The organism is Providencia sp. PROV182, assembly GCF_028480325.1.
Lineage (GTDB): Bacteria > Pseudomonadota > Gammaproteobacteria > Enterobacterales > Enterobacteriaceae > Providencia > Providencia hangzhouensis.
The window spans coordinates 115,344-173,014 of the sequence record NZ_JAMPOL010000001.1; the positions used below are offsets into that span (position 1 = coordinate 115,344).

Annotated in this window: 50 protein-coding genes (2 of these 50 cut by a window edge); 41 read left to right on the plus strand and 9 right to left on the minus strand. The window is 40.5% G+C overall.

What is annotated here, in order from left to right; translation table 11 throughout:
- On the minus strand, positions 1–572 hold the 5' portion of the coding sequence (gene nfo, locus PR834_RS00560; protein WP_036957604.1) for a deoxyribonuclease IV. Its footprint begins 274 nt before the window's first position; only the first 572 of its 846 coding nucleotides appear in the window; it begins with the start codon at positions 570–572; the stop codon falls past the left edge of the window.
- Positions 573–672: 100 nt separating this feature from the next.
- The gene (locus PR834_RS00565; RefSeq protein WP_004253142.1) at positions 673–1,752 is read right to left on the minus strand and encodes a YeiH family protein; all 1,080 of its coding nucleotides are present in this window, start codon (positions 1,750–1,752) and stop codon (positions 673–675) included.
- A 194-nt stretch (positions 1,753–1,946) separates the two neighbouring features.
- Here PR834_RS00565 and yieE point away from each other — a divergent pair, with 194 nt between their 5' ends.
- The 9 genes from yieE to dld all read left to right on the plus strand — a co-directional run bounded on the left by yieE (position 1,947) and on the right by dld (position 14,203).
- Complete coding sequence (gene yieE / locus PR834_RS00570; protein ID WP_004253145.1) at positions 1,947–2,810, plus strand: DNA-binding transcriptional regulator YeiE; 864 nt, start codon at positions 1,947–1,949, stop codon at positions 2,808–2,810.
- 406 nt (positions 2,811–3,216) lie between these two features.
- Positions 3,217–4,707: an amino acid permease gene (locus tag PR834_RS00575; protein WP_004253146.1), complete on the plus strand. Its 1,491-nt coding sequence runs from the start codon at positions 3,217–3,219 to the stop codon at positions 4,705–4,707.
- A gap of 250 nt (positions 4,708–4,957) precedes the next feature.
- Positions 4,958–6,094: an ABC transporter substrate-binding protein gene (locus PR834_RS00580; protein ID WP_172974367.1), complete on the plus strand. Its 1,137-nt coding sequence runs from the start codon at positions 4,958–4,960 to the stop codon at positions 6,092–6,094.
- Positions 6,095–6,113: 19 nt separating this feature from the next.
- A complete protein-coding gene (locus PR834_RS00585) occupies positions 6,114–7,208 on the plus strand; it encodes a FecCD family ABC transporter permease (protein ID WP_004253151.1) in 1,095 nt (364 codons plus the stop codon).
- Positions 7,202–7,990 (plus strand): ABC transporter ATP-binding protein, encoded by a 789-nt coding sequence (locus PR834_RS00590; RefSeq protein ID WP_094960415.1) that lies wholly within the window; start codon positions 7,202–7,204, stop codon positions 7,988–7,990. The genes PR834_RS00585 and PR834_RS00590 overlap by 7 nt, the downstream gene beginning before the upstream one ends.
- A 269-nt stretch (positions 7,991–8,259) precedes the next feature.
- Positions 8,260–10,227 (plus strand): ligand-gated channel protein, encoded by a 1,968-nt coding sequence (locus tag PR834_RS00595; protein ID WP_094960416.1) that lies wholly within the window; start codon positions 8,260–8,262, stop codon positions 10,225–10,227.
- Between the two features lie 349 nt (positions 10,228–10,576).
- A complete protein-coding gene (locus PR834_RS00600) occupies positions 10,577–10,789 on the plus strand; it encodes a hypothetical protein (RefSeq protein WP_004253162.1) in 213 nt (70 codons plus the stop codon).
- On the plus strand, positions 10,779–12,164 hold the full coding sequence (locus PR834_RS00605; protein WP_004253165.1) for an APC family permease: 1,386 nt from the start codon (positions 10,779–10,781) through the stop codon (positions 12,162–12,164). The genes PR834_RS00600 and PR834_RS00605 overlap by 11 nt, the downstream gene beginning before the upstream one ends.
- A 299-nt stretch (positions 12,165–12,463) precedes the next feature.
- The gene (dld, locus tag PR834_RS00610; RefSeq protein ID WP_272536308.1) at positions 12,464–14,203 is read left to right on the plus strand and encodes a D-lactate dehydrogenase; all 1,740 of its coding nucleotides are present in this window, start codon (positions 12,464–12,466) and stop codon (positions 14,201–14,203) included.
- 72 nt (positions 14,204–14,275) lie between these two features.
- On the opposite strand, the gene sbcB is transcribed toward dld, so the two are convergent.
- A complete protein-coding gene (gene sbcB, locus PR834_RS00615; RefSeq protein WP_036957613.1) occupies positions 14,276–15,703 on the minus strand; it encodes an exodeoxyribonuclease I in 1,428 nt (475 codons plus the stop codon).
- 347 nt (positions 15,704–16,050) lie between these two features.
- On the opposite strand from sbcB, the gene PR834_RS00620 reads away from it, so the two are divergent.
- Positions 16,051–17,334: an MFS transporter gene (locus PR834_RS00620; RefSeq protein ID WP_004253175.1), complete on the plus strand. Its 1,284-nt coding sequence runs from the start codon at positions 16,051–16,053 to the stop codon at positions 17,332–17,334.
- Positions 17,335–17,458: 124 nt separating this feature from the next.
- Complete coding sequence (gene tmaR / locus PR834_RS00625; RefSeq protein ID WP_004253179.1) at positions 17,459–17,791, plus strand: PTS system regulator TmaR; 333 nt, start codon at positions 17,459–17,461, stop codon at positions 17,789–17,791.
- 66 nt (positions 17,792–17,857) lie between these two features.
- On the opposite strand, the gene PR834_RS00630 is transcribed toward tmaR, so the two are convergent.
- Entirely contained in the window at positions 17,858–18,547 is a 690-nt protein-coding gene (locus PR834_RS00630) for a helix-turn-helix domain-containing protein (protein ID WP_036958098.1), read from the minus strand.
- Positions 18,548–18,757: 210 nt separating this feature from the next.
- On the opposite strand from PR834_RS00630, the gene PR834_RS00635 reads away from it, so the two are divergent.
- The 3 genes from PR834_RS00635 to PR834_RS00645 are packed head-to-tail and all read left to right on the plus strand — an operon-like array spanning position 18,758 to position 22,457.
- Positions 18,758–21,088, plus strand: coding sequence for a molybdopterin-containing oxidoreductase family protein (locus tag PR834_RS00635; RefSeq protein WP_196724963.1), 2,331 nt, complete (start codon positions 18,758–18,760; stop codon positions 21,086–21,088).
- A gap of 2 nt (positions 21,089–21,090) precedes the next feature.
- Positions 21,091–21,639: a 4Fe-4S dicluster domain-containing protein gene (locus PR834_RS00640; RefSeq protein WP_272536309.1), complete on the plus strand. Its 549-nt coding sequence runs from the start codon at positions 21,091–21,093 to the stop codon at positions 21,637–21,639.
- Positions 21,640–21,641: 2 nt separating this feature from the next.
- Positions 21,642–22,457: a dimethyl sulfoxide reductase anchor subunit family protein gene (locus tag PR834_RS00645; RefSeq protein ID WP_112307904.1), complete on the plus strand. Its 816-nt coding sequence runs from the start codon at positions 21,642–21,644 to the stop codon at positions 22,455–22,457.
- A gap of 534 nt (positions 22,458–22,991) precedes the next feature.
- Here PR834_RS00645 and PR834_RS00650 read toward each other — a convergent pair.
- Positions 22,992–23,282: a putative quinol monooxygenase gene (locus tag PR834_RS00650; RefSeq protein ID WP_196724962.1), complete on the minus strand. Its 291-nt coding sequence runs from the start codon at positions 23,280–23,282 to the stop codon at positions 22,992–22,994.
- A gap of 178 nt (positions 23,283–23,460) precedes the next feature.
- Here PR834_RS00650 and PR834_RS00655 point away from each other — a divergent pair, with 178 nt between their 5' ends.
- Entirely contained in the window at positions 23,461–23,796 is a 336-nt protein-coding gene (locus PR834_RS00655; RefSeq protein WP_136134350.1) for a colicin E1 family microcin immunity protein, read from the plus strand.
- Between the two features lie 18 nt (positions 23,797–23,814).
- Here the strand turns inward: PR834_RS00655 and PR834_RS00660 are convergent, their stop codons facing one another.
- Both PR834_RS00660 and rne read right to left on the minus strand, forming a co-directional pair.
- Complete coding sequence (locus PR834_RS00660) at positions 23,815–24,690, minus strand: colicin-like pore-forming protein (protein ID WP_136134349.1); 876 nt, start codon at positions 24,688–24,690, stop codon at positions 23,815–23,817.
- A 210-nt stretch (positions 24,691–24,900) separates the two neighbouring features.
- Positions 24,901–28,179: a ribonuclease E gene (rne, locus tag PR834_RS00665; protein WP_272536310.1), complete on the minus strand. Its 3,279-nt coding sequence runs from the start codon at positions 28,177–28,179 to the stop codon at positions 24,901–24,903.
- Between the two features lie 543 nt (positions 28,180–28,722).
- On the opposite strand from rne, the gene rluC reads away from it, so the two are divergent.
- Positions 28,723–29,682, plus strand: a complete 960-nt coding sequence (gene rluC / locus PR834_RS00670) for a 23S rRNA pseudouridine(955/2504/2580) synthase RluC (RefSeq protein ID WP_272536311.1) — start codon at positions 28,723–28,725, stop codon at positions 29,680–29,682.
- Positions 29,683–29,724: 42 nt separating this feature from the next.
- On the opposite strand, the gene PR834_RS00675 is transcribed toward rluC, so the two are convergent.
- The gene (locus tag PR834_RS00675; protein ID WP_004253202.1) at positions 29,725–30,312 is read right to left on the minus strand and encodes a Maf family protein; all 588 of its coding nucleotides are present in this window, start codon (positions 30,310–30,312) and stop codon (positions 29,725–29,727) included.
- Between the two features lie 143 nt (positions 30,313–30,455).
- On the opposite strand from PR834_RS00675, the gene yceD reads away from it, so the two are divergent.
- From yceD to umoD, 22 genes are all read left to right on the plus strand, one after another.
- Positions 30,456–30,980: a 23S rRNA accumulation protein YceD gene (yceD, locus tag PR834_RS00680; protein WP_004253206.1), complete on the plus strand. Its 525-nt coding sequence runs from the start codon at positions 30,456–30,458 to the stop codon at positions 30,978–30,980.
- A 12-nt stretch (positions 30,981–30,992) separates the two neighbouring features.
- Entirely contained in the window at positions 30,993–31,163 is a 171-nt protein-coding gene (gene rpmF, locus PR834_RS00685; protein WP_004253223.1) for a 50S ribosomal protein L32, read from the plus strand.
- Between the two features lie 12 nt (positions 31,164–31,175).
- Entirely contained in the window at positions 31,176–32,216 is a 1,041-nt protein-coding gene (gene plsX / locus PR834_RS00690; RefSeq protein WP_094960424.1) for a phosphate acyltransferase PlsX, read from the plus strand.
- A 9-nt stretch (positions 32,217–32,225) separates the two neighbouring features.
- The gene (locus tag PR834_RS00695) at positions 32,226–33,176 is read left to right on the plus strand and encodes a beta-ketoacyl-ACP synthase III (protein WP_094960620.1); all 951 of its coding nucleotides are present in this window, start codon (positions 32,226–32,228) and stop codon (positions 33,174–33,176) included.
- 18 nt (positions 33,177–33,194) lie between these two features.
- Positions 33,195–34,127, plus strand: a complete 933-nt coding sequence (gene fabD, locus PR834_RS00700) for an ACP S-malonyltransferase (protein ID WP_096863860.1) — start codon at positions 33,195–33,197, stop codon at positions 34,125–34,127.
- Between the two features lie 7 nt (positions 34,128–34,134).
- Positions 34,135–34,869, plus strand: coding sequence for a 3-oxoacyl-ACP reductase FabG (gene fabG, locus PR834_RS00705; RefSeq protein ID WP_004253233.1), 735 nt, complete (start codon positions 34,135–34,137; stop codon positions 34,867–34,869).
- Positions 34,870–35,024: 155 nt separating this feature from the next.
- Positions 35,025–35,261 (plus strand): acyl carrier protein, encoded by a 237-nt coding sequence (acpP, locus tag PR834_RS00710; protein WP_004253236.1) that lies wholly within the window; start codon positions 35,025–35,027, stop codon positions 35,259–35,261.
- 77 nt (positions 35,262–35,338) lie between these two features.
- The gene (gene fabF / locus PR834_RS00715) at positions 35,339–36,589 is read left to right on the plus strand and encodes a beta-ketoacyl-ACP synthase II (RefSeq protein WP_071585850.1); all 1,251 of its coding nucleotides are present in this window, start codon (positions 35,339–35,341) and stop codon (positions 36,587–36,589) included.
- A 150-nt stretch (positions 36,590–36,739) separates the two neighbouring features.
- The gene (pabC, locus tag PR834_RS00720; protein ID WP_004253243.1) at positions 36,740–37,570 is read left to right on the plus strand and encodes an aminodeoxychorismate lyase; all 831 of its coding nucleotides are present in this window, start codon (positions 36,740–36,742) and stop codon (positions 37,568–37,570) included.
- Positions 37,571–37,622: 52 nt separating this feature from the next.
- A complete protein-coding gene (gene mltG / locus PR834_RS00725) occupies positions 37,623–38,645 on the plus strand; it encodes an endolytic transglycosylase MltG (RefSeq protein ID WP_096863863.1) in 1,023 nt (340 codons plus the stop codon).
- A 5-nt stretch (positions 38,646–38,650) separates the two neighbouring features.
- Positions 38,651–39,280, plus strand: coding sequence for a dTMP kinase (gene tmk, locus PR834_RS00730; protein ID WP_164565242.1), 630 nt, complete (start codon positions 38,651–38,653; stop codon positions 39,278–39,280).
- Positions 39,281–39,304: 24 nt separating this feature from the next.
- Complete coding sequence (holB, locus tag PR834_RS00735; RefSeq protein WP_272536312.1) at positions 39,305–40,297, plus strand: DNA polymerase III subunit delta'; 993 nt, start codon at positions 39,305–39,307, stop codon at positions 40,295–40,297.
- A 12-nt stretch (positions 40,298–40,309) separates the two neighbouring features.
- Positions 40,310–41,101 carry a metal-dependent hydrolase gene (locus PR834_RS00740; protein ID WP_272536313.1) on the plus strand — a complete coding sequence of 264 codons (792 nt, stop codon included), beginning with the start codon at positions 40,310–40,312 and terminating at the stop codon, positions 41,099–41,101.
- A 40-nt stretch (positions 41,102–41,141) separates the two neighbouring features.
- A complete protein-coding gene (gene hinT / locus PR834_RS00745; protein WP_036957623.1) occupies positions 41,142–41,492 on the plus strand; it encodes a purine nucleoside phosphoramidase in 351 nt (116 codons plus the stop codon).
- Between the two features lie 13 nt (positions 41,493–41,505).
- The gene (locus tag PR834_RS00750) at positions 41,506–41,898 is read left to right on the plus strand and encodes a YcfL family protein (protein ID WP_004253275.1); all 393 of its coding nucleotides are present in this window, start codon (positions 41,506–41,508) and stop codon (positions 41,896–41,898) included.
- 2 nt (positions 41,899–41,900) lie between these two features.
- Complete coding sequence (lpoB, locus tag PR834_RS00755) at positions 41,901–42,479, plus strand: penicillin-binding protein activator LpoB (protein ID WP_004253278.1); 579 nt, start codon at positions 41,901–41,903, stop codon at positions 42,477–42,479.
- Positions 42,442–43,344 (plus strand): phosphotransferase, encoded by a 903-nt coding sequence (locus PR834_RS00760; RefSeq protein WP_228677079.1) that lies wholly within the window; start codon positions 42,442–42,444, stop codon positions 43,342–43,344. Before lpoB ends, PR834_RS00760 begins: the two co-directional genes overlap by 38 nt.
- Before the next feature lie 64 nt (positions 43,345–43,408).
- Positions 43,409–44,428 carry a beta-N-acetylhexosaminidase gene (gene nagZ, locus PR834_RS00765; protein WP_272536315.1) on the plus strand — a complete coding sequence of 340 codons (1,020 nt, stop codon included), beginning with the start codon at positions 43,409–43,411 and terminating at the stop codon, positions 44,426–44,428.
- Positions 44,429–45,801: 1,373 nt separating this feature from the next.
- On the plus strand, positions 45,802–47,154 hold the full coding sequence (locus PR834_RS00770) for an OprD family outer membrane porin (RefSeq protein WP_004253295.1): 1,353 nt from the start codon (positions 45,802–45,804) through the stop codon (positions 47,152–47,154).
- 35 nt (positions 47,155–47,189) lie between these two features.
- Positions 47,190–48,809 (plus strand): bifunctional metallophosphatase/5'-nucleotidase, encoded by a 1,620-nt coding sequence (locus PR834_RS00775; protein ID WP_094960435.1) that lies wholly within the window; start codon positions 47,190–47,192, stop codon positions 48,807–48,809.
- 413 nt (positions 48,810–49,222) lie between these two features.
- Positions 49,223–50,527 carry an NAD(P)/FAD-dependent oxidoreductase gene (locus tag PR834_RS00780; protein WP_004253300.1) on the plus strand — a complete coding sequence of 435 codons (1,305 nt, stop codon included), beginning with the start codon at positions 49,223–49,225 and terminating at the stop codon, positions 50,525–50,527.
- Positions 50,528–51,117: 590 nt separating this feature from the next.
- Positions 51,118–51,714: a UmoD family flagellar biogenesis regulator gene (gene umoD, locus PR834_RS00785; RefSeq protein WP_004253302.1), complete on the plus strand. Its 597-nt coding sequence runs from the start codon at positions 51,118–51,120 to the stop codon at positions 51,712–51,714.
- Between the two features lie 69 nt (positions 51,715–51,783).
- Here umoD and mfd read toward each other — a convergent pair whose 3' ends face one another.
- Complete coding sequence (mfd, locus tag PR834_RS00790; RefSeq protein ID WP_196724957.1) at positions 51,784–55,227, minus strand: transcription-repair coupling factor; 3,444 nt, start codon at positions 55,225–55,227, stop codon at positions 51,784–51,786.
- Positions 55,228–55,504: 277 nt separating this feature from the next.
- Between mfd and lolC the strand changes: the two genes are divergently transcribed.
- The 3 genes in view from lolC to lolE are tightly spaced (each overlapping or abutting the next) and all read left to right on the plus strand, a layout consistent with a single transcriptional unit that may run on beyond the window.
- Entirely contained in the window at positions 55,505–56,707 is a 1,203-nt protein-coding gene (gene lolC / locus PR834_RS00795; protein ID WP_272536316.1) for a lipoprotein-releasing ABC transporter permease subunit LolC, read from the plus strand.
- Entirely contained in the window at positions 56,700–57,401 is a 702-nt protein-coding gene (gene lolD / locus PR834_RS00800) for a lipoprotein-releasing ABC transporter ATP-binding protein LolD (protein ID WP_096863868.1), read from the plus strand. The genes lolC and lolD overlap by 8 nt, the downstream gene beginning before the upstream one ends.
- A protein-coding gene (lolE, locus tag PR834_RS00805; protein WP_096863869.1) for a lipoprotein-releasing ABC transporter permease subunit LolE crosses the window boundary here: on the plus strand, positions 57,401–57,671 show its 5' portion. It continues 977 nt past the right edge of the window; the window shows 271 of its 1,248 coding nt (coding positions 1–271); the start codon lies at positions 57,401–57,403; its stop codon lies beyond the right edge, outside the window. The genes lolD and lolE overlap by 1 nt, the downstream gene beginning before the upstream one ends.

Here is a 57,671-nt window from a genome sequence, read left to right on the forward strand (position 1 = left end):
CGTAAGTCATAACCTGCGGCAAATGCGTGGCAAGTATCAATACAAACGCCTACACGGCTTTTATCTTTCACCCGTTCAATAATTTTTGCAAGATGCGTAAAGTCAAAGCCTAAGTTAGTGCCTTGTCCCGCCGTGTTTTCAATTACAGCGGTCACGCCTTCGGTCTCAGCAAGGGCAATATTAATAGATTCAGCAATGCGAGCTAAACAATCGTCAATTTCAATTTTCTTTAAATGACTACCGGGGTGAAAGTTAAGTAAATCAATACCTAATTGTTCACAACGCTGCATTTCATCGATAAAAGCGACACGAGATTTCTCTAGAGCCTCAAATTCGGGGTGACCTAAATTGATCAAATAGCTGTCATGAGGAAGGATTTGGTGTTTACCGTACCCATATTTTTTGCAGTTATCTTTAAATTTCTTAATCACGTCTTCGCTTAGTGGCGCGGCTTTCCATTGGCGCTGATTTTTTGTGAACAAAGCAAAAGCGGTTGCATTGATTTCATGTGCGCGAATAACAGCTTGGTCAACCCCACCAGAGGCGCTGACATGTGCTCCAATATATTTCATTTTTGACTCCTTTTTGTTGGAGTATGCCATTAATAAGCAAATAAATGAAATCAACAAAAAAGCCACCCATTGAGGTGGCTAAAAGTGAGGAGAATATATGCTAAAAAATGCTTTGAATCAGTATGTTAATTAAGAGCCCACCGACAATCAACCAAACAAACAGGATAAGTGCCATCAGTAATGGCTTAATACCCGCTTGGCGAATAGCACTAACATGGGTAGTTAACCCTAAAGCAACCATTGCCATAGCCAGTAAAATCGTATCCAAGGCTATGATTTGTTGTACGAATACATGGGGCAGTAAATTGAGTGAATTGAAACCTGCGACAACAATAAAAAATACGGCGAACCAAGGAATCGTAATTTTACTTTTCTGAGTGTTTGTTGTTTGGTTTGCGGCTGTTTTACGGCTTAAGAAAGCCGATAAAATAATCAAAAAAGGCGCAAGCATCATTACACGGATCATTTTGGCGATGACAGAGGCATTTTCTGCGTCAGTACCAATAGTGTGGCCTGCTGCAACAACCTGTGCAACTTCATGTACTGTTGAACCGATATAAATCCCAAAAGTTTCTTCTGTTGCAGGAAACCAGCCAAAGTGCGCATTTAACTGGTAAATCCAAGGATAAACAAAAATACAAATAGTCCCAAAGATAACAACCGTTGATACGGCAACTGCAACTTTACTTGCAGAAGCTTTCACCACGGGTTCAGTAGCCATGACTGCGGCTGCGCCACAAATGCTACTACCTGCACCAATCAATAACGTGGTTTCTTCATCAAGACCGAACACTTTTTTACCTAGCCAATATGCTAATAAAAAAGTTGAGGTTAATGTTAAGGCATCAATGATAACCCCTGTAGCACCTACATCCGTAATTTGTTGGAAAGTAAGGCGAAAACCATACAAAATTATACCCGCACGGAGAAAATAGTGCTTAGCAAATTTAATGCCGGCATCACAAGATTGACTGGCTACGGGGTAAAAAGTATTCCCTACAATAATTCCTAATAAGATTGCGAGGGTTAATGCACCTAAGCCGATATCCATAAACCAAGGTTGGTCACCTAGGTAAATTGCAATAGCAGTCAGAATACCAGCTAAAATAATACCGGGTATCAGTTTTAATATAGGATTTAGGTTATTCCGCTCAAGGGTGCTGGTGTCACTTTTATTCATGATAATGCTCTTTATTACCGCTTATAAGATTTAGTAATAAGGATATAACAAAATCAATAATAATTTAAATTGATTGTCTTCATATAATCTACCACTAAAATAGATTAGAAAGTTTCTTCTGGAATATTGCAAATAAATCGTTAATATTAACATTATTATTACAAATACTAAAAATCACGTTGGGGCTTACCTTTATGCGAATTACACTTAGGCAACTTGAGGTTTTTACGGAAGTATTAAAGAGTGGCTCCACGACGCAAGCATCTCAGTTATTAGCGCTTTCACAATCTGCAGTCAGTGCGTCGCTAACGGATTTAGAAGGTCAATTAGGCGTTCAATTATTTGACCGTGTGGGTAAACGACTTGTTACTAATGAGCACGGAAGACTTTTATATCCAAAAGCGTTAGCGTTATTAGAGCAAGGGTTAGAAGTTGAGCAACTCTTTAAAAAAGAGATGGGCGCCGTGCGTCTTGCTGCCAGTACAACGATTGGTAATTATATTTTACCCGAAGTCTTAGCGGGGTATCGTCATGACCACCCTGATATTCCTTTAGAGCTTTTTATTAGTAATACAGAAGAAATTATTAAGGCAGTCATGGAATTTAGGGCGGATGTTGGGTTAATTGAAGGTGTTTGTCATAGCCCTGAATTAATTTCTAAAGCATGGTTAAAAGATGAGCTCGTTATTTTTGTTTCCCCCCAAAACCCATTAGCGAATAAAAAAGTCTCTTTAAAAGATTTGCGTGACGCGCCTTGGATTTTGCGTGAAAGGGGGTCAGGTACACGGGATGTCCTTGACCAACTATTATTTGCACATCTTCCGGGCTTTCATATTTTGATGGAGCTAGGAAATTCAGAAGCTATCAAGCATGCAGTTCGTTACGGGATAGGTATAAGCTGTTTATCACGTCGAGTGATCGAAGAACAATTAGAAAATGGCTCTCTAGTCGAATTAAAAATAGACGACCTTCATTTAGAAAGAACGCTATATTTGATTTATCACCGTCAAAAGCATATTTCAAGCGCGATTACTAATCTTCTGTCTTACTGTAATTAAAAATCCTCGTCATCTTTTAACCTGTCGCGTTGTTGGCTGCAATCGACGACCCAAGTCACATACTAATGTATGCTCCTTGGATAGTCTCAATTGCCGCCTAGCGACACGCTAAAAGCTATAGAGGATTGCAGTGAATGTGTTGCACTAGTGATAGGCTATCGCGTTGTTGGCTGCACTTTTTATGTGCCTTGAACAGTCACATTTGCCGCTACAGACACGATAAATAGAATAAAACGTCGTCCTCTTATTAAGAGGGTATACTGAATTTTTTGAGATAACGCGTTTTACTTATAATTTTGTATGAATTATGAAGGTATCTTATAACAGTGAAGAGTTGCTTAGTTCTCACAGTCTATTTTGCTAGAATCCATGCGATATTAGCTGAATAATAAAATACAGGGAACAAATGTCAGAACAACATACCAATACTATCTCGCAGGGCGGCCCACAAAGACTACGCCGTGAGTTAAAGGCGCGCCATCTTGCGATGATTGCTATCGGTGGATCTATCGGTACCGGTTTATTCGTTGCATCCGGTGCAACGGTTGCACAAGCAGGCCCCGGTGGAGCACTCCTTTCTTATGCTATCATTGGCTTAATGGTCTATTTTTTAATGACCAGTTTAGGTGAATTAGCCGCTTATATGCCTGTCTCAGGCTCATTTGCAACCTATGGTGCAAAATATGTCGATGAAGGTTTTGGTTTCGCACTAGGGTGGAACTACTGGTACAACTGGGCTGTAACAATTGCAGTTGACTTAGTTGCTGCTCAATTGGTGATGACCTATTGGTTCCCAGATACCCCAGGTTGGATTTGGAGCGCTATTTTCCTTGCGATTATTTTCTTACTGAATTTCATCTCTGTGAAAGGGTTTGGTGAGGCGGAATACTGGTTCTCATTAATAAAAGTCACCACAGTCGTTATTTTTATTGTTGTTGGCGTATTAATGATTTTTGGCATCATGAGCGGTGCGGAAAATGCCGGGTGGCATAACTGGGAAATTGGTGATGCACCTTTTGCGGGTGGTTTTTCAGCAATGATTGGCGTGGCAATGATAGTTGGGTTCTCATTCCAAGGAACTGAATTAATCGGTATTGCTGCGGGGGAATCGAAAGATCCTGCCAAAAATATTCCCAAAGCAGTACGCAAAGTATTTTGGCGGATATTGTTATTCTATATCTTTGCAATCTTAATTATTAGTTTGATCATTCCTTATACTGATCCAAGCTTACTGCGTAATGATGTAAAAGATATTAGTGTGAGTCCATTCACTTTAGTATTTGAAAATGCAGGTTTATTATCTGCTGCTGCGGTGATGAATGCGGTTATCTTAACGGCAGTATTATCGGCAGGTAACTCGGGTATGTACGCATCAACGCGTATGTTGTATACCTTAGCGCGTGAAGGTAAAGCACCACGTATTTTCGCTCGTTTATCTAAAGGTGGCGTACCTCGTTATGCGTTGTTAGCAACGACGGTTATTGCGGGCTTATGTTTCTTGAGTTCCATGTTTGGAAACCAGACGGTGTACTTGTGGCTATTAAATACATCGGGGATGACAGGGTTTATTGCTTGGTTAGGTATTGCAATTAGCCATTATCGTTTCCGTAGAGGCTATATTGCACAAGGGAAAGATCTTAATGACTTACCTTATCGTTCAGGTTTCTTCCCAATTGGTCCTATTTTTGCCTTTATTTTGTGTTTAACAATTACATTAGGCCAAAACTACCAAGCCTTTTTAGAAGATAAAATTGATTGGGTAGGGGTTACGGCAACTTATATTGGAATTCCGTTGTTTTTAGCAATTTGGTTTGGTTATAAGATAGTGAAGAAAACAACGTTTATTCGCTATAAAGATATGAGCTTTCCAAGTTACCGAGAAAATTTAGATAAATAATATTCTTAGAATATCTATCATAAAAAACAGCACTCTTTATAGGGTGCTGTTTTTTTATATATAGCGCAACAAACCTGCATTTTGGCGGTAAAATAGGCTGAATGTTTGGCTTTACGATAATGGTCACAGAATTCCATTGATGAAAGTCATGATTAAACTAATAATCGTATTGATAAGTATTCTTATTTGCTTTATTGTTACCGCATAAAAAAAAGGTAAGTCAATGAGGTTAATAGTGGAGCTTAATACTATGTCGTCGGTAGCCAAGAAGTCTGTAGCTAGGTCGGTAGTAAAAGGAATAGGTTTAGCGTTATTAGCAAGTGCCAGTATGAGCGCTTGGGCTGCAACAGTGACTGATATTGCAGGCCGTACTGTTGAGGTTCCTGATAATGTTAATCGCATTTTATTAGGTGAAGGGCGCCTGTTTAGTGCAATAGCTCTGCTGGAAGGTGATAAACCTATTGACCGAATTGTCGGTTGGCAAGGTGACCTTCGAAAACTAGACCCTCAAACCTACGCTGTTTATAAAGCTAAATTCCCTGAAATTGACAATATTCCACTGATTGGTAATACCAGCGCAGATAGCGTCAGTTCAGAAAAAGTATTAACCCTAAACCCTGATATTGCGATTTTTGGTTTGTCAGGCCATGGGCCGGGTAAAAACAGTGAATTAGTTAACCAGCTTGAGAAAGCCGGCGTGCCTGTCGTATTTGTGGATTTCCGTGATAAACCACTGGAAAACACATTACCAAGTATGCGTTTACTTGGTAAAGCGTTGAACCGCGAACAGGCAGCAAATAAATATGTCGATTTTTATGAAAGAAACCAAAAATTAGTCACTGATATTACTTCTAAAATACCAGAAGATAAAAAACCAAGTGTTTTTATTGAATTACGTGCTGGTGCTTTTGAAGATTGCTGTGGTACCGCTGGCGATGGAAATATGGGGAACTTTATTGATTTAGCTGGTGGTAAAAATATTGCTAAAGGCGTTTTGCCGGGCGCGCTTGGTACGATGAACTTAGAGAAAATCATTGCTGCGGACCCAAATATTTACATTGCATCTGGAGCAAAAGCACCGGGAAGTAAAGATGCAGGCGTTCAATTAGGGGCGCAAAGTTCATTAGCTGATGCGAAAGAAAGCCTGAAAAAAATAACTGAACGTAAAGGAATTAGCTCGCTATCAGCTATAAAAGATAAGCAAGATTATGCTATCTGGCACAATTACTATAACTCTCCATACAATGTGATTGCGACACAAGTTTTCGCCAAATGGTTTTACCCAGAACGATTTACCGATCTTGAACCGCAAAAAACACTGGATGAATTACATAGAGAGTTTCTCGCTATCGAACCAACAGGTGTATATTGGGTCAGCGAAAAGTAATGAAAATGGGTAAGAATTGATGAGTATTACGAGCGAGCCAATAGTTGCGGCTGAAAAAGCAGCGATTCAGGCTGACAACAATGTAAAACAACATTATCAAAATATGTTGCGTCGTCGATTGACATGGATAGCTGTTATCGTCGCTGCGATTTTATTATCACTGGTTATTGATTTCACCTTAGGTCCTTCAGGGTTATCCCTTGAACGCTTATGGCAAACCTTAATGACCCCAGAAGCAGTTGATGCAGGAACTCGAGTCATTGTTTGGGATATCCGTCTGCCATATGCATTGATGGCCGTGGTGATTGGTATGTCATTAGGACTTGCTGGTGCTGAGATGCAAACGATCCTTAATAACCCGTTAGCGAGCCCATTTACACTAGGGGTATCTAATGCGGCGGCTTTTGGTGCCGCATTGGCGATTGTTTCAGGGATTGCAATTCCAGGCGTGCCTGACCAATGGGTAATATCAGCCAATGCCTTTATTTTTGCATTATTAGCAGCCTTGATGTTAGACGCGGTAACTCGCTGGACGCGTGTAGCAACCTCAGGTGTCGTATTGTTCGGTATTGCACTTGTGTTTACCTTTAATGCATTGGTTTCTATGATGCAATTCATCGCAACAGAAGATACCTTGCAGGGTTTAGTCTTTTGGACGATGGGCAGTTTATCAAAAGCAACATGGGTAAAACTTGGTGTGATGGCATTGGTTTTCGCGCTTGTTTTCCCGGTTGCCATGATGAGTTCATGGAAATTAACGGCTTTAAGGTTGGGTGAAGATAGGGCGATCAGTTTCGGTATTGATGTGCGCCGTTTAAGGCTAACAACATTATTACGTATTAGTATTTTATCGGCTTTAGCGGTGGCGTTTGTGGGGCCTATCGCCTTTATTGGTTTAGTCGCACCGCATATTGCAAGGTTGATTTTTGGTGAAGATCACCGTTTTTATCTGCCAGCAAGTGCATTAATTGGGGCGTTAATCTTATCAATGGCCTCAATAGCGTCGAAGAATATTATTCCGGGTGTGATTATTCCTGTTGGGATTGTGACATCGTTAGTGGGTGTGCCGTTCTTCTTAAGCATTATTTTACGTCATAGGGGGAACGTATCATGAGTGGCCTGATTATTAACCAATTTAATGCAGGTTACCCAAAGCGCCCCGTAATTGAGAACCTATCGACGGATATCTTACCTCGCGGCAAGATAACAGTATTACTTGGCCCCAATGGTAGTGGCAAATCCACATTGTTGCGTTCCTTGGCGGGGCTAAATAAAGCCACAGGGCAGCTGCTACTGGATGGCCAGGACTTAACTCAACAGAGTTTTGCCCAGCGAGCACAAAATGTGGTGTATTTACCGCAAACGTTACCTGCTGGTGTGCACTTGTATGTTCTCGAGTCTGTTATTGTTGCTCAACGTGCTTCAGGTGGTTTAAGCAATGAGAATAGTAAAGACGAAGTGATGGGGTTATTACGTCAATTGGGTATTGAACATTTGGCGTTAAGTTATTTAGACCAACTTTCAGGTGGTCAAAAACAATTAGTGGGTTTGGCACAATCTTTAATTCGTCAACCCAACTTATTGTTATTAGATGAACCTTTAAGTGCACTGGATTTAAATTACCAATATCATGTGATGGATTTAGTCGCGAAAGAAACGAAGCGTCGAAATATAATCACGGTTGTGGTGGTTCATGATATTAATATTGCACTCAAACACGCAGAACATGTATTAATGTTGAAGCAAGGTAATTTAATTGCACAAGGTGAACCTGCTGAGGTAATTACCCCTGAAAGCCTTGCTGAGGTCTATGGTGTACGCGGTCGTATCGAACGTTGTTCGCAAGGTGTTCCGCAAGTCCTAATAGATGGGTTGGTTGATAAATTAGCAAGTTAATATCGTAATAGAATAATGTGCTTGCAGCACTCGGCAAGCACATTAAATAAAAATAAAATGAGAGGATGTAATATTAAAAAAACAAATTAAATATTAATTAATAGTAATTACCCACAGGAAATTTAATTGAATTATATAATGGTTTTTTACCATGGATTTCCTATGGGTATTTAAATACCCCAATAATAAAAAATATTTTTTGATTCAATGAAATCAATGTGAGCAAATCAATTCATATATAAAACAAAATATCTCTTGGAGAGTTGGGAATGGTTGTTTTTAATAAAAGAAAAGTGGCAATTAGCATAATTGCGGCTATTGCTGCGGCACCTGCATTTGCTGATGACAGTAAAGATAAAATCTATGTAACAACAGCATCAGGTTATCAACAGAAAATTGAAGATGCCCCTGCGTCTATTTCTGTAGTAACTCGCGAACAACTCGAAACTAAAGCTTATCGTGATGTGACTGACGCATTAAAAGATGTACCGGGTGTTTTAGTCACTGGAGGCGGCAGTAGCTCAGACATCAGCATCCGTGGTATGGATGCTAAATACACCATGATTTTAATCGACGGTAAACGCGTTGATACACGCAGCACTCGTCCAAATAGTGATAATTCAGGTGTTGAACAAGGTTGGTTACCGCCATTACCTGCGATTGAACGTATTGAAGTGGTACGTGGTCCTATGTCGTCGCTGTACGGTTCGGATGCGATGGGTGGGGTTATCAATATTATCACTCGTCGTGTGCAACAAGAGTGGACGACCAGTTTACGAGCAGATACTACACTGACTGAACGTAAAAATTCAGGTAATACAGGGCAAGGCAGCTTCTATACATCAGGGCCATTAATTGATGGCTTATTAGGTGCTAAATTACAAGGCCAGTATTCACACCGTGGTGAAGATAAATATGAAGGTGGTTTTAATCGTCAAATTATGACAAGTGGTGGTGGTACACTGTCATTAACTCCTGATGATAAAAATACCTTTGATTTAGATTTCAAAAAAGATAATCAGCATCGTGATTCACGATATGGCTATTCAAGAAGTAGCACTGCAAAAACTGAGAATAAAGAGAAATTTGAAAATACACACGTCGCCTTAACACATTATGGTTTATACGACGGTTTTTCTACAGATACCTATATTCAGCATGATGAAGCTAAGAATATTGGTCGTAAAATGACATCAAAAGATACGACTATGCGTAATCAAAGCGTATTTTTACTGGGCGATCATAGTCTAAGTCTTGGTGGGCAATACCGTAAAGAAAAATTGGAAGATGAGCAGAATAAGTTAAAGGCTAGTTCTCTAGACAGATACAGTTGGGCATTATTCGCAGAGGACGAATGGTTAATGACCAATGATTTTGCGTTAACAGGTGGTATTCGTATGGATAAAGACGAAAACTACGGTACACATTGGACTCCGCGCTTATATGGTGTGTGGCATCTTGATGAGCAATGGACGGTTAAAGGTGGGGTTTCAACTGGGTATAAAGCACCTGATTTACGCCAATCCTCTGCAAATTGGGGGCAAGGTACAGGTGGCGGCCAATCAAATGGCGTCATTTTTGGTAACCCTAGTTTGAAACCAGAAAAAAGCGTAACTGAAGAAATTGCGGTTATTTGGAATAATCAAGAAAACTTAACAGCAAGTTTAAGTATTTATAATACTGATTTTAAAGATAAAATTACTGAAATTACACGTTGTGATAACAAAGATAGTAGTAATAAATGTAGTACGTCAAGTAATCCAATAAATCATAGTTATGATTTTGTCAGTGATCGCACTAATATCGGTAAAGCTAATATGCGTGGGGTTGAGGTTACGTTTAATTGGAATATTTTGGATAATCTAGCGTTCACAAATAACTACACCTTCACTGATACTGAACAAAAAAGTGGTGTAAATAAAGGTAAAGCACTAAATAAACAGCCAAAACATATGGTTAACTCAACATTGACTTGGGATACAACTGAAGACTTACAAACTTGGACTCGAATGAACTTTAGGGGTAAAACATCCGATTACCAAGGCCGTAGACAAGCAATGAGTAAAGGAACCCCATCATATGCATTATTTGATCTAGGCGCGAGTTATCAATTAAATAAAAATGCGAATTTAGTTGGTGGTGTCTATAACGTCTTAGATCGTCGTATTGATACTGCAAACTACGGTGCCGAATTAGAAGGCCGTCGCTACAATATCGGTATCAACTACAACTTCTAATCGAATAATTAATCTCGATTAATCCAAACCCTTTGGCTTCTACCAAAGGGTTTTTTGCTGATTAAAACCATAAGAAAAAAAAGATATAAGCAGATAGAGGAAAAAGTCAGAAATAATCAAAATTTCTCATGGAAAATAGGGTGATTTGTTAACAATTTAACTTGCTATTTGTAGTTATGGCGTGCAAAATGCGCGAACTAAAAAATAACTGATGCTTAATCAAATGAAGCATCGGTTTTTTTGTTTTTAGGAACGTTCATTCTAGCGGGGCCGGACATAGAGCCGGAGAGATAATTTTAATATTTACGTGTAGCAAACATTTTACGCTACCGATTTGAGGAATGCTTTTATGGCTTACTTTTTCGCATTCGCAGCAGGGCCAGGCGCTGGCGGCTGCCGTATCGATGACTACGGGGCTCTCGGTGGCTTCGCTCACACGCCTTTCTCCCTTTCTTCGTTTTTCTCTGCCTATAGGCAGATGCAAAGTCTTCCCAGTAACTGTCGATTAAGCCGAAGTAGTATGCAATCGAAAGTTATGGGAGGGCTTAGACGTGCAAAATAACACACCAATTCCATTAGACATCGGTCACAATCAAACGGGTGCGAATAACCGCGTACAACTTGCAAAAACCTTAACATTGGTGCAAGTGGTCATGATCGGTATTGCGTATATCCAGCCAATGACGATATTTGATACCTTCGGAATGGTATCAGATAAAACCGGTGGACATGTTCCAACTTCATACATTATTGCACTTGCTGCGATACTGTTTACTGCTCTGAGCTATGGTAAATTGGTGAAACGTTTCCCATCAGCCGGTTCAGCGTACACTTATGCCCAAAAATCAATGAGCCCACATATTGGCTTCTTGGTGGGTTGGACATCCTTGCTGTCCTATATTTTTATGCCAATGATCAACATCTTATTGGCTAAAATTTATTTACAAGATATCTTCCCTAATGTTGAGCCAGCGATTTTTGTTGTGGGATTAGTCATATTAATGACAGCAGCAAACTTACGCGGTATCAACGTGATAGCGAATTTAAGTACCGTGATTGCGATTATCCAAATTGGGGTAATGGCGGTCTTTACGGGCTTAGTGATTCACGGCGTTTCAAATGGTGAAGGTTCAGGTGAGATTTGGACATTTAACCCATTTGCTAATGAAAAAACCGAAGTGATCCCGCTTATTGCTGGGGCAACAATCCTTTGTTTCTCATTCTTAGGTTTCGACGGATTAAGCTCACTGTCAGAAGAAACACCTAATGCAGGCAAAGTGATCCCACGTGCTATTTTCTTAACCGCGTTAATCGGTGGAATTATTTTTATTACTGTGTCTTTCTTCTTACAGCAGTATTTCCCTGATGTTTCACGTTTTAAGAATATTAATGAAACACAGCCAGATATTATGCGTTTTGTTGCTGGTGCATTCTTCCAGTCAATCATTCTGGTTTTCTCATGTGTTACGGTATTAGCGTCAGGTATGGCGGCTCACGCAGGTAGCGCACGTTTAATGTACGTTATGGGGCGTGATGGGGTATTCCCAGAAAAAGTGTTTGGTTATGTAAGCCCAACATGGCGTACTCCGGCATACAACGTACTAATGGTTGGTTTCTTGGCATTAGGCGCTATCTGGTTTGAAATGGATTTTGCAACCGCGTTAATTAACTTTGGTGCGTTAATCGCGTTTACCTTTGTTAATATTTCGGTTATCAGCCAATTCTTTATTCGTGAACGCCGTATGACAGGGTTCAAAAATATCCTGAATTACTTGATTTTGCCTGTTATTGGTACACTGACAGTGTGTGTGTTATGGCTGAATATCGAAGAAGACTCAATGGTTTACGGGTTGGTTTGGACGGCAGTTGGTTTGGTCTATATGGCTGTACTGACACGTATGTTTAAGCGGCCTATGCCGCAAATGAGCGACGTTTAACAATATTCTTCATATTTCGCGCTGTAGCTGCGTTGCGTTCTCAAAACGATCATGGGTCACATACTTATGTATGCTCCCCATGATCGTTTTGCTCGGCGCCTTGCTACAACACGAACTATTTTGAATATGTCCAGAATTAGATTCAAAAATAGCGCCTTGAGGCGCTATTTTTTTATCCGTTAAGAATTATTTAAGATAAAGCGTGTAGCCTATTAACATCATAATATTATGTGATATTGTTGTTACAACGCATAATGCAGAACTATGATAATCACGAATTCGATTAATAAGGCACACAAATGAATGATGCAAAGAAACCTGAGAATCAACGGTTATTACTGACGCTTAGGAATATTGTTGGCAAAAAAAATATTTTAACAGAGCCACATAAAACAGAACGTTATCGTAAAGGCTTCCGCTCTGGTATGGGGGATGCAATCGCGGTTGTATTTCCAACAACATTGCTCGAACAGTGGTATGTTTTCAAGGCGTGTGTTGAAGCAGACAAAATTGTCCTGATGCAAGCGGCTAATACAGGGTTAACCGAAGGGTCGACACCGAGTGGCTATGACTATGATCGCGATATCGTCATTATTAGTACGTTGAAATTAAACCAAATTCAAGTTTTACCGGAATTCAACCAAGTCATTGCGATGCCAGGGAGTACTTTGTACGACTTGGAGAAAATCTTAAAACCATTAGGGCGTGAACCGCACTCTTTGATTGGCTCTTCTTGTATTGGAGCTTCAGTTGTGGGTGGTATTTGTAATAGTTCTGGCGGTTCATTAGTGCGTAGAGGTCCCGCCTATACTGAGCTTGCTCTTTATGGCCGAGTCAGTGACGATGGAAAAGTGGAGCTTGTCAATCACCTAGGTATTGATTTAGGTAACACACCAGAAGAAATCCTGACGAATTTACAAAATCGTGGCTATAGTAGTGAAGACGTACAAGTTAGCGATAAACTCGCTTCTGACCATGAGTATGCAGAACGCGTTCGTGATGTCGATGCAGATACACCATCACGCTTTAACGCGGATGAACGTCGTCTATTTGAAGCATCAGGGTGCGCAGGAAAATTAGCCGTGTTTGCGGTTCGTTTAGATACCTTCCCTGCCGATAAAAAAACACAGGTATTTTATATCGGTTCAAATAACCCTGACGTTTTGGAAGATATACGCCGTTATATTTTAAGTGAATTTAAAAACCTGCCAGTTGCAGGTGAATATATGCACCGTGGTTGCTTCGATATAGCAGAAGTTTATGGTAAAGATACCTTTTTAATGATTGATAAATTTGGTACTGACAAAATGCCAATGTTTTTCACTATTAAAGGGCGTATTGATGCAGTATTAAATAAAGTCCCATTCCTGCCATCAAATCTGATCGACCGTACTATGCAGGTTCTCAGTAAATTATGGCCTTCCCATTTACCACCACGTATGAAAGAGTTTCGTGATCGTTATGAACACCATTTAATGTTAAAAATGGCCGGAGATGGCATTGATGAGGCTAAAGTTTGGCTAAAATCTTATTTTGCAAGCGCCGATGGCGGCTATTTTGAATGTACACCAGAAGAAGGGGCAAAAGCATTTTTACACCGCTTTGCCGCTGCTGGCTCCGCTGTTCGTTATCACGCTGTTCATAATAAAGATGTGGAAGATGTATTACCTCTCGACATTGCTTTACGTCGCAATGATAGAAATTGGTTTGAAACATTACCACCAGAAATTGAAAAGCTATTAGTTCATAAATTATACTGCGGTCATTTTATGTGCCATGTTATGCACCAAGACTATGTCTTGAAAAAAGGCGTTGACCCGAAAGAACTAAAAGAAAAAATGTTAGCTTTATTAGATGAAAGGGGGGCTCAATATCCTGCGGAACATAACGTAGGGCATTTATATAAAGCCCCAGAACAATTAAAATCATTTTATAAACAATCTGACCCAACAAATACAATGAACCCCGGTTTAGGTAAAACAACTAAACGCAAAAATTGGGAAGGGGATTGTGGCTGCGCTCATACTCATGATCATTAATGAACGCGTCATATAAATAACAAAAGGCAGGTATTGGGAAACGTTTCAATATCTGCCTTTTTTATTACTAAATTAACTGGCGAGATCTCTCGCATAGCTAATCAATGCTTTTAATTGTTGGCAACGCTTTTCATCATGTTGATGCTCTACAAGTAATAGCTGTATTTGTTGCATATATTCTGTTAAACGCTCTTCACTAAAGTAGTCTCTACGGTGCTGTAACCAGCGTTGCTGCTCATCATAAGACAAGGTGGCAGGGTAGTTACGTGCTTTATAGCGAAAGAAGAGCTCTTTCATGCGCTTATCTTCAAAACTGAGTTCCAATGCAGGCAAGTTCTGTGGCGATGTTTCACGAATAATATCCATGGTTGAGCGGTCAGAAGGACTAAAGAATCCATTATAAATTTGTGTATCGACATCATCCGACTCTGTAAATACTTGTGGTTCGCTAAATAACTCAATTAATTTATTACGAATTTCAGGGTTCTTGCGTAAAGTTTCCAGATTGCGCATACACAAGTCACGGTCAACACCGGTTCGTTCCGCATCTTCAGGGCGCAGTGTTTTTTCTGGTGCTAAAATAGGGCACTTATTAATGTGAACGAGTTTTACAGGAACGGGAGAAGCGCCTGCCAATTCAGCTTTAGGTGTATATAATCGGGTACGCAATTGTTGAACATCTAACTCAACTAATGGTGAGATATCAGCAGATAAATCACACATAATAACGGCATTTTTGTTGTCAGGGTGCCAAGCAAGAGGAGCGACTAAGCTGACATAAGAACGTAATGCACCAAACATACCAGACACATGAACTAGTGGTGTTATTTCTACAATATCAATAAGTTGACTTATTTTGTTTTTATTTCTTAATTGATAAAAATAATCAAACATTCTGGGTTGAGCGGCTTTCAACAGTTTGGCCATGTTAATGGTGGCTAAAACGTCAGACATTGCATCGTGAGCATTTTCATGAGCAACACCATTCGCTTTAGTTAAATGTTCTAAACGCATACTCGGCAGGCCATCTTCATTCTCTGGCCATTGAAGACCTTCAGGGCGAAGCGCAAAACAGGCACGCAAAGTGTCGAGTAAATCCCAACGTGAATTTCCTTGCTGCCAACTATAGGCATACGGGTCATAAAAATTTCGATAAAAAATATTACGGGTAACTTCATCATCGAAACGAATATTGTTGTAACCCATAATGCAGGTATTGGGGACACTAAAAGCCGCATGAATTCGTTTAGCAAACTCGGCTTCATTAACGCCTTGAGATAATGCGACCTGTGGGGTGATCCCAGTGATCATGACGGCTTCAGGTTGCGGCAAATAGTCATCAGCTGGAGCGCAATAAAAAACCTCTGGCTCTTCAATGATATTAAAATCAAGGTCGGTGCGGACGCCTGCAAATTGCGCTGGCCGATCAAGAGCAGGGCGCTTACCAAAAGTTTCATAGTCATGAATAAAAAAAGTAGGTTGTTTTTTATTATCTTGCAACGTTTTCACCATTTCGATGGTTATATAGTAGATTGATAGTGGTTAATTTATTGGTATTCACTATACATTGTTGATTAATGATACCTTATCTACTGTGAAAGCTAAACCAAGGCTATCTGATATTGAACTGGCGCGATTGATAGTAGTTTAATTTGATAACTCGATAGAATATTTTACCCTGCAGGAGGTCGTTATCTTAAATTATAAGTATTGTGATAAGCGTCACATATATTAATTGTTAACGTTAACATTGGTGATTAACATCACAATTAATAGGTGATTTTGTGGTTTGTAATTAATGTTAACCTTAACATTTCATCAGGATAATTTTTGTTAGGTGATGAAATATGAATCGTGGTTCAAGAAAGTATTATGCCTCTTTGAGTGCATTATTGTTTTTTTTCTTTTTCACCTGGTCATCAACATTTTCTGTCGTTGCAATCTGGCTGCGTAAATATGTTGGTTTAGATGGCGCAGATACTGGGGTTATTTTCTCTTGTATTTCGATTGTGGCGCTTTGCGCGCAACCACTTTATGGATTCATGCAGGATAAATTAGGGTTACGAAAAAATTTACTATTATTTATTGCAGTATTACTGATTGCATCAGGGCCATTTTTTATGGTTTTTGGGACGTTGCTAAAATGGAATGTATTTTTAGGCAGTGCAATTGGTGGCTTATTTATTGGTATGACCTTTCACGCAGGGATTGGGGTGCTTGAGTCTTATACAGAGAGGGTCAGCCGATTACGTAATTTTGAATATGGTAAAGCGAGGATGTGGGGCTCATTGGGTTGGGCGACAGCTACCTTTTTTGCCGGGCGTAACATTAACGTGAACCCTGATTACAATTTTATTATGGCAACTGTTTCAGGCCTATTATTTTTAGTTATTCTATTGAAATTAAAAACGGCAAATACGGATGCTTATAATAGCCTTGAACATGGTAAACCTTCTACGATAACCGTGAAAGACGCTCTACAATTGTTTGTACAACCTCAATTTTGGGCTTTAATATTATTTGTATTAGGAACCTGTATATACAGTGTATATGATCAGCAATTTATGGTGTATTTTGCTCATCAATTTCAGAATGAACAATTAGGTAATGAGATGTACGGTTATCTAAACTCATTGCAGGTTTTCTTGGAAGCAGGGGGGATGTTTTTAGCACCATTTATCGTCAATCGGATAGGTGCTAAAAATGGGTTATTATTTGCGAGTTCAGTGATGGCGTTACGCATTATTGGTTCAGGCTTAGTTGATGGTGCAATTATGATATCGATAATGAAATTACTGCATGCCGTTGAACTCCCGATTCTTTTAGTCGCGATTTTTAAATATAACAGCCTTCATTTTGATAAACGTTTGTCATCGACACTTTATTTGGTTGGCTTTAGCTGCATGAGCTCTGTAGTTGCAAGTATTTTATCGCCATTAGCTGGCTGGGGATACGATCAAATTGGTTTTGCTCATACTTATCTCGTCATGGGGGGATTTGTGATTATTACGACAATATTATCTGCATTTTGTCTCAGAGGTGACGGGACAGGTAATCAAGAAATCGGAAGTAAAGATCAGAGAAATAAGTTTGATAAAGATCACTCTGATAATTTGGTCGTTAAAGTATAAAGTGAAATCAAGTTTCAGCGGAATAATTTGATAAATATGCGAAACGGGCTTGTAACACGATAGGATTAGAATGTATTGTGTTAATAGATAATGCGTTTTGAATATTGACTAGAGGGTTTTAAACATGGACAACGCTAACAAGCCGTCTTTCCAAAATGTTCTGGAATTTGTGCGTATGTTTCGTCGCAAAAATAAAATTCGTCGTGAAATCACCGACAATGAGAAAAAAATTCGTGATAACCAGAAGCGTGTTTTGCTACTGGATAACTTGAGTGAATATATAAAACCAGGCATGTCGATTGAGGATATTCAGGCAATTATTGCGAACATGCGTAGCGATTATGATGATCGTGTTGATGATTATATTATCAAGAACGCTGAGCTTTCCAAAGAGCGCCGTGAAATATCTAAAAAACTCAAAGAAATGGGTGAATTGCCTCGCATCGATGTAAAATAATCAACTTATAAAGCCGAGATAATCTCGGCTTTATTGTTTTTGAGTTATTATCATGAAGGTTTGTTGTTATAAATTTAGTTTATTAACTTGTTTGATTAATGCAGTTGCTAATCTTTCCATTTCATTTTCTGCAATAAATCCCATCGTCACTGCGGCAGCAACAAGCTGACCTTCGCCATTAAATACAGGACAAGCAATAGATTGCGCTCCGGGAATACCTTCTGTTGGTTGGTAACGGATAGCATAACCTTGTTGGGTCACTTTATTAATTTCGTCTTGTGAATAGGAATTAGAGCCAAATTGGCCATCAAATGCTGAATAAACCAGCCCTGCCGCACTTTTTACGACAGGCAATGGCGTGTTAGGTAAAAAGTCAATTTCAATATTTTTAAAGCTACGATTATATTTAACCAAAGAAAGTGCTTTCCCTAAGCGGGTGGCAACACCTGTTGAGACATTTTGTTCATCACGAAATTGAATCAAAGCATTATTAATAGTGTCGATATAAGAGTCTTCAGGTTTAACAAAATTGGCTAAGAAGGTTAAATTTCGGCCTAAGCCATAACGGCTAGTTTGAATGTCTTGATACAGCATTTGTGTACGGCATAGTGAAACAAGATATTTATGTAGCCGACTTTTTGATATCTCACAGCCTTTTGAAATATCCGCTGCGCGCGCAATACCTCCATTCTGAGCAATATAATTTAAAATGCTTACGGCTATATCAACAGAATTAACACCTTGCAGAGTAGACATACATAAACCACCTAAATTTAACAAGTTTGGGTATTTTACCATGAGTTGCCTTGTGCTGCTAACGACCCGACGTGACAAACAAATAATCCGAAAGCGGTAGTACGTTATTACCTATAAATAGATAGAATTATTGATGCTACTCAAGTTCACTTTTGGTGAATAGAGTATATATATAGTGAACTTTAAAAAGCAATGTCGAGGTTTACTATAATGAAAACTATAAATTCACTACGTTTGAAACGCCGAACTCTGCTCAAAGGGCTTGGTGTTGTGGGGTTGGCGAGTATTGCTCCCTGTTCTTATACACAAGAAAACAGCAATCAACCCTTACCTAAGGTGCGACTAAAATTGTCGGACTACAAAACATTTCGGTCAACTTGTGCAATGGAGTGTTTACATTGCAACCTAACTGCATATACCTATCAAGGTAAGCTGATGAAAATACAGGCGACTGAAGGGTTTAATGTCAAATGTTGCTTGCGAGGTATGAGCCGGACTAAATGGGTCTATCATGAGCAACGCATCAAAACCCCATTACTGCGAGTCGGCGAAAAAGGTAAAGCGGAATTCAAACCGATAAGCTGGGATGAAGCGCTGGATCTTATCGAAAAAAATATCAGAGAAACCATTGATAAATATGGTAATGAAGGGTTATTTATTTCCACGCATGCAGGGAATATGGACTCTATCAAGAATGATATGGGAAAAGCCTTTTTTGATTATTTAGGCGGAGCAACGAAACAGGCGGGTTCATTGTGTTGTTCAGCGGTAACAGCAGCGATGATCCCAATGCTAGGTTTAAGGTATGCAGATACCCGAGATACGATAGCCGACAGCCGCTATATCTTGTGTTGGGGAAATAACCCTGCTGTTACCATGCAAGCCTATTTTAAAAATTATAACCAAGCGAGAAGAAATGGTGCTCGACTAGTGGTTATTGACCCGCGCTATAGTGAAACCGCGGCAAAAGCAGACGAGTGGGTCCCGATTATTCCAGGGACGGATACGGCTTTGGCATTGGGAATGATCAAAATCATTATTGAAGAAAACCGAATAGATGAAAACTTCCTTAGAACACATACAGGCGCTGTTTATTTAGTTGACACCAATCAGAAACAAGTTAGGCAAAATAATGATGATAAGGACAGTTATTTAGTTTTCGACATATTAAGCAAACAATTAGTTCGTCATGATTCATCGGGTATTAAACCGGCACTATTCCAACATGAACTTCCTGAAGATTTGGGGTATACCACGGTTTTTGAGCAAATTTATCAACAAGCTAAACCATGGGATGTTGCTCGAGTCAGTGAAGAAACGGATATTCCAGCGGAAACTATCGTACGTCTTGCTCGGGATTACTCATCAATAACACCTTCAATGATTGTGCAAAATATGTCAGGAGCACAGCGAACTGAGCACGGTGCTTATGTTGCAGGAAGTCAATTCTACCTTGCATTACTCACTGGCAATATCGGTAAACGAGGGGCGGGGGTTTGTGATGCCGGTGGAGCTCGGCAAATGGCTAACTTTAGTCCAATCGTTCCTCCTGCTCCGAATGTGAAAAATATTCCACCTATTCCGGTGGCGAAAGTTGGCGATTTTATCGTCAATGAAAAGCCGCATCCGATTAATTTTTGGTGGATTATGACAATGGGGGTTATGACCCAATTACCGAATACTAACAAGGTTCGGGAGGCTCTGAAGAAAGTTCCATTTGTGGTAGTGGCTGATAATCTCATGAGCTCAACAGCGTTATATGCAGATTTAGTCCTACCTGTTACAACGATTTTTGAAGATACAAGTTTGATGGCGGGGGTACGTAGCCAATATGTTCAATTAATGGAACAAGCCGTCGAACCTGTTGGTGAAGCAAAACCCGATTATTGGATTTTCGCCCGGCTAGCAGAGCGTTTCGGCTTTGGAGATGTATTCAATAAGCCAATAGAACACTACATTGATGCCTGTTTAGTCGGTTCAGGCATCACTCGTCAAATGTTAGAAAAAGGCCCAGTACGTCCCGTAGAAGGAGACTGGATTCCTTTCAAAGACGGTATTTTTAGAACATCGACTAAAAAAGCGCACTTGTTTGTTGAAGATTGGCAAAAGAAAAATTTCTCACCTGTCGTCGCTTACTACCAAGTGACTGAGTCTGTTAAAGGTTCACCTGAATTAGCCAAAAAGTATCCATTAATGGCGGTTCAGCGCAAGTTAGCGCGTAGTGTGCATTCAAGTCATGGAATGAATGAATGGATTCTGGAAGTACAACGAAACCAGCCGAATGTTTTAATTCACCCAGAAGATGCTAAATCTAGAGGTATTCAGAATGGGGAATGGGCAATCACCTTTAATGACCGAGGAGAGCACAGAGCCATTGCTGTTGTGACAACGCATATTAAAAAAGGCGTGATTTCACTGGATAACGGCTGGTGGGAGCAGCAGGGGGGAAGCAGCAGTCATGTCACGAATGACCAAGTTGAACATTTGGGAACAGGGCACTGCTGTAATAGTACGTTAGTTGATGTCAGAAGGGAGGCGTAATCATGGTTAAGCAATATGGTTTTTTGATAAATACAAAAGATTGCTATGGTTGCCGTACTTGTTCAATGGCCTGTAAATCCGAAAATGTCACCCCACCAGGGGTTTTGTGGCGTCGAGTTCGCGAATTTAATGATGACTCATCGAATGCCCAAGCATTTATTACGATGTCTTGTAATCATTGTGATGATCCTCAATGTTTGAAAGTCTGCCCTGCTGACACCTATACCAAACGGGCGGATGGCATAGTCGTTCAAGACCATGAAAAATGTATCGGTTGCCAGATGTGTATCATGGCTTGCCCATATCATGCTCCTGTTTTTGATCCTGCTGAAGGGAAAACGAGCAAGTGTAATATGTGCGCAGAACGGTTAGATGAAGGGCTACTACCAAGGTGTGTGGAGTCTTGCCCGACGGGCGCTATTGAGTTTGGTGATATTACCGAGCTACGTAAAAAGCACACGACAAATTGGGCGGTACTGGAGCAGCGTTATAATATGCCCGATCACACAATTAGTAATCCAAATATTGTGATTATTGGGATGGAGGACTAATCATGGATATTAAACATATGGAACTCCCTCTGGTATTTTTTACAGTGATGAGCCAGTGGGGGATCGGGGCAGTTCTCGCATTAACTATTTACCAAATGAAAGCCAGTCAAGAGTCCCTATTATCAGGGCCTGTATTGCGTCGAGCAGTGCTATTGATATGGTTGATTGAAGTTATTGGCTCATCGATGTCAATGGGGCATTTAGGTGTGCCTCTTGAAGCATACCGTTCCGTTTTGGGGTTAAGCCATTCATGGTTAAGCCGCGAGGCCGTGACATTTGTATTATTAAATGGCGTTGTCACGTTATGGGCTCTATCTTGCTGGTTGCAACCCACAGTAAACATGCGCAACACGATATTAGGCTGGGTAAGTGGGATTGGAGGATTAGCCGCTATACTTGTCACAGCACAAGTTTATTATCAAATGGTCGCTCACCCATTATGGCATACTCCGGCAACACAAATCGCATTTATAGGCAGTGCAATTGTCCTTGGTTTTAGTCTAGTGGCCTTATTTGTTATTGGGCAAGGAAAGCCATTACCATCGTCAATTAAAGTCGGTGTGCTTATAGGCGTTGCATTGGTATTAATCGCGCAAATCATTCGCCTGCAATTACCTGCAAGCCAAGGTGGAAGCTATTTGCTGTGGTGGCAAGTTGTGATGAGTATGCTATTGCCTTGCATTGTGGCGATGAAAGGATATAAGAAACCGCCATCGGCGATTTTAATTGCCTTAGTGATATTAGCCATATTTAGCGGTGAATTAGCGGGTCGTGCCTTGTTTTATGGAGCGGTTATGATCCAAGCTCCTTGGTTCTAAAAATCCTCGTCATATTTCGGCCTGTCGCGTTGTTGGCGTCGCACACTCGCCCTAGTCACATACTTATGTATGCTCCTAGGGCCTCGTTTAGCTTGCCGCCTAGCGACAGACCGAACTATTTAGAGGATTGATGTAATTGTATTTTATTTAGGGTTATAAGTGTTGTTGGCGTCGCACACTCGCCCTAGTCACATACTTATGTATGCTCCTAGGGCCTCGTTTAGCTTGCCGCCTAGCGACAGACCGAACTATTTAGAGGATTGATATAATTGTATTTTATTTAGAATTATTAGGGGATTAATATAATTGTATTTATTTAGGATTATAAGTGTTGTTGGCTTCACACACTCGCCCTAGTCACATACTTATGTATGCCCCTAGGGGCTCGTTTAGCTTACCGCCTAGCGACAGACCGAACTATTTAGAGGATTGATATAATTGTATTTGTTTAGGGTTATAGAGAATTAAATCCATTAATAAAAACAAGCAATTTATCAAGTAGTTAGATTTTCGTAAGTTTATAGACAAAGCTAATCACTCAAAAGCACTATTCATAAACTTAAAGGTTGGTGCGGCTTTTTGATACTGGTTAATGAGCGGAACTAGGCGCTGGAAATGTTCACTAGCACAGTGGATATCTAATGCTTCTTGATTCGGCCACTCCTCGATAAAAATAAAGTGCCCCGGGTCTTTTTGGTCAACGTAAAGGTTGTAGCTGATGCATAAAGGTTCTTGCTTGGTTGCTGCGACTAATTCACGATATAGAGGCATAACTATTTCAATCGCCTCAGTTTTAATAAAATCTTCCGCAATGACTTTTAACATAATACCATCCTTTGTAATGAATGATAGATAATCACACATTAACATAAAGTAATTATTAAGTACTAATTAATCAGCAACTTTAAGATATCAATGCATACTAATAACTAGAGTTAATATGAGTTCTCATTCTCATATAGAGTTTGCTATCATATTTCATAGAAGAATAAGGAAATAGTTAATGAATAAAAAATATTATATTCAAAATATGTGTTGGGGTTGGTTTATGGGAGCCCTGTTTTTATATTCTTATTTGGGGAGTGAACTCAAATATAAGTCACTGATGTTATTTATTAGTGTTGTTGGTATTATTATTTTCCCATTTGCGAAATGGGCAGTTGAAAGCTTCTTTCTCATGTTTACCACTAGAGAATTTTGGAATAGAGGCTTATTTATGGACACAGCGGGTAAGGCTGGAGGATTAGCCATATATGGTGGTGTCGTATTTTTATTATCTATTCCAATTACGTTGGTTTTTATTATAACTCTATTTATAAGAAGATTGTCAGCAAAGTAAATAGCATCTATTTTATGGCTAAATACCAATCAAATTATTTGCTTCTTCGACTAAACTATCATTAATTAATGCGCCTATCCCTGCAATAATTAAGCCATATCCTAGTATACCAATAGGCCCGCCAAGCAATGCACTAAAAGCGAATCCAGCAAGAGCTGTAGCTGCCATTCCAGCCGCTATTGTTTCTGTTTTAACAAAAAAAGGTCTCCAATTATTAGTGTCGATTGCTTTTATTAATTCATTTGACCAATCAATAAAGTCAATTGCTCGGCTTGTGTATAACATACCCTTACTAAATTTCTTGAAATTTTTTGCAATATCTTCAGTTTTAACTGATTCTAATGCTGCTGTAATGGCTTTGCGATCTTTTGCATCAATTTTCCTACTAATATTATTGCTATACTTATTATAAGCTTTTAATGCATCCTCAACATTACGGATCTTTTTTCCTTTAGCTTGTTCTGCCATAGCTTTAGCCAATTTCTCTGCTTTTTCACCGTAAGTATTAAAAGCTTCTTTATAAAAATCAGCTGCAAATTTAACTGAACCTTTAATTTCCTCTGCTTCTTGTTTCTTTATCTCATTTAAATCCTGCTCTATTTTGGGCTTCATCATTTTGTATAATCCGCCAAAAGAGCGCCAATAAATGATAAACATTAACTCGAGCTTTCCACTTTGGTAGGCACTTAACATCTTTTTATAAGGAGATGTTTTTTCAAAACGGCAGTTACTAACCCCACAAACTCCACATATTCCTTTTGCCATCGCATTCAGAATATGGTCTGGTAAAATTCTATCAGGGGTTACATGAAGAGTCGGGAGTAGTAATACACCATCGCTTGTATATGCATGACCATTTTCCCAGCGGTCTATTTGCCTATAGTCATAATCCATAAAATTTCCTCAGTTAGTGTGCGGAATCATTAAACGTATGTACTTTGTACAGATATACGATGCATTTATTAATGACTACCCGTCAAAGGCTTTAGGAGGGTAAATTTTATTAGTATTTAATGAATTACAATAAGTTAAACGTTTTTATAGCCATAAAAAAAGCCTTGATAGTTTCCTATCAAGGCTTCTGTGTTTTAAAACTATTTAGTTTTAGTGACTAGATGGTTTTGCCATTGCAGAGGTTGCTACGTTTGAAGCAACATGACCACCTGCGCCGCCTTTACCTTCAAAGGTTGAGGCTTCACGCTGATACTCAGTGATCTCAAATGGCGCACCAGCAACTGTAGGGGCTGGTGCTTTTGTCATTGGAGAATAAGCATGACGTTTATGTAAGCTGACCGCTGGGCTGCTTACTACCGTTGCTGGTTCAGCTACGGCAACAGGTTCGATAACTTCCTCGACACTGACTACCTCGGCTGATGCGGTGACAGAAACTTGAGGAAGTTGTACTTCTTCAACGACTTCATTGACAATAACAGGCGTTGTTTGTTCGTCCGCAATAGAAACGCTTTCAACCACTTCTGTTTGAGCTATTTCAACCTGTGGCTCAATAACTTCAGCCACTATTTCTACAGTCTCTTTTACAGCTTCGACGGTTTCAATTTCTTGCGAAACATCAGTTTTCTCTTCGACAACAACTGGAGTTGGTTCGACAATGCGTTCAACAACTGTTGCTTCGTTAACTAATGAGGTTTCTTCTACATTAACCATTTCTGTAGTGGTGTCTTGTACCTCGTGTTTAACCTCTTCAGCCACGACTGGAGAGACAATTACGTGGCTTTGTGACGCGGTAACATTTGAGGTTTCAGCTACAGAAGCGTCATTAACACTTTGTTGTTCAAGCATTTCTTCATTGGTGATGATTGCCATGCTTTCTTGTTGAGGCTGAGCAATCGGGTAATGAATAAATACTTTGCCAGACGCAAGCTCTGGTGAGGCAACGGCAGCGATTAATGGCATTGGTGATTTAGTTAAATGGCGCTCATCACGGTAGCGACGACGACGTTGACCACTGACACGCAAGTGACGAGGTGAACGACGAGAACGACGTGGAATGATGGTGTCTTGTTTTTCTTCACCATCAACTTGAGCCACGGCTTCTTGACGCTCTTCAGTTTGTACTTCACCTTCAGTTTGGTTCACAGATACCGTTGGTGCAGGTAATGCTGCAACTGGCTCAGTGGTTACTTCAGGTGCCGTTTCAACAGGAGTAATGATTTGTTCGCTATCAGTAACACGGATTTTTTGTGCTAATTGGCGACGTTGACGACGTGGGGCAACCGGACGTTGTTCTTCTTCCTTTTCCACCGCATCTTCGACATGACTTTGCTGAGCATCTTGTTGAGTTTTGGCCACTTGCTGTTGACGTTTTTCGTCTTGGCGACGACGACGCTCAGCACGTTGTTCGCGACGTTGCTGCTGGTTGTCACGATTGTTAGACTCAGTTGCTTGCTCATCTTGCTGGCTCGTATTTTTATTATTACGGCCTTTATTACGAGTGTTCGCATCATCCGATGACGTATTACGGTTATTGCGATTATCACGGTTGTCACGATTATCGCGTGTTTCATTTTCATCGCGATCACGACGATTATTATTACGGCGATTATTATTGCGACGATCATTGTTACGGCGGCGGTCATTATTATTGCGGTTTTTCGGCGCTGGTTTCTCAACCACTTTTTCTTCTTCACCAAATAGGTTCTTGAAGAAAGCCGCAATTTTGCTGAACAAACCTGGGGATGCAGGTTCAGTTGCCACTGATTTTACTGGTGCTTTTGTTGCAGTTTCTTTTGGCTTCACTGTAGACATGTCTACAGGCTCTTGCAGTGCAAAAGCTGAAATTGCAGGTTGTTCAGGGATTTTGCGCTCAGCGGTAGTCTCGTCACTTTGTGTCAAAGTGACGGTTTCGTGATATTGAGCTAAGTTATAGCTTAAAGTATTTACCTCTTCACCTTTACGAATGCGGATCACATGGAAGTGAGGCGTTTGCATTTGGTCATTAGGGACAATCACAACGCGAACATGGCTTTGGCGTTGTTCGATATCACTAACGGCTTTACGCTTTTCATTCAATAGGTAAGATGCAATTTGTACAGGAACAATGGCATGCACTTCGTGAGTATTTTCTTTCAGTGCCTCTTCTTCGATAAGGCGAAGAACAGACAGGGAAAGTGATTCGTTATCACGAATGGTTCCCGTTCCTGAACAGCGAGGACACACGTGATGGCTGGATTCACCTAACGATGGGCTCAAGCGCTGACGTGACATTTCTAATAAACCAAAACGAGAGATGCGTGCAATTTGAATGCGAGCACGGTCTTGGCGTACAGCTTCACGTAAGCGGTTTTCTACTTCACGTTGATGCCTAACTGGCGTCATATCGATAAAATCGATAACAATCAAACCACCTAGGTCACGTAGACGTAATTGACGTGCAATTTCATCAGCCGCTTCTAAGTTAGTATTGAACGCAGTTTCTTCGATATCGCCACCACGTGTTGAACGTGAGGAGTTGATATCGATAGCGGTCAGAGCTTCAGTGGTATCAATAACTAATGCACCACCTGATGGCAAACGAACTTCGCGTTGGAACGCAGATTCGATTTGTGATTCAATTTGGTAGTGGCTAAAAAGTGGAACATCGCCACTGTAGTGTTTGATTTTGCTTGCAAAATCACCACGACCGATAGCTTCGATATGGTTGCGTGCCATTTCGACAACTTTCGGGTTATCTATTAGGATCTCACCGATATCTGGGCGTAGATAATCACGGAATGCACGAACAATAACGTTACTTTCTTGGTGGATTAAGAAAGGTGCAGGGCGGTTTTCAGCGGCTTTTTGAATCGCTTCCCAGTGACGTAAACGGTAAAGCAAATCTTGTTGCAGTGATTCTGCAGATTTACCCACACCCGCGGTGCGAACGATTAAGCCCATGCCATCTGGAATTTGTAAAGAAGACAGCGCTTCTTTTAGCTCAGTGCGGTCTTCGCCTTCGATACGACGTGAAATGCCTCCCGCACGTGGGTTATTTGGCATTAAAACGAGGTAACTTCCTGCCAAGCTAATGAAGGTGGTTAATGCGGCACCTTTATTTCCACGCTCTTCTTTATCCACTTGAACGATAACTTCTTGGCCTTCTTTTAACACATCTTTAATGTTAGGACGGCCTTGGGAGTGATAGTTGCTTGGGAAGTATTCACGAGCGATTTCTTTGATAGGAAGGAAACCGTGTCTTTCAGCGCCATAGTCAACAAAAGCAGCTTCAAGACTAGGTTCGATACGAGTGATTTTACCTTTGTAAATATTGGCCTTTTTTTGCTCATGACCGGGACTTTCAATATCCAAATCATAGAGGCGTTGCCCGTCAACAAGGGCAACACGCAACTCTTCCTGTTGAGTTGCGTTTATTAGCATTCTTTTCATGTTATTACTTACTCATTATTTTCTTTTAAATAAAGAGCAGCGAAAGAAAGAGCTACTGTAAACCGATGGCCTCGTGATTTTTACAAAACCGTCTGCCTCGCGGCAGTCGTTCGTATAGAGACGCGCAGTATTCGGTGAACCTGATTTTTAGATTAAAAATTCAGCGTTCTTAATCAGGATGCCGTAAGTTATTAAAGAAAACGGAAGTTCCTAACCCAATAAGCCAAAATTCGTTGCTCGCTAATTTATTTGATGTTGCTAAATGTCTTACGCCATTGCTGCACTGTTACGCCATCAAATAAGAAATCCTATAAAACGTTAACTTTCGTTTTTTAAACATCTTAGCAACTTCATATTATTCCATTGCCATAGGCATTATAGCAAGTCGATACGGAAGTTATATGGAAATTTTATTTAGAAATAGGATAAATCATGCAGAAAATAACCAAATTAAAAAAAAAGATAAAAAATTTTGTGGAGTCGGTATGATAGGGAAAGCGAATAAGAGCATATTTTAATCAATTAGAGTTAACGCATTCCCGAATGAATACACAAAATCAAGTTCAATTTATTGACATCAGCGATGACGAAGCTGGGCAACGTATCGATAACTTTTTGCTCACTAAACTTAAAGGTGTACCAAAAAGTATGATTTATCGCATTATCCGCAAAGGGGAAGTGCGTGTTAACAAGGGGCGGATAAAGCCTGAGTATAAATTAGTCGAAGGGGACCAAGTCCGCATTCCTCCCGTTAGGGTTGCTGAACGGGAAACTACACCGGTTTCGGCTAAACTGGATAAGGTCGCTGCATTAGCGAATTGCATTTTATTTGAAGATGACGTTCTCTTAGTGCTGAATAAACCATCTGGTACTGCTGTTCATGGTGGAAGTGGTTTAAGCTTTGGCGTTATCGAAGGCTTGAGGGCTTTGCGACCCGAAGCGCGTTTCCTTGAATTAGTCCATCGCTTGGATAGAGACACTTCTGGGATTTTGTTAGTGGCGAAAAAACGTTCTGCACTTCGCGCACTACATGAACAATTGCGTTTAAAACAAATGCAAAAAGATTATTTAGCACTCGTAAGAGGTAATTGGCAGTCCCACATGAAAGTTGTTCAAGCTCCTTTACTGAAAAATATTCTACAAAGTGGTGAACGTGTCGTGAAAGTGAGCAGCGAAGGGAAGCCATCAGAGACACGCTTTAAAGTGGAAGAGCGTTTTGATAATGCAACTTTAATAAAAGCGAGCCCTGTCACAGGGCGTACGCATCAGATTCGTGTGCATACTCTCTATGCAGGGCATCCTATTGCATTTGATGACCGTTATGGTGATAAGCAATTTGATAGCCAACTGGCCGGAACAGGTTTAAACCGCTTATTTTTGCATGCGAGCGCACTGAAATTTACACACCCTAAAACGGGTGAAGAGATGCGTTTGCAAGCTCCATTAGATAACCAATTGAATCACTGCCTAAAAATATTACGTAGTCGTAAAGCAGAAAAGTAGGTCATTTAATTAACTGGCAGGTATTTCCTGCCAGTTAACTGATTAATTATCAAACAATGGGCTAACTTGGTGTTGTCGTAACATTTCAAGTAATAGAATAAGTGGAAGCCCCACTAACGTATTGGGGTCACGCCCTTCCAAACGTTCAAATAAGCTAATCCCTAATCCCTCTGATTTAAAACTTCCAGCACATTGATAAGGCTCATCTTTAAGTAAGTAATTAGTTATTTCGGCGTCAGATAGTGATCTAAAATGAACGTGAAACAATTCACACTCGACATTAAACTTACCTGTTTCAGTATCGAGTAAACATAGGCCAGTATAAAAAGTGACCTTATTGCCTGACGCAGATTTAAGCTGCTGAAAGGCATTATCAAAATTATGCGGTTTGCCCATAATTTTATTTCCAATTACACAGACTTGATCAGAACCGATAACCAGGTGCTGAGGGTATTGAGCAGAGAGTGCGTTGGCCTTTTCATGAGATAAACGCATCACTAAAGCCTGAGCGGACTCATTCAATATGGGCGATTCATCAATATTGGGAGCCACTGCTAAAAAAGGCAATCCCAGTTTTTTTAGTAGGGCTTGCCGGTATGGTGAAGTTGACGCCAAAATAATCGATTTCATGATTTTTCTCGAAACTCGTAGCCAAAAGGGTTAACTCATTTTAAACTATAAAACGTAAAACCTACGGTTTTTTGGTGAAAAGGCGAGTTTACCCCGCCTTTTTCTTTGACTATAGCTCATTACAAAGTTAATATGCGCGCCTTATGCAAAAGGTAAAATTACCCCTGACTATCGATGCGCAGCGTGCAGCTCAGAAAAACCTCGACTATGTTGGGAGTTATACATCTGAGCAAGTTACACGAATTGCCGAATCAGTAGTCAGTGTAGATAGTGATGTAGAAACCGAATTATCATTTAAAATTGATAATCAGCGTTTGACTGTCATCGAGGGGAAATCCCAAGTGGATGTCACCTTACAATGCCAACGTTGCAGAACTGATTTCAAACATCATGTCTACGTATCGTATTGTTTTAGTCCTGTCGTCAATGACGAAAAGGCCGAAGCATTACCGGAGCTCTATGAACCGATTCAAATTGATGAATTTGGTGAAATAGATTTGCTGGGAATGATAGAAGATGAAATAATTCTATCCTTACCAGTGGTTCCGGTTCATGATTCTGAACACTGTGAAGTGTCCGAAGCGGACATGGTGTATGGTGAACTGCCTCCTGAGGCAGAAAAACCAAACCCATTTGCCGTATTAGCCAGTTTAAAGAAAAGTACTTAAGGAGTAAGGTCAATGGCCGTACAACAGAATAAACCAACTCGTTCAAAACGCGGTATGCGTCGTTCACATGATGCACTGACTGCTACCCTAGTTTCTGTAGATAAAACTTCCGGTGAAACTCACCTGCGTCACCATGTGACTGCAGATGGTTACTACCGTGGCCGTAAGGTTATCAACAAGTAATTTGTTGTTACCTTGGCTAATCTAACCATCGCGTTAGATGCTATGGGCGGGGATGTTGGTCCCCGCGTCACGGTGCCTGCTGCATTGCAGGCACTGGCATCTAATCCAGCACTCAAATTACTGCTTGTCGGTCAACCCGAAGCCATTCAACCTTTGCTTGCACAACAAAGTGCTGAGCTAATTTCGCGCGTCGAAATTATTCCTGCTGACGGCATTATCGCAAACGATGCAAAACCATCAAACGCGATAAGACAAAGCAAAGGAACGTCGATGCGAGTGGCCTTAGAGTTAGTGAAGACAGGGCAGGCACAAGCGTGCGTGAGTGCGGGAAATACGGGTGCGCTGATGGGCTTAGCGAAATTAATGCTAAAGTCTATAGAGGGGATTGAGCGCCCAGCGCTAATGACAATCCTACCTAATCAGCAAAAAAGTCAAACAGTAGTGCTAGATTTAGGCGCTAATGTTAACTGTAGTAGTGATATGCTAGTCCAATTTGCCGTAATGGGTTCCGTGATGGCTGAAGAAGTGGTTAACATTTCTAAACCGAGAGTTGCGTTACTGAATATTGGCGAAGAAGAGAGTAAAGGGTTGGATAATATCCGCGAAGCCGCCTCAATATTAAAAGAAACGACATCAATTAACTACATTGGTTATGTAGAAGGTAACGAGTTACTGACAGGTAAAACCGATGTGTTAGTGTGTGACGGCTTCGCAGGTAATGTCTCATTGAAGACGATGGAAGGTGTAATACGCGTCATCCTTTCATTGATAAAATCGACCGGCGATCAACATAAAAAAAGCAGTTGGTTTATGCAACTGGCGAAAAAATGGTTAAAAAAACGTTTAATGAAACGTTTTGGGGACATGAACCCCGACCAGTATAACGGTGCGACTCTGTTAGGATTAAAAGGTATTGTCATCAAGAGTCACGGTGCAGCGAATGAAGGCGCTTTTAAAGCGGCTATTGACCGCGCAGTACAAGCTGTTGAAAAACAAGTCCCAGAAAGAATAACAGCGCGACTAAATATTGTTTTACCCAGGAGTGATCAATAACCTATGGCTATGTACAGTAAAATCTTAGGAACAGGCAGCTACTTACCAGCACAAGTACGTACCAATGCTGATCTGGAAAAAATGGTTGATACTTCTGATGAGTGGATTGTGACACGCACTGGCATACATGAAAGAAGAATTGCTAACGAAGAAGAAAGTGTTTCAGTGATGGGTTTTCATGCGGCCAAAAATGCGTTGGACATGGCACAAGTCGATGCAACAGACATTGGTTTGATTATCGTCGCAACCACATCAGCAACTCACGCTTTCCCTAGTGCAGCTTGCCAAATCCAACAAATGCTTGGTATTCAAGATTGTGCGGCATTTGATGTCGCAGCTGCATGTGCAGGTTTTACTTATGCGATTAGTATTGCTGATCAATTCGTTAAAACGGGCATGACTAAAAAAGCATTAGTTATTGGTGCAGATGCATTATCTAAAACATTAGATCCCGAAGACCGTGGCACAATTATTTTATTTGGCGATGCGGCAGGGGCTGTGGTTATTGGCGAATCTGAAGAGCCGGGTATCATTTCGACGCATTTACATGCAGATGGCCGTTATGGTGATTTACTCACATTACCTAATCGTAGCCGTTGCTCTGAAGACCCTGCCTATTTGACCATGACAGGTAATGAAGTCTTTAAAGTTGCAGTGCGTGAATTAGCGCATATTGTTGATGAAACATTAGCACAGAGCGGCATTGCCAAAGAAGAACTTGATTGGCTAGTTCCACATCAAGCAAATTTAAGAATTATTTCTGCGACGGCGAAAAAATTAGATATGACGATGGATAAAGTTGTTGTCACATTAGACCGTCACGGTAATACTTCTGCAGCATCAGTTCCTACAGCGTTGGATGAAGCGGTGCGTGATGGCCGTATTCAGCGTGGTCAACTTGTGCTTTTAGAAGCCTTTGGTGGTGGTTTCACTTGGGGCTCTGCATTGGTTCGTTTTTAATTAACTGAGAAAATAGACATGACACAATTTGCTATGGTATTTCCCGGACAGGGTTCTCAGTCTTTAGGTATGTTAGCGGCACTAGCTGAAGAAAATCAGCTGGTTGAGCAAACATTCGCTGAAGCATCGGAAGCATTGGGTTACGATCTCTGGGCGTTAGTACAAAATGGGCCAGAAGAAGAATTAAACAAAACATGGCAAACACAGCCTGCGTTATTGGCAGCTTCTGTGGCTATTTTCCGTGTTTGGAAAGACAAAAATGGCGCAATGCCAACGATGATGGCGGGTCACAGCCTTGGTGAGTATTCTGCTTTAGTTTGTGCGGGTGTTATCGACTTCAAACAAGCGATTAAACTGGTTGAATTGCGCGGAAAACTCATGCAAGAAGCCGTTCCTGAAGGAACTGGTGCGATGTATGCCATTATTGGTTTAGATAATGAATCAATTGAAAAAGCTTGCCAAGAAGCTGCTCAAGGCCAAGTGGTTTCACCAGTTAATTTTAATTCGCCAGGCCAAGTCGTCATTGCGGGTGAAAAAGCGGCAGTCGAACGTGCGGGTATCGCATGTAAAGAAGCGGGGGCAAAACGCGCATTACCATTATCTGTTAGCGTCCCTTCTCATTGTGCATTAATGAAGCCAGCTGCTGATAAATTAGCCGAAGCGTTAGAAAAAATTGATTTTTGTGAGCCAGACTATCCAGTTATTAACAATGTTGATGTTAAAATTGAGAAATCGGCACAAAATATTCGTGATGCTTTAGTCCGTCAACTGTATAATCCAGTACGCTGGACGGAAACAGTAGAATTAATGGCAGATCAAGGTGTTGAACATCTTATTGAAGTAGGTCCAGGGAAAGTATTGACTGGTCTTACCAAGCGAATTGTCTCTAATTTAACTGCCGTCGCAGTCAATGATCCTGTATCATTAAGCACTGCTTTAGAAAATAGCTGAGGACGACATGAGCTTTGAAGGAAAAATTGCACTGGTAACAGGCGCGAGTCGTGGAATTGGTAAAGCGATTGCTTTAACATTAATTGCTCGTGGTGCTACTGTTATCGGGACAGCAACCAGCGAAAAAGGCGCAGAAGCCATTACCGCTTATCTTGATGGCAAAGGTAAAGGTTTAGCATTAAACGTGACTGATGCAGCATCAATCGAAGAAACTTTGACCAAAATCCGCGAAGAATTTGGTGAAATTGATATTTTGATTAATAATGCAGGTATCACTCGTGATAACCTATTGATGCGTATGAAAGAAGATGAATGGCAAGATATTATTGACACCAATCTTTCATCCGTTTACCGTTTGTCTAAATCCGTTTTGCGTGCCATGATGAAAAAACGTTGTGGACGTATTATTTCAATTGCATCCGTTGTCGGTGTGATGGGAAATGCGGGGCAAACTAACTATGCAGCAGCGAAAGCAGGGTTAATTGGTTTTAGCAAATCATTGGCTCGTGAAGTCGCTTCTCGTGGTATTACTGTCAACGTCGTTGCACCTGGTTTTATCGAAACTGATATGACTAAAGCATTGACAGATGAACAGCGTGCAGGCATTTTATCTCAGGTTCCTGCGGATAGACTGGGTGATGCACAAGAAATTGCCAGTGCTGTAGCGTTTTTAGCTTCTGATGAAGCTGCTTACATCACAGGTGAAACATTGCATGTCAATGGTGGCATGTACATGATCTAAAGAAATGATGGAACTATTTGCATTTTTAATGTTATCTAACGCTAAATAATGCAAAATAATAGTTCCAACAGCCGGGATTGGGTTGTATCTTTTCCTGTATTTCATAAACTACGAAAACCATCGCGAAAGCGAGTTTTGATAGGAATTTTAATAGTATGAGCACTATCGAAGAACGCGTTAAGAAAATCATCGTTGAACAACTGGGTGTTAAAGAGGAAGAAGTTGTAAATACAGCTTCATTTGTTGATGACTTGGGCGCTGATTCTCTTGACACAGTTGAGCTAGTTATGGCTCTGGAAGAAGAGTTCGATTGCGAAATCCCTGACGAAGAAGCTGAAAAGATCACAACAGTACAGGCTGCGATTGACTACGTCGAGAACGCATCTAAATAATTGTACGAAAACTTATCTAGGCGATCACTCGATCGCCTATGTTCCTTTTGTAACTTTTCCCTCCTTGGAGGAAATACGTGTCTAAGCGTCGTGTAGTCGTAACCGGACTGGGCATGTTATCTCCTGTCGGCAACACAGTTGAGTCATCATGGAAAGCTGTTTGTGACGGACAGAGTGGTATCAGCCTAATCGATCATTTTGATACTACTAACCACGCAACTAAATTTGCTGGCTTAGTAAAAGATTTCAATTACGAAGAATTTGGCATCTCTCGTAAAGATGCAAAGAAAATGGATCCATTCATCCAATATGGTATCGCAGCTGGCTTTCAAGCCTTTAAAGATGCTGGATTGGAAGTAACAGAAGCCAATGCTACTCGAATTGGTGCAGCGATTGGTTCTGGTATTGGTGGGTTAGGCTTAATTCAGGACAACTGTGAGTCATTACTGCACGGTGGGCCTCGTAAGGTAAGTCCATTCTTCGTACCATCGACCATCATTAATATGGTGGCTGGTCATTTAAGCATTATGTACGGTTTCCGTGGTCCAAGTATTTCAATTGCAACTGCCTGTACATCAGGTGTGCATAATATTGGTCATGCAGCTCGTATGATTGCTTACGGTGACGCCGATGTAATGGTTGCAGGCGGCGCTGAAAAAGCGACTACACCACTTGGTGTGGCTGGTTTCGGTGCAGCGCGTGCATTATCGACTCGCAACGATGACCCGCAAGCGGCAAGTCGCCCATGGGATAAAGACCGTGATGGTTTTGTTCTGGGAGATGGCGCAGGTATCATTATTCTTGAAGAATATGAACATGCGAAAGCACGCGGTGCAAAAATTTATGCAGAAATTGCAGGTTTTGGGATGAGCAGTGATGCTTACCATATGACATCACCACCTGAAAATGGTGCGGGTGCAGCACTTGCAATGGAAAATGCACTAAATGACGCAGGAATCAAAGCGAGTGACGTGGGGTATATCAATGCTCACGGTACTTCAACTCCTGCAGGCGATTTAGCAGAAGCACAAGCAGTCGTTAATGTATTTGGTGAGGGCACAGATGTATTAGTCAGCTCAACTAAATCAATGACTGGGCACTTACTTGGTGCTGCAGGTGCTATTGAGTCAATCTTCACTATTTTGGCATTGTGCGATCAAATTGTTCCACCAACCATTAATCTGGATAACCCAGATGAAGCGTGCAAACTGGATTTTGTTCCAGGTGAAGCACGTAAAGTGGATAACATGGAGTATGCTCTGTGTAACTCGTTTGGTTTTGGTGGCACCAACGGTTCATTAATTTTCCGTCGTTATCACGGCGAATAATTAATCTATTACCGTTAGTCATTAGCCCTAGTCACGTATTGTGGCTGGGGCTTTATTTTGCCCAGTTCTTTGCACAGTTCTTCGCTTTAGTTTATGATAATCCCACTTGATTACTGTCTGATTTATCAGCTTTTATTATAAGTATTATCAATGTCATATTGGGTTAATGGGCAGCTTTGCCAGCAAATAAGTGTTACTGATCGCGCAGTCTCTTTTGGGGACGGCTGCTTTACGACCATACATGGCGTTAATCAGCAAGCTAAAATGTTAAATGAGCATATTGCTCGGTTAAAGCACGATAGCCAAAGATTGAAAATTGCTCAGCCAGATTGGGAAAGGTTGGCAGAGCATCTAAAGCAGGTTTGTGCAGAACAGACTCAAGACGAATTTGTGGTCAAAGTGATTATTAGTCGCGGTGCTGGTGGTAGAGGATATAGCTCTAAAGGTTTTACCTCGCCGACGGTGATAGTCAGCGTTTCTCCCTTCCCGAATAATTATGTCCAATTACAGTGCAAAGGGGCTAACCTCGTTCTTAGCCAAATTCCATTGGCTCGTAACCCATTGCTAGCAGGGATGAAACACCTCAACCGCTTAGAACAAGTCCTTATTAAGCAAGAGGTTGATGAACTTAATGCAGATGAAGCTATTGTGCTAGACACCGACGGTATTATTGTTGAATGCTGTAGTGCTAATGTTTTCTGGCGAATTGGTCAAACAGTGTATACCCCAGTTTTATCTCATAGTGGTGTGAATGGATTAATGAGACAAAAGATAATATCACTGTTACAAGATAGCCAGTACCATCTTCAACAGGTGGAACGCTTTGCTAACGTCTTAACTCATTGTGATGAAGTGGTTATTTGTAATGCGCTGATGCCAGTTTTACCGGTACAAAGTATTCAAATGGATAAACAACTTCCACCATTACAATTTGCGTCTCGTGAGCTGTTTGAGTATCTATTTTTGCGCTGCAAAATTTAGTTTTTATAAATGAATTAATTATTACCAATACACGCATTGAAATGGTCAATAAATGAAATTAGCCAAAAAAATCATTCTAATCGCCGTTACCCTGGCTGCTATTGTCGCAGCCGCGGTCTATTGGCAATATCGTCAAGTATTGGACTATGCCAAAACGCCAATTAACATCACACAAGAAAAAATTTTTACGGTACCAGCAGGAACTGGGCGTGTCGCATTTGAAGGGTTACTTATAGAAGATAACATTCTTGAAAAAGGGAATGAATTTCAATGGTTACTCAAACTACGGCCTGAACTGGCTCAGCTAAAAGCAGGAACTTACCGCCTGCAACCGGGTATGAATGTGGAACAACTACTACAATTAATTGTAAGTGGTAAAGAAGCACAATTTTCGATCCGTTTTATTGAAGGTAACCGTTTAAGTGATTGGGGTAATATTTTACGTGATGCTCCTTACTTAGAGCATAAAACTACCAACTTAACCCCGACAGAACTGCATGCCTTGATTGGGTTTAACGGAGAAGGGACTTTAGAAGGGTGGCTATATCCTGATACCTATTTATACACAGCGGGGACAACAGACGCTGAAATTTTAAAACGTGCTTATAAACGTATGCAAAACAGCCTTGATGAAGAGTGGAAAGGGCGTGATAGGGATTTACCCTATAAGAATGCCTATGAAATGCTTATTATGGCTTCGATTATTGAAAAAGAAACCGGTATTGATAGTGAAAGAGCCCAGGTTGCATCCGTATTTGTTAACCGCTTAAAGAAAAATATGCGTCTACAAACCGACCCAACCGTCATCTATGGGTTAGGTGAAAAGTATCGTGGTAAAATTTATCGTAGTGATTTAGATAATTACACACCATACAATACTTATAAGATTGATGGTTTGCCACCAACACCGATCGCAATGCCGAGCCTTGCATCGTTAAAGGCTGCCGCACATCCGGCTAAAACGGATTACATATTCTTTGTCGCAGATGGTAAAGGTGGGCATACTTTTAGTCGTAATCTAAACGACCACAATCGTGCCGTTAAAGTTTACCGCCAATTTGAACAGCAAAACTGATAAAAATGAAAAACCAATTTATTGTTATTGAAGGGCTCGAAGGAGCTGGTAAAACAACTGCAATCAATACGGTTGTGGAAACGTTGAACCAAGCAGGGGTCACAGATATTGTTTTTACTCGAGAGCCTGGTGGAACGCCATTGGCAGAGAAACTCCGTGAGCTGATAAAGCAAGGTATTGCAGGTGATAAAGTCACGGATAAGGCTGAATTGCTGATGTTATATGCAGCCCGTGTACAACTGGTTGATACAGTGATCCAACCTGCATTAGCGGCTGGCAAATGGGTGGTCGGTGACCGTCATGATTTATCTTCCCAAGCGTATCAGGGGGGTGGACGTGAAATTGATCGTCATTTGATGCAATCATTACGTGACTTAGTGTTGGGCGATTTCAAACCTTCATTAACCTTATACCTTGATTTACCTCCTGAATTAGGTTTACAACGTGCAAGGTCACGGGGTGAATTAGATAGAATTGAAAAAGAATCGTTAGCCTTTTTCGAAAGAACACGCAGCCGTTATCTTGAGCTGGCTGCGGGTGATGAAACGATACTCACTATTGATGCGAGCCAAAATATTGAGCAAGTACAGCAAGATATTCGCCAAACGTTGACGCAATGGTTAGCGCGTGCTTGATAAACCACATAAGGTATTAATCCCATGAATTGGTATCCTTGGTTAAATGAACCTTACCGACAAATTATTACTGCGTACCAAAACGGTAGAGGCCACCATGCGTTACTGCTTCACTCAATACCGGGAAATGGGGCACAAGCACTATGCTATGGAATTAGTCGTTGGCTTATTTGCCAAGAAAGAGACGGGCTAAAAAGCTGTGGGCAATGCCACAGCTGTCGTTTGATGCTCGCTGGTAATCATCCTGACTATCATATTATTGAAGTAGAAAAAGGGAAGTCTACTGTTAGTGTTGATGCGGTTAGAAAATTGATTGAAACCTTGAGTCGCCATGCTCAACAAGGCGGCAACAAAGTGGTGTATATTCCACAGGTTGAAGCATTGACAGATGCAGCAGCTAATGCGTTATTGAAAACATTGGAAGAGCCAGCAAAGGATACTTACTTTTTACTTGGAAGTGATAAACAAGAGAATTTGCTTGCGACCATTCGCAGCCGTTGCCTAAGTCATTTCTTACCTGCTCCCGATCCACAAATAGCACTCTACTGGTTGCAAAAGCAAAAGCCGGGTATTGCTGTTGAAAATGCGATAACGGCATTAAAAATATGCCAAGGTGCGCCACTTTCTGCGCTAGCCTTATTGGATGAACAACGCTGGCAAAAACGTAATGCACTATGCCATAGTTTAGGTCATGCATTGCAAACGGGGGATATGTTGAGTTTGCTGCCTAGTTTGAATATTGATGAAGCGCCTGATGCCTTAAATTGGCTACTTAGCTTATTGGCGGATGCTATTAAAATTCAACAAGGGGCTGGGGTTTTTTGCATCAACCAAGATCAGCAATCTCAAGTTCTGCAATTAGCTGGTGCTATGAATCGAACACAGTTAATAAATATGTATGATAAGTGGTTATATTGCCGCCATCAATTACTGACAGTTCCTGCACTGAATCAGGAACTGATTCTGACAAATCAATTATTACAATGGGAAGCTTCGTTGTCTCTCCCTACATTTTAAAAAGAGTTAAATATGTTTGTTGTTGATTCACACTGTCATCTCGACTGTTTAGATTATGAAAAATCACATAAGAATGTCGACGATGTTATCGCAAAGGCTTCGGCCCGTGATGTCCGTTTCATGTTAGCTGTTGCAACAACGTTGCACGGTTTTGAAAGCATGAAAAAAATGATTGGCATGCGTGACAATATTGCTTTTTCATGTGGTATTCATCCTCTCAATTTAGACGAAGGATATGATTTCGCACGACTAGCACAATTAGCCGCAGGAAATGAGGTCGTTGCGCTAGGAGAAACTGGGCTGGATTACTATTATCAGCAAGAGAATGCCGCGTTGCAGCAAGAGTCTTTTCGTCAGCACATTCGCATAGGTCGTGAAGTCAATAAACCCGTCATTGTGCATACTCGTGCGGCACGAGAAGACACCTTATCTATTCTACGCGAAGAAAACGTGATGGACTGTGGCGGGGTATTACACTGCTTTACTGAAGATAAAGATACGGCTGTTGAACTACTCGATTTAGGTATGTATATCTCATTTTCAGGGATCGTCACATTTCGTAACGCAGAGCAAATTAGAGAAGCCGCCCGTGTTGTTCCTTTAGACCGAATTTTAGTCGAAACTGACTCGCCATATTTGGCTCCTGTTCCTCATCGTGGCAGGGAAAACCAACCCGCGTACGTCCGGGATGTTATTGAGTATATGGCGGTGCTAAAGGGGGTTAGTGTTGAGCAACTCGCTGAAATCACGACACAAAACTTCAATCGTTTGTTTCATTTAAATGTTGGCACAAATAACGTATAAATTAGTTCACTAGAATGATTAAATGACTAAGGAAATTGAAATGGCAGAAGAAACGATTTTCAGTAAAATTATCCGTCGCGAGATCCCTGCAGACGTGGTTTACCAAGATGAACTTGTCACCGCATTTCGTGACATTTCGCCACAAGCACCTTCTCATATTCTTATTATTCCTAATAAATTAATTCCAACTGTCAATGATGTTACTGTGGATGACGAACTTGCATTAGGTCGTTTGTTTACTGTTGCAGCGAAAATAGCCAAAGAAGAAGGTATTGCAGAAAATGGCTACCGTTTAATCATGAACTGCAATGAACATTCAGGGCAAGAAGTGTTTCATATCCACATGCATCTAGTGGGTGGTCGCCCATTAGGGCCGCTATTGGCGAAATAATAAGGGATCGGCAATGAACCGTATTGCATTACTTGCTTTGGTAACTGTGTTGCTAAGTGGTTGCATATTTAAGAAAACACAAGGGCTGGTTTTTAATGAGCAACAGCGCATCATTATGGAGCCCGCAGTACTTGCACAAGGGGTCATTGTCGAAAACCCAGTGATAGGTAGTGAAAATCATCAAACTATCGCTACTATTAACATGAGTAATTCACAGCCTAAAGTGGTGAATATTGCTTATCGTTTATACTGGTATGATAAGCAAGGATTAAACGTAGAAACATCGAATACCTTGTATCAGCAAATCGCAGCAAATTCTGATGTGAAAGTTCGTGCTGTGACTTCTTCTCCACGTGCAACAAATGTACGTGTTCATGTATTTTTATCGTCAAAGGCCGGAGAATAATAATGAAACGCATCTTAATGGTTGCTGCCGCGACATTAATTTTGGCTGGGTGCCCTTCATATCCACCTCAACAACCAGGTACACAACCCCCAATTGTGCCAGTAGAGCCGGAAAAACAACCAGAAGTGACTCCGCCACCCGTTGATGTTGTTCCAACTCCACCAAAGCAACAAACAACAGATTGGTCCGCTTCCATTACACCTTTAGTTAATCAAATGGCCAGTGCGGATGGGGTCGAAAACGGCAAAGTACTGTTAGTTGATTCAGTGAAAAATAACACGAATGGTTCAATACCGGTGCAAACTGTAACATCAGTTATGACAACCGCGGTTGAGAACACCAATCGTTTTAAAGTGGTTCCCGCCAGTGTGGTGAGTTCCGCACGTAAAACACTCGGTTTATCACAAGAAGACAGCTTAGTCACCCGTAGCAAAGCGATAGGGTTAGGCCGCTATGTCCAAGCGGAGTATGTGATTTACAGCGTGATGTCAGGTTCAAATAAAGAAAGAAGCCTTGAAATGCAATTGATGGATGTGCAAACAGGTGAAATTGTTTGGACTGGAAAGCACAATATTGAGTAACCAGCAGTCACTTTTTCGACTGTTAGTGACACATTTTCCTACAATCTCTGTACGTGATTGGAAAATATCCTCACTAACAGGGTTGTCAGGTGGAAGTTATTTACTGGAATGTTTTCTACCTGCTCGCGAAGTGAAGCTGATAGCGCGTGCAGATGGAAATGCACAAACTGCTTTGTATGTTGACCGAAAGAAAGAAGCGCGGATATTGCAGCAATTACGCGCTTATTCATTTACACCTCAAGTGATTGGTCGGAATTCACAATGGTTATTATTAGGGTGGTGTGAAGGGCAACACCCTGATAACAATACTTTTTTGTTACCTAGTTTTCAGTGCGAGCTTGTAAATATAGTCACACAATTACATTGTGCTCCACTGCTGGGGTATCATTTACAACTCCGCAATGAAATATCTCATTACGGCTATTTAATTGATAAAAAACGGTTATCACCTCGCTGGAAAAAACTCCATCGCCATTTTACCTCTGACGCTTTTCCCAAAATGCTGAAACTGGCGCCTGCCCATATGGATATTCATACAAAAAATATTGTTCGCACATCAACAGGGCAGCTAATGCTATTGGATTGGGAGTATGCGGCAAATACAGATATCGCATTCTCTTTAGAAACCTATTTCCAATTTAATGGTCTGACAGACATTCAGCGAGATTTTTTCTTGAGGCAATATTGTGATGTTCACGGTGCTTATCGAGACAAACAGCAATTGGCGAAAAGCTGTCAATCATGGGCACCTTGGGTAAAATATATGACATTAATGTGGTATGAAGTGCAGTGGAATGAAAGCCAGTCATCTGACTTTTTGGTACACTCACAATTATTACGGCAATATTTTGGTTTAATAGGTTGATAGCCAAAGGCTATCAGAAAACAGTATCGGATTAAGACAATTAGTTTAATAAGTGAGGCATGTTATGGGCCCTATAATGCTAGATGTTCAGGGTTATGAATTGGACAACGAAGAGCGCGAAATATTAGCTCACCCATCCGTGGGGGGGTTAATACTGTTTACCCGTAACTTTCATGACGCAGCCCAATTACGAGAGCTTGTCCGCCAAATTCGTGATGCATCAAGACACCGGTTGTTGATAGCTGTTGACCAAGAAGGTGGTCGAGTACAACGTTTCCGTGATGGTTTCACAGCATTGCCTTCTGCTCAGGCATTTGCAGCACTCAATAGTGAAATCGATGGTGCTAAACTCGCTGAAGAGGCGGGTTGGTTAATGGCATCAGAGATGATAGCCATGGATATTGATATTAGTTTTGCACCTGTTTTGGATCTTGGCCATCAAAGTATTGCGATAGGCGAACGCTCATTCCACGAAGACCCAGAAATTGCGATGGTCATGGCAGAACGTTTTATTAAAGGTATGCGTAGTGCGGGTATGAAAACGACAGGGAAACACTTTCCTGGTCACGGTGCAGTGAAAGCTGATTCACATAAAGAAACACCACGGGATGACCGCTCCTTGGATAAGATCCGGGGTAAAGATATGTTGATCTTTAAAGACTTTATTCAGCGAGAACTACTCGATGCAGTGATGCCTGCTCATGTTATTTATACTCAAGCTGATGATCGTCCTGCGAGCGGTTCACCATTTTGGCTAAAATCAGTATTGCGAGAGCAACTTGGTTTTCATGGTGTCATTTTCTCTGATGATTTATCGATGGAAGGCGCTGCGGTGATGGGAAGTTATCCTGAGAGAGCCCAGTCATCGTTGAATGCGGGATGCGACATGATTTTAGTCTGTAATAATCGTGAAGGTGCAGTCAGCGTCTTAGATAACTTACCGAAACAATATGATAGCCAAGCTTCTAAGCTATATCATAGCGGCCGACAATATAGTTTAACAGAGTTGCAAGCAGTTGAGCGTTGGAAAAATAGCCATCGTCAACTCGTTGATTTGCATGAGCGCTGGCAAGAACATCGCTAATAATTTCTAGTACATCTGAAAGGCCAGTAATTTATTACTGGCTTTTTTGCATAAGTACGCAAAAAAGACAAATTGCTTTGCATGAATAAAATAATAAAATTATGACTTGTGGTAAAAGTTACCCGTAACTTTCTTGTTTTTTACAGTTAATCCCAATGTTCTTTTCGACTATATTTGATAAAAATGAACTAATACTTATTTCACTATTAAAAATAATTAGAAGGTTTTTATTAATCTCATTAGTGTTATGTTTCATTTTTGAAAGAATAAAATAGAAATATTGATTGTTTTATTTGTTGGTAATTATATTTTGAGTTTAATTGAAACAAATAACCATATATTTGCATTATGTCTGGGTTTTTATGTGGTTAGGATGCTAGGTATAGCTATGTTAATTTTAATAATGAAAGCAATCATCTTAAAAAGTTAAGATGATTTTAAATAAATGAAAAATAGAATGATTCAATTAGTGCTTAATAACTATTGGTGCCTATCATTTGCTCAAGTGTTACTTAATTTAAATTTGCCTACAGAGAATAATACTTTCTCTTATGAGGGGGCTATAGAACGATCATGAGTAAATATACATCAACAAATACTACGCATTCATATGAAAGTTTCTATTGGGTGAAATTTTATACATATAGCCAATATGTATAAAGCTATTACAAATACCTATTTAAGTGGATGAGTTAACAAATAAATGAATTGCCGATAAAATTCTATTCAAAATAATGAGTTACATATTAAATTTACCTTAAAATAAAATGTGACATGCATCACTATTAAAAAGTAGCTTATTGCAACTGATGTGGCGTGTTGTGACAGCGATCGTTTTAATTGACATAAAATTACGATAGCATTCGTATTATGAAAGATTTATGACAATTTAGAGTGATAAGTAATCAATTAAAAAGATAGCAATTTAATGGTTGCATTTTAAGTTAAATATTCAAATTTATTTGAGATGATTATTTCTCAGGGATGTTTTTTGCTCTAAAAAATTATATAGGAAATAAAGTGAAATTTTTTTTCTTAATAAATAATACAGTGTCGATAAATACAGTGCCGTAGTGTGAGGTTTAAGCTAGATAAACACCAAATATGAGTAAGTGGCGCTATCGAATCAATAATGTATTTTTGAATTCTTATAAGGAATATTTCTATTCATAGTAATAAGTAAACACAAATACAGGAAAATACTGTATTGAATTTTATATTTAAAATGACTTATGTGTTTGAAATGGATGTATCTGTTTGTCTTTAAGTTAAATTGTTTTATTAAGCTAAAAATAAAAATGGTGTTTTGTTGTTCATGGAAACATGGCACAGCATAAAATTAATTCAAATAATCATTAACTAGGTTAATTCCAATGAAAGTTAAAAATATTGCGTTATTAATGCTTTCTCCTTGCTATTTAGCGGTAGCAATGGCAAATGCCAGCAACTGGGAAGATTCTATCAAGGAAAACTCATTCATTGCGGATTCGGAGCTAGAGCTGTCAACCCGCAACATGTGGAAATACTTAAAAACAGAAAACCGTTTTGATAAAAACGAAAACCGTTATCGAAAACAAGTTGCGAATGCTTGGGGACAAAACTTTCAAGCAGATTTCAAATCAGGTTATTTTGCTGATGTAATTGGCTTTGATGCCTCTTATTACGGCGGTATCAAACTGGGGGCAAGTAAAGACTTCGCCTCCCGTGCAATTTTATATAATGATGATGGCCATGCGAAAGGGTACAACAAAATTGGTCAACGTTATGCAAAAGTAAAACTGGACCTTGAGCCAGTAAAATTTAATGCGAAAGCAGGTTGGTTTACGCTGAAAAATACGGGTATTTTCACGAATTCACAGCGTTTATCATTGAACAGTTATAGCGGTTACTACACTAATACTGCGATCAGTGATTGGAGTTTGGATTTATTATATCTCGATAAGAAAGTCATGCGTCGCGATAGCCCAAATATTGATGCGATGTATTTCACTGATGCTAATGGTGTTCGACACAATGTTAATCATGTCATTACAGGTGGTATTAACTACAATACTAAACCATTGAAAGTATACTATTTCTATGGTCAAGCAGATGATTTATTCCGTCAACAAGGTTTAGAAGCAAAATATAAACTGACTTCAGATGTGACACTAGGTACACAAATCTATAACCATGAATATGGTAGTGATGGTAAACGTACTGAAACCGATAAACAAAAAGGGAAGCGTAATTTTGACAAACGTGCATGGCACTACGCAGGAACGGCAGAATGGCGTATTCCTGAGTCACCTTGGACGTTAAGCACAGGTTTAACTCATACCCAAGCGAAAAAAGCGAATGGCGTAGGCCAGTTTGCGCGTAACCCAATTGGTAACACTCGTGGCCGTTTTAACTCACCAGCCTATGCAGATATCGACTACGTACGCGATGGTGAAACCATGGTTGCAATGGCGGCAGAGTATCGTATTAGTAAAGAACTCTCTGTTGGTGCGCGTACTAACTATTCAGAATTTAAATATGAAGGTGAAAGATTAAAACAAGGTCAATTTGGTCTATTCAGCTATTGGAAACCAACTGAAAACCTTTCTGTTTCGTTAAGTGGCGGTCTGGGCTGGCACCACCGTCAGGAGAACGACTACACGACGCCAAAATTATATGATGGTCACTCACGTCGTGCACACTCGTTATCTGGATCAATGACAACGACTTATCGTTTTAAAATGTAGTCGATAGTTGAAAAGGATTAAAAAAGGTAAAATAAATGAAACATAAAATTGGATTACTCACACTGCTCATTTCTGGTGCACTTTTAGCGGGTTGTGCTCCCAAAAATACAGATACCGTAAAAGTACAAGTCATTGGTATTAATGATTTCCATGGGGCTTTACAAGCCCCAGGTGATGGTAAATTAGGTGGTATTGAGTCAATTGCCACACTGGTTAATCAATTAAGAGCGCAAAATGATAAAACTATCGTTGTTGGCGCGGGTGATTTAGTCGGGGCAAGCCCATTACTGTCATCGATGTTTTATGATGAACCTACCATTGAAGCCTTAAGTGCGATTGGTATGGAAACTAGTGCAGTTGGTAACCATGAGTTTGATAAAGGTAAAGAAGAGCTGCTGAGAAAACAAAACGGCGGCTGTCACCCAACAGCAGGTTGTGTGGGTAAAGATTCCTTTGATGGTGCTAATTTTAACTACTTAGCGGCCAACGTTATTGTGAAAGAAACAGGAGAAACTCTGTTCCCATCTTACTTTATTAAAGAGTTTGATGGCATTCCAATGGCATTTATTGGTTTAACGTTAGAAGGTACGCCAGCTATCGTGACACCAAGTGGAACCGCAGGGTTAGAATTCAAAAATGAAGTCGAAACTATTAATAACCAAGTGAAATTATTAAAAGCACAAGGTATTAACAGTATCGGTGTTCTGATCCATGAAGGCGCAACACAACAAGTTGATACCAAAGTTAAAGATATTAACCGTTGTGATAATATCAAAGGCCCAATCGTTGATATCGTTAAACAATTAGATGCGAATGTAGACTTTGTTGTCAGCGGTCATACACACCAAGCTTACAATTGTGAAATCAATGGGATGACAGTAATTTCAGCCCAGTCTAACGGGACTTTATTATCTCAATTGAATATTGAGATTGATAGAAATACGAAAGATATTGTTAGTATCAATGCAAAGAATATCCCTGTTGAAACGAGCCGTTATGAGAAAAACCCTGAGTTAACCACGTTCGTACAAAAATACGAAAAAATTGCCTTGCCTATTTCGCAACAAGTGATGGGCTCTTTAACAGCAAATGTGGATAAAAAATTATTGCCTGCAGGAGATTCAACTCTAGGTAAGATTATTGCTGATGGGCAATTATATGCAGCTTCCAGCAAAGAAGCGGGCGGTGCGCAAATTGCGTTTATGAACAGTGGCGGTATTCGTGCTGATATGAAAGCAGGGGAATTAACTTACGGTGATATTTTCACTGTCCAGCCATTCTCTAACGTGGTTGTTACGCAATCGCTAACAGGTGCACAAATTAAACAAGCGCTTGAGCAGCAGTGGGATCGTGCTCGTCCACAAGTTATGCCAGTTTCTAAAGGTTTTTACTACGAGTGGGATGACAGCCGCCCAGTGGGTGATAAAGTTATTCAAAAATCAATGAAATTAAACGGTAAGCCGTTAGACATGAATAAAAGCTATCGTGTTGCTGCGAATGAATTCTTAGCAACGGGTGGTAGCCGTTTCTCTGCCTTCAACCAAGGTAAAGACCGTGTTTATAGCCTGCCAGATAACGAAGCGTTAATGCAGTACTTTAAAGATAACTCACCAGTTTCCGTTCCAACGGATGTGCGTATCAAGAAAATTAAATAATAAAATTTAATATTCCATTAAAAACTCTGAGGGTGTTTATCATCCTCAGAGTTTTTTTTGTGCTTAATTTCCGGCATGGGGTAACGATGAGAAGGGGGGATTGATTGTGTTTACTAAATAAAAAATGATAAAGTAATAATTCTCATTATCATTATGATTTTGTGAATTTAAACAATTGATTGATATAACGGCTAAAAAGCTGACTCGATTCGTTTGGGGAAAAAAATGATTTGACGAATGTGATCGTAGTCATAATAATCAACTAAATTGATGTGAATCAATATTTGGTATTACCAATAGACCAGTCATGATATTCTAATAGGGTTAGTGTGAGTTGTGGCTAATTATTGTTATATAAGGTTTTTTTATGAGAAACCTTAAATAACATTAATATATTTTGTTTCGAGGGATTTATGACCTTATCTCAACCCAAAATCATCGTTGTCGGCGGTGGGGCTGGTGGATTAGAACTGGCAACACGTTTAGGCCGCAAGTTAGGCCGTAAAAAACGCGCACAAATTACCTTGGTTGACCGCAACCCAAGCCATTTATGGAAACCACTATTACATGAAGTGGCGACAGGTTCGTTAGATGATGGCGTCGATGCGATAAGCTATTTGGCCCATGCTCGCCATAATGCATTTAATTTCCAATTAGGTTCACTCACGAATATTGACCGTGAAAATAAAAAAGTGGTTCTCGGTGAACTTTATGACAAACATGGTGAATTATTGGTCCCTTTGCGTGAACTAGAATACGATATTTTAGTGATGGCGTTAGGAAGTACGTCGAATGATTTTGGTACACCAGGTGTTAAAGAACACTGCATTTTCTTAGATAACCCACACCAAGCGCACCGTTTTCACGACGAAATGCTAAATCTGTTTTTACGTTACTCAGTTCGTGATAACGCAGAGGAGAGCGTTAATATTGCCATTGTTGGTGGCGGTGCAACGGGCGTTGAGTTATCAGCGGAACTCTATAACGCAGTAGAGCAACTGACCAGTTATGGCTTTAAAGGGCTAGACACAGATGCATTGAATGTCACACTAGTTGAAGCGGGTGAACGTATCCTGCCGGCTTTACCGCCGAGAATTTCAAGTGCCGCACATCAAGAACTTAATAAACTCGGCGTGAATGTATTGACGAAAACTATGGTAACCAGTGCTGATGCAGATGGTTTGAATACGAAAGAAGATGGTAAAATTCATGCGGATCTCATGGTTTGGGCTGCAGGGATTAAAGCACCTGATTTCATGAAAGATATCGCTGGGTTAGAAACAAATCGTATCAACCAATTGGTGGTAAAACCAACGTTACAAACGTCTCGTGACGATATGATTTTTGCCATTGGCGATTGCGCTTCTTGCGCTAAGCCAGAAGGGGGATTTGTGCCACCAAGGGCTCAATCAGCTCACCAAATGGCCAGCCTTTGTTATGATAATATTGTCGCTTTAATGAAAGATAAACCTTTAAAAGAATATGTTTATAAAGACCATGGCTCATTAGTTTCACTGTCTCGCTTTAGTACAGTTGGCAGCTTGATGGGGAATTTAATGCGTGGGGATATGATGGTAGAAGGGCGTATCGCTCGTTTTGTGTATATTTCTTTATACCGTATGCACCAAATCGCATTACACGGTTACATTAAAACGGGGCTAATGATGCTTGTTGGCAGTATTAACAGAATTATTCGTCCAAAGTTAAAATTGCACTAGTCAACGACTAGCTACTTGTTTAATTTGGTTTTATTAGCACTATGCACCTGTATATTCGTATAACAGGTGCATTATTTTTTATTATTTATAATGATAAATAATAATGTTAAAAAATATATTAACTCAATCTGTCAAGGTTTATCTATGTTAAATATTGCGTAGAAAAACCATTTAGATCAAATTTAATAGGTTAATTATCGATTATATTGTCACTATTACTTATATAAATATATATTTTATTTTAATGAAACTTAAACCTAGAAATTAATATAAAATAAATGATCCGAATATTAACTTATCTTAAGTTATTAAATAATTAAGATGTAAATCCATTTATATAACGATAACAGCCAACCATAACAGGCTCTTCTATTATCCTATTGATTTAAAACAGTAATATTTTTGATTGTAATCAATAGGTGAAGTTGCACTAATGGTAAAGTTTATTTTTCTAAAACAGTTATAATAAACATATGTTTTCATGATAATTTAAGATAATTCTAAAAAACAACACTATTAGTAGGTAATTATCGAATTATTTTGAGTAGTGGTTACAATAGGCACGGCATACTTTAATAAGGGTTAACACGATGAAGCTAAAATTTAAGTTGTTATTAGCAACTGTAGTGATGCTCCTTATTGTATTGCTCGTGAATTCATTCAGCCAAGAGCCGGAAACTAAATTGGCTACGGTATTATCGGTTGAGCCGATCAAAGCGAATCGCCTTGTTGAGTACGAAAATTGTACAGTAACAGGGGTTTTAGGCACTTTTAATCAGCAATCTCTTTCTCGTTTTCACCCTGCGCAAAGCGAATGCAAAATGATTTTTATGATTGAAGCATTACAAGGGAAAAGCTTTCCATCTCTATTTGATATGCAAAATCAAACCTGTGTTAACACACAAAAAATGGAATTAGTGATTGTTGGATATGACGTTGTGTACCAAATTGGTAAAACAGTTGGAAAAGTCAGAACATCCTATGAACCATCAATGTTTATTCCTTTAGATGATAAAGGGCGTTTGGTGCTCACTTCATCCAATTCAGTATGTGAAACCATGCGCAGTGATATAAAAGAATTATTACCCTTTTATTGTTTACAGCAAAATGAATTACCAATCACAAAAAACTCATCAGCAGTCTTAGAACTGCAACCGAATAAAAATACATTTGGCTTTATGGAATAATTTTTTCTATAAATATTATAGAGATAAAAGGCTACAAGAGTAGCCTTTTATCATTGAAGAGCATCAAACTTAGCTAATTTGATGCTCTTCAAACCCAATGAGTAATTGTTTAATAAACTCTAGTCGAGAAACTCTTTCTGTTAAATCATGGAAAAATTTTAGTCGAACAGGGCCATCTAACCGATAAGTTTGTGGCTGGTTTTGTAATAAGCTTATTAAGAAACTTGGGTCGACTTTATTTTTATCACTAAACTCAATAAAGCCACCTTTTTCATGAGCTTCAATACGTTTAATACCAAGAGCTTGAGCTTGTAATCGAATAGCTGCGTTCGCTAATAGGAATTTACCTGCGTCAGGTAAACTACCAAAGCGGTCGATCAGTTCTGTACGCAATTCGTCGAGCTCTTGGCTGTTTTTTGCACTGGCTATTCGTTTATAGAAAGACAAACGAATATTCACGTCGTGAATATAGTCGTCTGGCAACAGAACAGGCATACGCAACTCAACTTCTGTTTGTTGGCTAGTCAAATCTTCTAATGAAGGCTCACGCCCCTCTTTAAGCGCATCGACAGCACTTTCTAATAGCTCCATGTACAGGGTAAAACCAATAGTGGTCATTTGCCCACTTTGGTCTTCACCAAGTAATTCACCTGCACCACGAATTTCTAAATCGTGAGTTGCTAAAGCAAAACCAGCTCCTAAGTCTTCCAATGATGAAATGGCTTCAAGGCGTTTATGTGCATCGGTGGTCATAGCTTTGGGATGCGGGGTGAGTAAGTAAGCGTATGCTTGATGGTGAGAGCGACCAACCCGTCCACGTAGTTGATGGAGTTGAGCTAATCCGAAATGATCCGCGCGTTCAATGATAATGGTATTCGCTGTTGGTATATCAATACCAGTTTCAATAATTGTGGTGCATATCAATACATTAAAACGTTGATGATGGAAATCTGTCATTACGCGTTCTAACTCGCGCTCGCGCATTTGGCCATGCCCAACAACAAAACGTGCTTCAGGGACTAACTCTTCAAGGCGAGCCTTTGCCTTTTCAATATTTTCAACATCATTGTAAAGGTAATAAACTTGGCCTCCACGTAAGGTTTCCCGTAAAATTGCCTCACGGACAACTAAGTCATCATATTGGCGCACAAAGGTTTTTACAGCCAAACGGCGTGCTGGTGGTGTGGCGATAATAGATAAGTCACGCATACCACTCATGGCCATGTTAAGAGTACGAGGAATAGGTGTGGCGGTCAGCGTTAAGATATCAACGTCTGCACGCATAGCCTTTATTCGTTCTTTATGGCGGACACCAAAGCGGTGCTCTTCATCGACGACGAGCAAACCTAAATCTTTCCATACTAAGTCACTTTGTAGCAACTTATGGGTACCAATTAGAATATCAACTTTGCCTTCCGCGGTCTGGGTAATAATTTGTTGTTGCTCTTTCGCTGTTTTAAAGCGTGATAACATTTCTATGCGGACAGGCCAGTTAGCAAACCTATCTTTAAAATTATCATAGTGCTGTTGTGCAAGTAGTGTCGTGGGGACTAAAACGGCAACTTGTTTGTTATTATTAATCGCAAGGAATGCGGCTCGCATTGCCACTTCGGTTTTACCAAAGCCCACATCACCACACACGAGTCGGTCCATTGCTAATGGTTGGCACATATCACTGAGAACAGCATTGATGGCGACTTCTTGGTCAGGCGTCGTTTCGAATGGAAAGCCTTGACAAAATTCTTGGTATTGTTGTTTATCATGCTTGAATGCAAAGCCAGCCTTAGCGGCTCGTTGTGCATAAATATCAAGCAGTTCAGCAGCAACATCGCGTACTTTTTCTGCGGCTTTCTGGCGTGCACGACCCCAGCTATCACTACCTAATTTATGCAATGGGGCGTTTTCATCAGCGCCACCTGCATAACGGCTAATTAAATGGAGTGAAGAAACAGGAACATACAGTTTATCATCACCGGCATAGGTTAAAATTAAATATTCCGCTTTAATACCGCCCGCTTCTAAGGTAATTAAACCTTGGTAACGGCCTACACCATGCTCAATATGTACCACAGGTTGCCCAGGGCGTAATTCAGCTAAGTTGCGAATGAGGGTGTCAGTATTAATGGTGCGGCGGTTATCTGCCCGGCGACGAACAACACGCTCCCCAAGTAGGTCACTTTCGCAAATTAATGCCCTATGGATATCGGATTGAATAAAGCCGTGTTCAGCGGCACCAATGGTGATGGCAAATCTGCTGTCAGTAGGGCTAGTATAGCTTTGAATAATTTCAGGGCGAATTTTTAAACGGGCTAATAGCTCGGTAACGGTCTCACGTCGGCCTTCACTTTCCACAGAAAAGATGATGGTTCCATCAAATTGTTCAGTAAACTGACGCAATTTTTCAAGCGGCGTTTTGCTTTGCCCTTGTATGCTGATATCCGGTAATGGCAGGTAATCTAAATTAGTATTTGCCGCTTTTTTGGGTAAAGATTCGAGGGATAACTGAATACGCGGCCATTTTTTTAACGATTGATTAAGTTGTTCAACAGTTAACCATAGCTCAGAAGGGGGGAGTAATGGGCGCATTGGGTCAACACCACGGCTTTCATACCGCTGCTGAGTATCAACCTGAAAGCGTTCAGCCGCTTCTTGTAAGCTCTGAGAAACAATTAAACTTGATGGCGGTAAATATTCAAATAAAGATGGCAGTGGCTGAGCAAAGAATAAAGGCTGCCAATACTCGATACCCGTCGGTAAGGTATTTTTACTGACTTGCTGGTAAATATGCTCTGGATCACGGCGAACTTCAAAGCGCTCGCGCCATTGGCTGCGGAAACGTTCAATAGCGTCTTTATCGGTCGGGAATTCATGAGCTGGGAGTAAATTGATTTGCTCTACTTCTTCGAGTGTTCTTTGTGAGTCAACGTCAAACGTTCGCAAGCTATCAATTTCATCATCGAAGAAATCAATACGAAACGGCAACGAGCTACCCATGGGAAATAAATCGAGTAAAGCGCCCCGTGTGGCATATTCACCATGCTCTAAGACTTGCTCTACATGGCGGTAGCCAGCGTTATCGAGCTCATTACGTAAGTTATCACGGGAAAGTTTGTCACCTTTTGCCATCACTAAGGCATGACTGGTTAAAAAGTCAGCAGGACAGACTTTTTGCATCAATGTATTGACGGGAAGAATTAATGCGCCTTTTTGCAAACCGGGCAAACGGTACAGTGTCGATAAACGATGAGAAATAATTTCCTGATGGGGGGAGAAATTGTCATATGGCAATGTTTCCCAGTCAGAAAGAGTCTCTATAGGGTGTTGTGTAAACTGTTGAATTTCATCTCTTAAACGTAATGCATTTTGCATATCACGTGTCACGATGATCACAGGCCCTTGGTGACGTTGTATTATTTCTCCACATTCAAGTGCACCAGCCGCCCCGATGAGGCAACCTAAATGGCGAACATCGCCACTACGACTAGGGAGTTCATAACGAAATTTTGACAACATAGAAATCTTCGGTATCTCACAGCGATTAGTAAGCAGTTAAACAAGAGTTAGCCCAAACATAGCCAATTTTTGTACGAAAAATAGTTAAGTTAATCAACAAATAGTTAAACTACAAAATTTATAACAAAACAATCAGTTTTAACTCGTAATTCGTCTGAAAGTCAGACAAAAAGGCACTTAAAGCAGAAAAAAAAACCATCGGGTGGTTCCATTCATCAATCGTACCCTTTATTATCGCTGAACACTTCGCTTTGGCAACAGGGGCATCATAGATTTCATGCACCAATCTGTCTCATTATTTATAGGCCTACGCTATTTACGTGGGCGTGCTGCGGATAAATTTGGGCGTTTCGTATCCAGTTTATCTGCTATTGGTATCACACTAGGGGTTGCGGCATTGATAACCGTCACCTCAGTGATGAATGGGTTCGAGCGATCGTTACAAGATAGCATACTTGCTTATATGCCGCAGGCAATTTTAACCTCTGCCTCTGGAAATATAGACCCAGCAAAATATCCAATATCCGATCTACAACATTTAAAGGGTGTCAGCCAGATCGCACCTATTGTGCAATCTGATGTGGTATTACAAAGCCGAACCAATGTTGGCGTGGGCGTTATGGGGGGAATCGACCCCGAAGAATCTTCGCTGTTATTGGATAAACTGGTTGTCGGGCAACGCAATGACCTCAAAGAAGGCAGTTATAATGTTTTTCTCGGGAATAAACTTGCAGAAACACTCGGGGTAAAACGTGGTGATGAGGTTCGCTTAATTATTCCAGGCGTGAGTCAGTTAACACCGATGGGGCGCATTCCAAGTCAGCGCCTATTTACTGTGGCTGGTATTTTCCAAACAAATGGGGAAGTGGATACGAGTGAACTGGTCGTGGCACAACAAGATGCCGCACGTATGCTACGTTATCCCGCAGGCCACATTACTGGGTGGCGCTTATATTTAGATGAGCCTTTACAAGTTGACGTTCTAAGTCAGCAAGCGTTACCAGATGGCTTAGTATGGAAAGACTGGCGGGAGCGTAAAGGGGAGTTTTTCCAAGCCGTTCGCATGGAAAAAAATATGATGGGCTTATTGCTTAGCTTAATTATTGCAGTGGCGGCATTTAATATTATTACCTCGCTATCACTGTTAGTGATGGAAAAGCAAGGTGAAGTGGCTATTTTAAAAACCCTAGGCCTCAAACGTTGGCGTATTTTAATGATATTTATGATCCAAGGCGCTGGAGCGGGGGTGATTGGCTCACTCATTGGCACGATATTAGGCACGATACTTTCTAGTCAACTGAATGTCATTATGCCGCTGATCGGTTTATTACCCAAAGGCGTCTCTTTACCTATTGTGCTTGATTACTCTGGTATTTTAATTATTGCACTAAGTGCAATGCTGATTTCTCTGCTGGCAACGCTTTATCCTTCTTGGCGTGCAGCAGCGGTTCAACCTGCTGAGGCTTTACGTTATGAATAAACAACCACTTCTGGTCTGTGAAAAATTAAGCAAAACATATCAAGAAGGGACATTGTCGACGCAAGTGTTGAAAAATGTCAGTTTTTCCATGGGGCGTGGAGAAATGATGGCCATCGTGGGAAGTTCTGGTTCAGGTAAAAGTACCTTATTGCATTTATTGGGTGGCCTAGATACCCCTTCAGAAGGGAATGTTATCTTTCGTGGACAGCATATAAATCAATTAACCTCAGATGAGCGTGCTGCTATTCGTAATAAAGATCTCGGTTTTATTTATCAATTTCATCACCTTTTACCGGATTTTACTGCCCTTGAAAATGTGGCAATGCCTTTATTAATTGGGGGGATTGCGAAAGAAACTGCGTTTTCTAAAGCAACTGAAATGTTAGAGGCAGTTGGGTTAGCACACCGAGCAGGGCATCGGCCTTCTGAATTATCAGGGGGAGAACGCCAGCGTGTTGCTATTGCAAGGGCGTTAGTGAATGAGCCAGCACTGGTTTTGGCAGATGAGCCGACAGGTAACCTTGATTTACGTAATGCAGATGCCATTTTTGAGTTGTTGGGTGAATTAAACCGAACACAGCGGACCGCATTTTTAGTCGTCACCCATGATATGACTCTGGCTCGGCGGTTATCCCGCCAATTGGAAATGCGAGATGGGCATTTGCAACAGGAAATTACCTTGGGGGCTCGGTAATGTCTAAATTGCCTCTTTCACTAGTCACGGCGCTGCGTTTCAGCCGTGGTCGACGCCGAACAGGGATGGTTTCGTTAGTCTCGATAGTTTCAACGTTGGGGATTGTTCTTGGGGTCGCGGTGCTAATTATCGGTTTAAGCGCAATGAATGGCTTTGAACGCGAATTAAATAACCGTGTGTTATCTGTTGTTCCCCATGGGCAAATTTTTGCTGTTAAGCCACCGTATAAAGATTTGGAGTTTGCTGAGCAAGTTATCCGTAAAACGCCCG

Bases quoted from the DNA above. Each gene is read 5' to 3' on its own strand.
- PR834_RS00565 (WP_004253142.1), bottom strand. From the start codon at position 1,752: ATGAATAAAAGTGACACCAGCACCCTTGAGCGGAATAACCTAAATCCT.
- yieE (WP_004253145.1), top strand. From the start codon at position 1,947: ATGCGAATTACACTTAGGCAACTTGAGGTTTTTACGGAAGTATTAAAG.
- PR834_RS00575 (WP_004253146.1), top strand. From the start codon at position 3,217: ATGTCAGAACAACATACCAATACTATCTCGCAGGGCGGCCCACAAAGA.
- PR834_RS00580 (WP_172974367.1), top strand. From the start codon at position 4,958: ATGTCGTCGGTAGCCAAGAAGTCTGTAGCTAGGTCGGTAGTAAAAGGA.
- PR834_RS00585 (WP_004253151.1), top strand. From the start codon at position 6,114: ATGAGTATTACGAGCGAGCCAATAGTTGCGGCTGAAAAAGCAGCGATT.
- PR834_RS00595 (WP_094960416.1), top strand. From the start codon at position 8,260: ATGGTTGTTTTTAATAAAAGAAAAGTGGCAATTAGCATAATTGCGGCT.
- PR834_RS00600 (WP_004253162.1), top strand. From the start codon at position 10,577: ATGGCTTACTTTTTCGCATTCGCAGCAGGGCCAGGCGCTGGCGGCTGC.
- dld (WP_272536308.1), top strand. From the start codon at position 12,464: ATGAATGATGCAAAGAAACCTGAGAATCAACGGTTATTACTGACGCTT.
- PR834_RS00620 (WP_004253175.1), top strand. From the start codon at position 16,051: ATGAATCGTGGTTCAAGAAAGTATTATGCCTCTTTGAGTGCATTATTG.
- tmaR (WP_004253179.1), top strand. From the start codon at position 17,459: ATGGACAACGCTAACAAGCCGTCTTTCCAAAATGTTCTGGAATTTGTG.
- PR834_RS00630 (WP_036958098.1), bottom strand. From the start codon at position 18,547: ATGTCTACTCTGCAAGGTGTTAATTCTGTTGATATAGCCGTAAGCATT.
- PR834_RS00635 (WP_196724963.1), top strand. From the start codon at position 18,758: ATGAAAACTATAAATTCACTACGTTTGAAACGCCGAACTCTGCTCAAA.
- PR834_RS00640 (WP_272536309.1), top strand. From the start codon at position 21,091: ATGGTTAAGCAATATGGTTTTTTGATAAATACAAAAGATTGCTATGGT.
- PR834_RS00645 (WP_112307904.1), top strand. From the start codon at position 21,642: ATGGATATTAAACATATGGAACTCCCTCTGGTATTTTTTACAGTGATG.
- PR834_RS00650 (WP_196724962.1), bottom strand. From the start codon at position 23,282: ATGTTAAAAGTCATTGCGGAAGATTTTATTAAAACTGAGGCGATTGAA.
- PR834_RS00655 (WP_136134350.1), top strand. From the start codon at position 23,461: ATGAATAAAAAATATTATATTCAAAATATGTGTTGGGGTTGGTTTATG.
- PR834_RS00660 (WP_136134349.1), bottom strand. From the start codon at position 24,690: ATGGATTATGACTATAGGCAAATAGACCGCTGGGAAAATGGTCATGCA.
- rne (WP_272536310.1), bottom strand. From the start codon at position 28,179: ATGAAAAGAATGCTAATAAACGCAACTCAACAGGAAGAGTTGCGTGTT.
- rluC (WP_272536311.1), top strand. From the start codon at position 28,723: ATGAATACACAAAATCAAGTTCAATTTATTGACATCAGCGATGACGAA.
- PR834_RS00675 (WP_004253202.1), bottom strand. From the start codon at position 30,312: ATGAAATCGATTATTTTGGCGTCAACTTCACCATACCGGCAAGCCCTA.
- yceD (WP_004253206.1), top strand. From the start codon at position 30,456: ATGCAAAAGGTAAAATTACCCCTGACTATCGATGCGCAGCGTGCAGCT.
- rpmF (WP_004253223.1), top strand. From the start codon at position 30,993: ATGGCCGTACAACAGAATAAACCAACTCGTTCAAAACGCGGTATGCGT.
- PR834_RS00695 (WP_094960620.1), top strand. From the start codon at position 32,226: ATGTACAGTAAAATCTTAGGAACAGGCAGCTACTTACCAGCACAAGTA.
- fabD (WP_096863860.1), top strand. From the start codon at position 33,195: ATGACACAATTTGCTATGGTATTTCCCGGACAGGGTTCTCAGTCTTTA.
- fabG (WP_004253233.1), top strand. From the start codon at position 34,135: ATGAGCTTTGAAGGAAAAATTGCACTGGTAACAGGCGCGAGTCGTGGA.
- acpP (WP_004253236.1), top strand. From the start codon at position 35,025: ATGAGCACTATCGAAGAACGCGTTAAGAAAATCATCGTTGAACAACTG.
- pabC (WP_004253243.1), top strand. From the start codon at position 36,740: ATGTCATATTGGGTTAATGGGCAGCTTTGCCAGCAAATAAGTGTTACT.
- mltG (WP_096863863.1), top strand. From the start codon at position 37,623: ATGAAATTAGCCAAAAAAATCATTCTAATCGCCGTTACCCTGGCTGCT.
- tmk (WP_164565242.1), top strand. From the start codon at position 38,651: ATGAAAAACCAATTTATTGTTATTGAAGGGCTCGAAGGAGCTGGTAAA.
- holB (WP_272536312.1), top strand. From the start codon at position 39,305: ATGAATTGGTATCCTTGGTTAAATGAACCTTACCGACAAATTATTACT.
- PR834_RS00740 (WP_272536313.1), top strand. From the start codon at position 40,310: ATGTTTGTTGTTGATTCACACTGTCATCTCGACTGTTTAGATTATGAA.
- hinT (WP_036957623.1), top strand. From the start codon at position 41,142: ATGGCAGAAGAAACGATTTTCAGTAAAATTATCCGTCGCGAGATCCCT.
- PR834_RS00750 (WP_004253275.1), top strand. From the start codon at position 41,506: ATGAACCGTATTGCATTACTTGCTTTGGTAACTGTGTTGCTAAGTGGT.
- lpoB (WP_004253278.1), top strand. From the start codon at position 41,901: ATGAAACGCATCTTAATGGTTGCTGCCGCGACATTAATTTTGGCTGGG.
- nagZ (WP_272536315.1), top strand. From the start codon at position 43,409: ATGGGCCCTATAATGCTAGATGTTCAGGGTTATGAATTGGACAACGAA.
- PR834_RS00770 (WP_004253295.1), top strand. From the start codon at position 45,802: ATGAAAGTTAAAAATATTGCGTTATTAATGCTTTCTCCTTGCTATTTA.
- PR834_RS00775 (WP_094960435.1), top strand. From the start codon at position 47,190: ATGAAACATAAAATTGGATTACTCACACTGCTCATTTCTGGTGCACTT.
- PR834_RS00780 (WP_004253300.1), top strand. From the start codon at position 49,223: ATGACCTTATCTCAACCCAAAATCATCGTTGTCGGCGGTGGGGCTGGT.
- umoD (WP_004253302.1), top strand. From the start codon at position 51,118: ATGAAGCTAAAATTTAAGTTGTTATTAGCAACTGTAGTGATGCTCCTT.
- mfd (WP_196724957.1), bottom strand. From the start codon at position 55,227: ATGTTGTCAAAATTTCGTTATGAACTCCCTAGTCGTAGTGGCGATGTT.
- lolC (WP_272536316.1), top strand. From the start codon at position 55,505: ATGCACCAATCTGTCTCATTATTTATAGGCCTACGCTATTTACGTGGG.
- lolD (WP_096863868.1), top strand. From the start codon at position 56,700: ATGAATAAACAACCACTTCTGGTCTGTGAAAAATTAAGCAAAACATAT.